This window comes from Klebsiella sp. KE9456 (assembly GCF_043832615.1).
GTDB lineage: Bacteria > Pseudomonadota > Gammaproteobacteria > Enterobacterales > Enterobacteriaceae > Klebsiella > Klebsiella indica.
On sequence record NZ_JBDYQK010000001.1, the window covers coordinates 287,556 to 345,226 of the forward strand.

Here is a 57,671-nt window from a genome sequence, read left to right on the forward strand (position 1 = left end):
GCTGGCGGCACCCGGCGAAATCCTGCGCGGGCATGAGTTCCACTATTCGGATTTTATCCCGGAAACGCCGGCGGCGCTGGCCTGCCGCAAGGTTCGCGATGGCATGACGCTCCGGCAGTGGACAGGCGGCTGGCAGGTTGGAAACACGTTCGCCAGCTATTTGCACCTGCATTTTGCCCAGCGTCCCACCATGCTCAACCACTGGCTGGCTACCGCAAGGAGCGTTCTATGACGTTGCTGGCCTGGTGCGTTGCCTGGATCCTCGATTTTATTATCGGCGATCCGCAGAATTGGCCGCATCCGGTGCGCTGGACGGGCAACCTTATCGCCATCGTTCAGCGCGCCGTGCGCCGTTGCTGCCGTAGCGATTTTGCCTTACGTATTGGCGGCGGAGTGATGTGTCTGGTGGTGGTCGGGCTGACATGGGGTGTTTCCTGGGGGGGATTGACGCTGGCGCAGATGATCCATCCGTGGTTTGGCTGGGCGGTTGAGGTGTGGATGATTTTTACCGTGCTGGCCGGACGCTGCCTGGCGCAGTCGGCGAGGGAGGTCGAGCGCCCGTTGCGCGCGGGCGATTTGGCCGCAAGCCGTATCAAGCTTTCATGGATTGTCGGGCGCGACACCTCGCAGCTCCAGCCGCCGCAAATTAATCGCGCGGTGGTGGAGACGGTGGCGGAAAATACCGTCGACGGTATTATCGCGCCGCTTTTCTTCCTGTTGCTGGGCGGCGCGCCGCTGGCGATGGCCTATAAAGCGATCAATACCCTTGACTCAATGGTTGGTTATAAGCATGAAAAATACCGCGCCATCGGCATGGTCAGCGCCCGCCTCGATGATGTCGCAAATTTTATCCCCGCCCGACTGAGCTGGCTGCTGATCGGCATCGCCGCTTTCCTCTGCCGCGAAGCAGGTGGCCGCGCACTCCAGATTGGCTGGCGCGACCGCTATAACCATAGCAGCCCGAACTGCGGCTGGTCGGAAGCCTCTGTCGCCGGGGCGCTCGGTATCCGGCTGGGCGGCCCTAACAATTACTTTGGTCAGCGTGTGGAGAAGCCGTGGATCGGCGACGCGACGCGCGATATTTCCGTAGATGACATTTCCCGAACGATTCGATTGATGTGGGTGGCTTCGACCCTGGCGCTGGCATTGTTTATGGCGGTGCGATACTGGCTGGTCGGCGTAGCCTGAGGACAAATAAATGCACTATATCCAGCAACCGCAGGCGATTGAGGCGAAAAGCTTCGACATTATTGGCGAGATTATTGCCGAAACGCGGCCAGACTACCGCTTCGCCAGCCCATTGCATGAAGCCATTATCAAGCGGGTAATTCACACCACCGCCGACTTTGACTGGCTGGATATTCTGTGGTTTTCGCCTGACGTGCTTGAGCGCCTTAGCGCTGCGCTAAGTCGGCCTTGCGTTCTGTATACCGACACCACCATGGCGCTGTCGGGAATTAATAAAACCCTGCTGGCTCAATCCGGCGGCGAGTGCCGCTGCTATATCAGCGATCCGCGTGTGGTGGCCGCGGCAAAAGCGCAGGGGATGACCCGCTCGATGGCGGCGGTGGATATCGCGGTTGCCGAAGAAGGGGAGAAAGTTTTTGTTTTCGGCAATGCGCCCACCGCGCTGTTTCGCCTGCTTGAGCATGATGTCGCGGTCAACGGTGTCATCGGCGTGCCGGTTGGTTTTGTCGGCGCGGCGGAGTCGAAAGCGGCTCTTACGCAGAGCGGTTTGCCCGGTATCGCCGCGCTGGGGCGTAAAGGCGGCAGCAACGTCGCCGCCGCTATCGTCAACGCGATTCTGTATCACCAGCAGGGGGCGCGATGAGCGAACAATCCTTTGACTCCCCGGTGTGGCATAACGGGAAGGCATTACGTAAAGGCTATACCACCGGCTCCTGCGCGACGGCGGCGGCAAAGGTCGCGGCGCTGATGGTGATGCGCCAGCACCTGATCCACCAGGTCTCGATCATTACCCCCTCCGGCGTGACGCTGTGTCTTAACGTTGAGTCGCCGCACGTCGAAGGGCAGCAGGCGATTGCCGCGATCCGCAAAGACGGCGGCGACGATGTTGACGCCACTCACGGGATGCTGATTTTCGCCCGCGTGACGCTCAATGATTCCGGAGAGATAACGCTGCGCGGCGGTGAGGGCGTCGGTACCGTAACCCGCAAGGGGATTGGTCTGCCTGTCGGCAGCCCGGCGATTAACCGTACCCCGCGCCATACTATCGAGTCGGCGGTACGTGAAGCGATTGGCCCGTCGCGCGGGGCAGAAGTGGAAATATTCGCGCCGGAAGGCGAGGCAAGGGCGCAGAAAACCTATAACTCTCGGCTCGGTATTTTAGGCGGCATATCAATTATCGGCACCACCGGTATTGTGACGCCGATGTCAGAGGAGAGCTGGAAGCGTTCGCTTTCTCTGGAACTGGAGATCAAGCGTGCGGCGGGCCTGGATCGCGTGGTGCTGGTGCCAGGCAACCACGGCGAGCGTTTCGTTCGTGAGCAGATGGGTATTGATGCTCAGGTGGTCGTCACCATGAGCAACTTCGTCGGCTACATGATCGAAGAGGCGGTACGCCTGGGATTCCGCCAGATTGTGCTGATCGGCCACCCAGGTAAGCTGATTAAAATTGCCGCCGGGATTTTTCATACTCACAGCCATATTGCCGATGCGCGGATGGAAACGTTAGTCGCACACCTGGCGCTGCTGGGCGCGCCGTTGGAACTTCTGCGGCAGGTGAGCGAATGCGATACCACCGAAGCGGCGATGGAGCATATCGACGCATACGGTTTCCATCATATCTATAACCATCTTGCGGAGCGCATTTGCCAGCGAGTGACGCAGATGCTGCGTTTTACCAGAACGCCGCCCACCTGCGACGCCATCATGTTCTCTTTTGATAACAACGTGCTCGGCAGCAATCGCCCGGTCGCTGAGATTGCGCGGGAGCTCTCATGTTAACGGTCGTCGGCATGGGCCCGTCAGGCCTGCATCTGATGACGCCTGCGGCGCAGGAAGCGGTCGCCGCGGCGGACGCGCTGGTGGGCGGCAAGCGGCATTTGCAGCAGTTCCCGGCGTTTCATGGGGAGCAGTTCGCGTTGGGCGCCAATATCGCGGAATTGCTGGCGTGGCTTGGCGAGCGTGAAGAGCGGCAGGTGGTGGTGCTGGCCTCCGGCGATCCGCTGTTTTACGGCATCGGCACGCGGCTGATTGCCCATTTTGGCATCGAACGTGTGCGCATTATTCCCGGTATCAGCGCGGTGCAATATCTGTGCGCGCGCGCCGGAATCGATATGAATGATATCTGGCTGACCAGCAGCCACGGGCGAGAGGTCTGTTTTGATGAGCTGGCGCGCCACCGCAAGGTTGCGATGGTGACCGACGGGCGCTGCGGACCGCGCGAAATCGCTGCGCAACTGATGGCGCGGGGCAAAGGGTATCGCTGGATGGTGATTGGCGAAAATCTGGCAATGAATAACGAGCGGATCCACTGGCTGCCGGTCAGTGAGGTCGATGGCGAATATGAAATGAACGCAGTGGTGATCCTCGATGAAAGATGAGCTTTTTCTGCGCGGCGAAAATGTGCCGATGACCAAAGAGGCCATTCGCGCGCTGGCGCTGGCCAGACTTGAGCTGCACCGGGCAAGCCACCTGATTGATATTGGCGCCGGTACCGGCAGCGTATCGATTGAGGCGGCGCTACAGTTCCCCTCGCTACAGGTGACGGCAATCGAACGCAACCCTGCAGCTTTGCAACTGCTCGACGAAAACCGTCAGCATTTCGCCTGCGGCAACATTGAGATCCTGCCTGGAGACGCACCGATGGTGATGACTGAACGGGCGGACGCCATTTTTATGGGCGGCAGCGGCGGCCAGCTTGAGGAACTGATTGACTGGTCCTGGCAGCAGCTCTACCCCGGAGGCCGTCTGGTAATGACCTTTATTTTGCAGGAAAACCTGAATGCAGCCCTCGACTATCTGAAACAGAGGGGTATCAAACGGGTTGATTGCCTGCAGCTAAACGTCTCATCGCTGACCGCACTTGGCAGCGGACACTACTTCAAACCCAATAATCCTGTTTTTGTGATTGCCTGTCAGAAGGAAGAAAACCATGGCTGAGACATTTGATCCGCGTTGCGTGTGGTTCGTTGGCGCGGGGCCTGGCGACCGTGAGCTGATTACGCTTAAGGGCTATCGATTGTTGCAGCAGGCCCGGGTAGTGATTTATGCCGGGTCACTGATTAATACCGAACTGCTGGAGTATTGCCCTGAAGGCGCTGAGTGTCACGACAGCGCCGAACTGCATCTGCAACAGATTGTCGACCTGATGGAAGCGGGCGTAAAAGCCGGGAAAACGGTGGTGCGTTTACAAACCGGGGATGTGTCGCTGTACGGCTCGGTACGAGAACAGGGCGAAGAGCTGACCAAACGCGGTATCGACTGGCAGGTGGTACCGGGGGTGAGCGCCTTTTTAGGCGCGGCGGCTGAACTGGGGGTCGAGTACACGGTTCCGGAGGTCTCCCAGAGCCTGATCATTACGCGTCTTGAAGGGCGCACGCCGGTGCCGGAACGAGAACAGCTCGAAGCGTTCGCCAGCCACCGGACCTCAATGGCCATTTATCTCTCCGTGCAGCGCATTCACCGGGTGGCGGAGCGCCTGATTGAAGGCGGCTATCCGGCGACTACGCCAGTTGCCGTTATCTATAAAACGACCTGGCCGGAAAGCCAGACCGTGCGCGGTACATTGACCGATATCAGCGACAAAGTGCGCGATGCGGGTATCCGTAAAACGGCGCTCATTCTGGTCGGGAATTTCCTGGGCGCGGAGTATCACTACTCAAAACTCTATGCAGCGGACTTTAGCCATGAATACCGTAAAGCCTGAATCTATCGCTCTCTTCTGCCTGACGCCCGGTGGCGTGACCCTGGCGAAACGGCTGGCGGCGATGTTGCCGCTAACCTGCTTTACCAGTGAGAAGCTGCTGGAAGAGGGGTTTTCCCCCTTTGAAAATGGTTTCGCCAACGCCGCGCGCGAGGCTTTCAGCAGCTATTCGGCGCTGATTTTCATCGGTGCGACCGGTATCGCGGTACGCGTGCTGGCCCCGCTGGTTAACGACAAGTTCAGCGACCCGGCGGTGGTAGTGATTGATGAACGCGGTCAGCATGTTATCAGCCTGCTTTCCGGCCATGCGGGCGGCGCTAATGCGTTGAGCTGTTATCTGGCAGGCATGCTGGGCGCCGATCCGGTGATCACCACCGCGACCGATATCAATAATATGGCGGCTCTGGATACGCTGGCATTTCAGCTTAATGCGCGGATGACCGACTTCCGCGCGGCGGTGAAAATCGTCAACCAGATGCTGGTCAGCCATCAGCGCGTCGGGCTGTGGTGGGATGAGGAGCTTGATGAAGATGTCCGTCATTGCGATCGGCGCGGGTTTATCACTGTCTCGGACCTGCATCAGCTTCCGGAACTGGATGCGCTGATCTGCATCACGTTGCGTAACGAACTGCCGGATATTGCCGTACCGCACTGGAAACTGGTGCCGCAGCGGGTCGTCGCCGGGATTGGCTGTCGTCGCGACACGCCGTTCCCGCTGCTGGCGGCGCTGCTGGCGCGCCAGCTTGAGGCGCAGCGGCTCGATCCGCTGGCCCTGAAAGCGATTGGCAGCGTCACGCAGAAGAAACATGAACAGGGGCTGATTCAACTTGCCTCCTGCTGCCGCGTGCCGTTTGAAACCTTTACTGCTGATGCTCTGCGTGAGTACGAGCATCATTTTCCCGCGTCATCGTTCGTCAGAAAAACCGTCGGCGTGGGGAGCGTATCTGGTCCGGCGGCCTGGCTGCTCAGCCACGGACAACTATTAGGGGAAACCCTGCGCGAACAGGGCGTCACGATTACTTTGGGAGTTTCACACTGATGTTAAGCGTAATTGGAATAGGCCCTGGTGCACAGGCAATGATGACGATGGAGGCCATTGAGGCATTACAGGCGGCGGAAATAGTCGTTGGCTATAAAACCTATACCCATCTGGTGAAAGCCTTCACCGGCGACAAGCAGGTGATCAAGACCGGAATGTGCAAAGAGATTGAACGCTGCCAGGCGGCGATTGAACTGGCGCAGGCCGGGCATAACGTGGCGCTGATCAGCAGCGGCGATGCGGGGATTTATGGCATGGCGGGGCTGGTGCTGGAGCTGGTCAGCAAGCAGAAGCTGGATCTTGAAGTGCGGCTCATTCCGGGGATGACCGCCAGTATCGCCGCCGCCTCGCTGCTGGGCGCACCGCTAATGCATGATTTCTGCCATATCAGCCTTAGTGACCTGCTTACTCCGTGGCCAGTGATTGAGAAACGTATTATCGCCGCCGGGGAAGCCGATTTCGTTATCTGTTTTTACAATCCGCGCAGCCGAGGCCGCGAAGGGCATCTGGCCCGTGCTTTTGAACTGCTGTCCGCCAGCAAAAGCGTGCAGACCCCCGTGGGCGTGGTGAAGTCGGCCGGGCGCAAAAAGCAGGAAAAATGGCTGACCACGCTCGGTGATATGGATTTTGAGCCGGTAGATATGACCAGCCTGGTGATCGTCGGCAACAAAGCCACCTACGTGCAGGATGGCCTGATGATCACCCCGCGAGGTTACGTGCTGTGAGTTACGGCGAAGTGCTGGTGATGGGCGGCACCAGCGACGCGCGGGCGCTGTGCCAGCAACTGGACGCGGCGCGGGTTAAATATACCCTGTCGGTGGCGACGGCGACCGGGAAACAGCTGGCGGGGGATCTTCAGGGGCAGGTGCGCTGCGGGCGCCTTGATCTGCAGGAGATGGTTGCCTGGCTGAAGGCTAATCGTACCCGCTGGGTGATTGACGCTTCGCATCCCTATGCTGAAGCGGTGAGCCGCAACATTATTCGCGCCTGTGCAGAGGCTGGCGTGCTGTTGAGCCGCTATCAGCGTCCTGAGCAGCTTAGCGGCCTGACGCACCCGCTACTTTATACGGTACGGAACATTGACGAAGCCTGCGAGGTCGCGCGGGGCCTTGGCCAGCGCGTGCTGTTGACCACCGGGAGTAAAGATCTGGCGCGCTGGCGCGCGGGGTTAGCCGGAAAAACGCTGCTGGCCCGCGTATTGCCTGTACCTGATGCCATCGCACAGTGTGCGGAGCTGGGCTTTGGCGTAAACGAGATCTTCGCGCTGTGCGGGCCGTTCAGCGCCGGGTTTAACGCCGCCTTTTATCGCCAGTGCCGGGCTGATGTGGTGATCACCAAAGCCTCCGGCGCGGAGGGCGGCTATCAGGAAAAAGTACAACCCTGTCTGGATGCCGGTATTCCCTGCATCGTGGTTACACGCCCGGCACCGCTGGTGACGGGAGAAGAGTTACTGGAAAGTCAGGCAGCCTTTGCCCGGCGCTTAGCGCGCTGGCTGGCCGCGGCTTAAGGAGTCAGAAATGAAAAAAGCGCTTCTGGTAGTCAGCTTTGGCACCAGCTATCCCGACACCTGTGAGAAAAACATTGTCGCCTGCGAGCGCGAACTGGCGGCCAGCTGTCCCGATCGCGATTTGTTTCGCGCTTTTACTTCCGGGATGATTATTCGCAAGCTCAAACAGCGCGACGGCATTGAGATCGATACGCCGCTGCAGGCTTTGCAGAAGCTGGCCGGGCAGGGCTACCAGGATGTGGCGATTCAGTCGCTACACATCATTAACGGCGATGAATATGAAAAGATCGTCCGTGAAGCGCAGAGTATGCGTCCGCTGTTTGCCCGCCTGACGCTGGGCGCGCCGCTGCTAAGCAGCCACGACGATTATCTCCAGCTGATGCAGGCGCTGCGCCAGCAGATGCCCGTGCTTACGACCAATGAAACCGTGGTGTTTATGGGCCACGGCGCCAGTCATCACGCCTTCTCCGCCTATGCCTGTCTGGATCATATGATGACGTCCCGGCGTTTTCCGGCGCGCGTTGGCGCGGTCGAGAGCTATCCCGAAGTCGATATTCTTATCGACAGCCTGCGCCAGCAGGGGGTGACCGGGGTTCACCTGATGCCGCTGATGCTGGTAGCGGGCGATCACGCCATCAATGATATGGCTTCTGATGAAGAAGATTCCTGGAAAACCTTGTTTAACGCTGCCGGTATTCCGGCGACGCCGTGGCTTAACGGGTTGGGAGAAAACCCGGCGGTGCGCGCGATGTTTGTCGCCCACCTGCGGCAGGCGCTGAATCAGGCAGTAGGGGAGGCGGCATGAACGGCAAACTGTATGCCCTGAGCACCGGGCCGGGCGCCTCCGATCTGATTACCGTCCGCGCGGCGCGGATTCTCGGCAAGCTGGATATTCTCTATGCCCCTGCCGGGCGTAAAGGCGGCGACAGCCTGGCCCTCTCCATCGTGCGCGAATATCTCGGCGAGCAGACCGAAGTGCGTTGCTGCCACTTTCCGATGAGTGCCGACAGCGCGGAAAAAGAGGCCGTATGGAACGCGGTGGCCGCCGCGTTAGTTCAGGAGGTAAAAGCGGGAAAACAGGTGGGGTTTATTACGCTTGGCGATGCCATGTTGTTCAGCACCTGGGTGTTTCTGCTCCAGCGTATCGGCGGCGCGGAATGGCTGGAGATTGTTCCCGGTGTGACCTCTTTCGCCGCCATCGCCGCGCGTGCAAAAACGCCGCTGGCGATGGAGCAACAGTCGCTGGCGGTGATCTCCTGCACCGCGCCGGAAGCGGAAATTGAACAGGCGCTGCGCCAGCACGACAGCCTGGTGCTGATGAAGGTCTACGGTCGTTTTGCGCGCATTAAATCGCTACTGAAAAAACTTGGCCTGCTGGATTCGGCATTGATGATGTCCGAAGCCACGCTGCCGGGCGAGCAGTGCTGGCGTCATCTGGATGAGGTGAGCGACGACCAGCCGCTGCCTTATTTCTCGACCATTATGGTCAATAAACAATGGGAGTATGCAGAATGAAACTTGAACAACAGCTAAAACAGCTGTCTTTCAGTGGGTTAGCTGCGGCGCTATTACTGATAGTGGTTCCCGAGCAAGCCTTCGCCATGCACATTATGGAGGGATTTTTACCGCCGATGTGGGCCCTTGCCTGGTGGGTGCTGTTTTTACCTTGCCTGTGGTACGGGCTGGTGCGCCTGCGGCGTATTGTGCAGGAAGATAATAATCAGAAGGTACTGCTGGCGCTGTGCGGGGCGTTTATTTTTGTTCTCTCGGCGCTGAAAATTCCTTCCGTCACCGGCAGTTGTTCGCACCCGACCGGCGTCGGTCTGGCGGTGATCCTCTTTGGCCCTGGCGTCGTGGCGATCCTCGGCGCGATCGTGCTGCTGTTCCAGGCGCTGCTGCTGGCACATGGCGGGCTGACAACGCTTGGCGCTAACGGTATGTCGATGGCGGTGATCGGGCCGGTGGTCGGCTATATGGTATGGAAAATGGCCTGCCGGGCGGGAATTCGCCGCGATGTCGGCGTCTTTCTCTGCGCGATGCTGGCGGATCTGGTGACCTACTTTGTGACCTCCGTACAGCTTGGCGTCGCCTTCCCGGATCCGTCGACGGGGGCGATCGGCTCGATCGTTAAGTTTATGGGGATCTTCTGTCTGACGCAGATCCCGATCGCCATCGCTGAAGGGCTGTTAACCGTGATGATTTATGACCAGTTGACCAAACGTCGTCTGATTACCGCACAGGGGCATTAAGATGAAAAAGATGCTGATATTGTTAGCTATGGTTGTGGCGCTGGTGATCCTGCCGTTCTTTATCGATCACGGCGGTGAATTTGGCGGTTCGGACGGCGAGGCGGAAAGTCAGATTCAGGTTGTCGCCCCACATTATAAACCATGGTTCCAGCCGCTGTACGAACCGGCGAGCGGGGAAATTGAAAGTCTGCTGTTTACACTACAGGGCTCCCTGGGCGCGGCGGTGATTTTCTATATTCTGGGCTACACCAAAGGCAGACAACGCCGTGATGACCGGGTTTGACCGACTCAGCTACCAGAGTCGCTGGTTTCATGTGGCGCCAGAGCGCAAGTTCCTGTTCTGGCTGCTGCTGATGGTACTGGCCTTTACGCTGCCCCCGCTGGGGCAGGGGATTGAGATGGCGCTGGTCGCCGGGCTGACCTGCTGGCTGCTGCGGGTCTCGCCGCGGCGCTGGTGTCGCTGGATGGCGCTGCCGTTTGGTTTCTTGCTGGTCGGCGTGTTGACCATTCTGTTTAGTTTCAGTCACGATCCGCACACGCTATTGCTTAGCCTCCCGCTGGGAAATTACTGGCTGGGTATCACGTCGGCGGGGCTGACCACCGCCAATGAGACCTTCTGGCGCAGCCTGGCGGCGCTGGCATCAACCTTCTGGCTGGTGCTGAATCTGCCGTTTCCGCAGCTTATTTTGCTGCTCAAGCGCGGCCGGGTACCGCGATTGCTCACCGAGCAGATCCTGCTGACCTGGCGCTTTATTTTTATTTTGTTAGACGAAGCGCTGGCGATTCACCGGGCGCAAACTTTGCGCTTTGGCTACCGTAGCGTGCCGCAAGGCTATCGTTCGCTGGCGATGCTGGTGGGGCTACTGTTTACCCGGGTGATGTTCCGCTACCAACAAATGAGCACCACGCTGGATATCAAACTGTATCAGGGGGATTTTCACCTCTAAGGATAAGTATGCTTGCCACGACCGATCTCTGGTTTAGCTATCAGGATGCGCCGGTGTTGAAGGGCCTGACGCTGGATTTTTCCCGCCATGCGGTGACCGGGCTGGTGGGGGCGAATGGCTGCGGAAAATCCACGCTGTTTATGAACCTGAGCGGCTTGCTGCGCCCGCAAAAAGGAGCGGTATTATGGCAGGGAAAGCCGCTGGATTACAGCAAGCGCGGCCTGCTGGCGCTGCGTCAGCAGGTGGCCACCGTTTTCCAGGACCCGGATCAGCAAATTTTTTATACCGATATCGACAGCGATATCGCCTTTAGCCTGCGTAACTTAGGCGTCGCGGAGGATGACATCGCCCGCCGGGTAGACGATGCGCTGACTCTTGTTGATGCTCAGGGCTTTCGCCAGCAGCCGATTCAGTGCCTGAGCCACGGGCAGAAAAAGCGCGTGGCGATAGCCGGGGCCCTGGTGCTGCAGGCGCGCTATTTACTACTGGATGAGCCAACGGCGGGTCTCGATCCTTCGGGGCGCGCGCAGATGATCGACATCATTAAGCGCATTGTCGATCAGGGTAATCACGTGGTGATCTCCAGCCACGATATCGATCTGATCTATGAGGTCAGCGATACGGTGTATGTTTTGCGTCGCGGTGAAGTGCTGGCGCACGGAGAGCCCGGCGAGGTATTTGCCCGCAGTGAGCTGATGGCGCAGGCCGGGCTGACCCAGCCGTGGCTGGTGAAGCTGCATGCGCAACTGGGGTTGCCGCTGTGTAAAACCGAAGAGGAGTTTTTTAAGCAGATGCGAAACCGCCCGATCAAGGAGGCGTTATGACGCTGGCAATTATGCTACAGGGCACCGCTTCCGACGTGGGTAAAAGCGTGCTGGTGGCGGGGCTGTGCCGTATTTTTTATCAGGACGGGCACCGTACTGCGCCGTTTAAATCGCAGAATATGGCGCTTAATTCAGGCATCACCCCGGATGGCAAAGAGATGGGGCGCGCGCAGATTTTTCAGGCAGAAGCTGCCGGGATCGCGCCGGATGTGCGTATGAACCCGGTGCTGCTGAAGCCGACCAGCGATCGTAAAGCGCAGGTGGTGCTCATGGGCAAGGTGGCGACCGATATGGACGCGGTGAGCTATCACGAATACAAGCCGCGCCTGCGCGAGCAGATCCTTTCAGTTTATAACAGCCTGGCCGCCGAGCATGATGTGCTGGTGCTGGAAGGTGCGGGTAGCCCGGCAGAGATCAATCTGCGCGATCGCGATATCGTCAATATGGGGATGGCCGAAATGGCGCAGTGCCCGGTGATCCTCGTGGCGGATATCGATCGCGGCGGCGTATTCGCCGCTATTTATGGCACTCTCGCGCTGCTGCATGAACATGAGCGTGCGCGGGTCAAAGGGGTGATTATTAATAAATTTCGCGGCGACGCGGCGCTGCTTCATTCGGGTATCGAGCAGATCGAAGCGCTGACCGGTGTCTCGGTGCTCGGCGTAATGCCGTGGCTGGATGTCGATCTCGAAGATGAGGATGGGGTGGCGCTGCAAAAAGGCAAATATCTGCGCACCGGCAGGCGTGATATTGACATTGCCGTGGTCCAGCTACCGCATATCTCCAATTTTACCGACTTCAACGCGCTGGCGGCGCAACCGGACGTACGTGTGCGTTATGTCCGTCATCCGCAGGAACTGGCGGATGCTGATCTGGTTATCCTGCCGGGCAGTAAAAATACGCTTGGCGATCTGGCCTGGCTGCGCGAAAGCGGTATGGCGCATGCGGTGCAGCAGGTTCAGCGTCAGGGAGTTCCGGTTCTGGGGATTTGCGGCGGTTATCAGATGCTTGGCGAAACCATAATTGATGAGGTGGAATCGGGGCTTGGCACACAGCCTGGGCTGGGATTGCTCAATACAGTGACCCACTTCGCACACCACAAAACCACTACCCAGGTAACGGCGACCATGGCGCCAGAACTGCCCGAATGGCTGGCGACAACGGCCGGTCTGTCCGTAAGCGGTTACGAAATCCATATGGGCGAGACCGAGCGGCATGACGGCAGCCGGGCGCTGGTGCATCTGCACAAGAATGGGATGACCGTGGCGGACGGCGCGGTCAGCGACGATGGCCTGGCGTTTGGCACCTATCTGCATGGCTTGTTTGACAGCGATGGGTTTACCCGCGCGCTGGTTAACGGCCTGCGCCAGCGGAAAGGGCTGGCCGCGCTGGATAGCGACGTTGAGTATGCGCACTACAAATCCCGGCAGTTCGATCTGCTGGCCGAGGCGATGCGCAAGCATATTGCTATCGAAAAAATTTACGTCATCATGCGCCAGCATCAGGAGCCGGTATGCTGACTTTAGTCACTGGAGGGGCGCGCAGCGGCAAAAGCCGCCACGCCGAAGCGCTGATCGCGCAGTCACCGCAGGTGTTATATATCGCCACGTCGCAGATTTTTGATGACGAAATGGCGGCGAGGATCCAGCATCACCGCGATGGTCGTCCCGCGCACTGGCGCACGGCAGAACGCTGGCAGCAGCTAGATGAGCTGATCACCGCGGATAACGATCCCGAAGAAGCTGTTTTGCTGGAATGCATCACCACGATGGTCACCAACCTGCTGTTCGCGCTGGGCGGCGACGATTCGCCTGACAACTGGGATTATGCCGCAATGGAGCGAGCTATTGACGGCGAAGTCGCGGTACTGATTGCTGCCTGTCAGCGCTGCCCGGCCCACGTGGTGCTGGTTACCAACGAAGTGGGGATGGGGATCGTGCCGGAAAACCGTCTGGCCCGGCATTTCCGCGATATCGCCGGGCGCGTCAATCAACGCCTCGCGGCGGCGGCGGATGAGGTCTGGCTGGTGGTGTCGGGCATCGGCGTCAAAATTAAGTAAATCAACCGCTCCGGCATCTCTTTATTATCGGGAAGCTATTTTCCTGCTGGTTCAGCCTTGAGCCAGCCAACATGACGAGAATTTCTATGCACAGCTTAACTGCATTACTGGGTGCGATCCCCGCGCCTGATGAAAACGCGATGGCGAGCGCCCGTCTGCATATCGATGGTCTGCTTAAGCCGCCCGGAAGCCTTGGTCGCCTTGAAGATCTCGCTATACAGCTGGCGGGGATGCCCGGCCTTGATGGCATACCGCAGGTGAAAAAGAAGGCGCTGTTGGTGATGTGCGCCGATCATGGCGTCTGGGATGAAGGGGTGGCGATTTCGCCTAAAGCGGTGACCGCTATTCAGGCCGCAAATATGACGCGAGGCAAGACCGGCGTTTGCGTGCTGGCCGCCCAGGCGGGGGCGAAGGTACATGTGATTGATGTCGGGATCGATGCTGAACCGATCCCTGGCGTTATCAACATGCGGGTAGCGCGCGGCTGCGGGAATATCGCCGTTGGCCCGGCAATGCGTCGCGGCCAGGCGGAAGAGCTGCTATTGGCGACGATGCTCTATACGCGCGAGCTGGCGCGGGACGGCGTGACCCTGTTTGGCGTCGGGGAGCTGGGAATGGCGAATACCACTCCGGCGGCGGCAATTGTCAGCGTCCTGACCGGCAGCGATGCGCAAGAGGTGGTGGGAATCGGTGCGAATTTGCCGTTGACCAGAATGAGCAACAAAGTAGCAGTGGTGCGCCGGGCTATCGCTGTCAATCAGCCCGATCCGCATGATGGCCTGGACGTTCTGGCGAAAGTGGGCGGTTTCGATCTTCTGGGGATGGCGGGTGTGATGCTGGGGGCGGCTTCCTGCGGGCTGCCGGTAGTGCTGGATGGCTTTTTGTCCTACGCGGCGGCGCTGGCGGCGTGCCAAATTGCACCGGAACTGAAACCCTATCTTATCCCTTCGCACTATTCGGCGGAGAAGGGAGCGCGTACGGCGCTGATGCACCTGGAGCTGGAACCGTATCTCAATATGGGAATGCGTCTGGGCGAGGGGAGCGGCGCGGCGCTGGCGATGCCGATCGTCGAGGCGGCCTGTGCGATATACCATGAGATGGGAATGCTGGCGGAGAGTAATATTGTATTGCCGCAGGGCTGAGAGGGGCGGGAGCGGCGGAAACCGTTCCCGGAGATATAGTGTGATTTTGCACAGTGCAGAAACAAAAAAACACCCTTAAGGGTGCTTGTAATGTTGGTTGCGGGGGCCGGATTTGAACCGACGACCTTCGGGTTATGAGCCCGACGAGCTACCAGGCTGCTCCACCCCGCGTCACCGTACTGCTTTTTACTTCATCAAATTTTGATTGGTTGCGGGGGCCGGATTTGAACCGACGACCTTCGGGTTATGAGCCCGACGAGCTACCAGGCTGCTCCACCCCGCGTCACCGTACTGCTTTTACTTCATCACATTTTAATTGGTTGCGGGGGCCAGATTTGAACTGACGACCTTCGGGTTATGAGCCCGACGAGCTACCAGGCTGCTCCACCCCGCGTCCGTGGATGCGCACTATACTCTGCTAACGTTTTGATGCAACCTTTTTTCATATAAATCGCCAATTTTGTAAAAAATGGTGCATATAGAATCACTTCCCGTCCGTTTTTTGAACAAAGCGGCCTTTGCCGTGCGTAAGCGCATTTCATTAGCCCTGACGGTTTGTTATCTTCATCACGCACCCGGACTCAGTAGAATAAAGAAGAGATACCATGAAAGGACGTTGGGCAAGATACGTAGTAACAGGCGCGATGCTGGCAATGCTTGCCGCCTGTTCCTCAAAACCGACCGATCGCGGTCAGCAGTATAATGAAGGTAAATTCACCCAGCCGTTTTCATTAGTTAATCAACCTGATGCGGTAGGTTCGCCGATTAATGCCGGCGATTTTTCCGAGCAGGTGAGACAGATTCGTAGCGCTTCTCCGCGCCTGTATACCAGTCAAAGCAACGTTTATCATGCGATTGAGGAGTGGCTGCGTTCCGGCGGTGACACCCGTACGCTGCGCCAGTTTGGTATTGACGCCTGGCAGATGCAGGGGGCGGATAACTACGGCAACGTCCAGTTTACCGGTTACTACACGCCGGTGGTGCAGGCGCGTCACACGCGCCAGGGCGAGTTCCAGTACCCTATTTATCGTATGCCGCCTAAACGCGGTAAGCTGCCGTCCCGCGCCAGTATCTATGCCGGTGCGCTGAGCGACAAATATGTTATCGCCTGGAGTAATTCGCTGATGGACAACTTTATTATGGATGTCCAGGGTAGCGGCTATATTGATTTTGGCGATGGTTCGCCGCTGAACTTCTTTAGCTATGCCGGGAAAAACGGTTGGCCATATTACAGCATCGGAAAAGTGCTTATCGATCGTGGTGAAGTGAAGCGTGAAGATATGTCGATGCAGGCGATCCGCGAATGGGGCGAAAGGCACAGCGAGGCGGAGGTTCGTGAACTGCTGGAGCAGAACCCGTCCTTCGTCTTCTTTAAGCCGCAATCTTTTGCGCCGGTGAAAGGTGCCAGCGCGGTACCGCTGATTGGTCGCGCGTCGGTGGCATCCGATCGCTCTATTATTCCTGCCGGTACAACCCTGCTGGCGGAAGTTCCGTTGCTGGATAATAACGGCAAGTTTAACGGGCAGTACGAACTGCGTTTAATGGTTGCCCTGGATGTCGGTGGCGCGATTAAGGGTCAGCACTTTGATATTTACCAGGGAATTGGCCCGGATGCAGGGCATCGTGCCGGTTGGTATAATCACTATGGTCGCGTGTGGGTGCTGAAAAACGCGCCGGGCGCAGGCAACGTATTTAGCGGTTAAGGCGCGGATGTCTGATTGTTTGTCTCCCGGACTGGCGTAACGTGGCGTCTCCGGGAGTGTCCGACAGTCGCGGAGGCACGACGGGGCATGCGCTGGCAGGCCCATTATATTCTGAGGTTTTATGTCTGTTGTAATCAGCGATGGCTGGCGCCAGCGTTTTGGCGGTACGGCGCGTTTATACGGTGAAAAGGCGCTGCAATGTTTTGCCGATGCGCATGTCTGCGTGGTGGGGATCGGCGGCGTCGGTTCCTGGGCGGCGGAAGCGCTGGCGAGAACCGGAATTGGCGCGATTACGCTTATTGATATGGATGATGTCTGCGTCACCAATACCAACCGCCAGATCCACGCCCTGGGTGGCAATGTCGGTCTGGCGAAGGCGGAGGTGATGGCTGAACGCATTCGCCTGATCAACCCGGAGTGTCGGGTCACGGTGGTGGATGATTTTGTCACGGCGGAAAACGTCGCTGAGTATCTCGGCGGCGACTTCAGCTATGTGATCGATGCCATCGACAGCGTGCGCCCGAAAGCGGCCTTAATCGCCTGGTGCCGTCGTAATAAAGTCCCGCTGGTGACGACCGGCGGCGCGGGCGGGCAAATCGATCCGACGCAAATTCAGGTCGCGGATCTGGCGAAAACCATTCAGGATCCGCTGGCGGCAAAGCTGCGCGAGCGGCTGAAGAGCCAGTTTGGGGTGGTGAAGAACAGTAAAGGTAAACTCGGCGTGGATTGCGTCTTTTCTACCGAAGCGCTGGTTTATCCGCAGGCGGACGGCAGCGTTTGTGCGATGAAAAGCACCGCTGAAGGCCCGAAACGGATGGATTGCGCGTCTGGATTTGGCGCGGCGACGATGGTGACCGCCACCTTTGGGTTTGTCGCGGTCTCCCATGCGTTGAAAAAAATGCTGGCGAAAGCGGCCCGTCAGGCCACAGTTTCGGCAAGGTAACGTCCCCGGAGACGGCGCTGTAAGCAATCGCCGACTGGGCCTGGATTAAACCTCGCGGGCGGCGGCGAGCACCGCTTCGTTCAGCGCGCTCAGCCCCTGGCTGCGTGAGGCGCTTAGCTGGCCGCGCAGCCCCAGCTCATCAAATAGCGCCAGCGGGTCCCGCGCCAGCAGTTCATCGGCGCTTTTCCCCTCGATAGCGGTCAGTAATACCGCCAGCATGCCGCGCACAATGCGGCCTTCGCTATCGCCGAAGAAATGGAGTTCACCATTTTCATCAACGCGATAGCCCAGCCAGACGCGGTTTTCGCAACCGGCGATCTCTTTAGCCTGCGCTTTCAGATGCGCCGGGAGAGCAGGGAGCCGCTTACCCAATAAAATCAGCTGGCGATATTTATCTTCCCACTGGGTGAGAGGGGTAAACGTCTGGCGTAAAGTCTCTTCGGTAATTTCACGGCCAAAAGGGTGAGGAGTCGTCATTAATCCACCAGTATTTGCAGAGCGTGGTCCACAGCGCGCACCAGCGCATAAACATCGTCTTGCGTATTATAAGGCGCGAACGAGGCGCGCAGGGTGCCGCTGACGCCAAGCGCCGCCAGCAGCGGCTGGGCGCAGTGCTGTCCGGCGCGTAGCGCGATGCCGGATTCCGCCAGCAGCGTCACCATATCGCTATGGTGGACGTCGTCGAAATCAAACGCCAGCAGGCTTGAGTCCTGGCAGCGGAAAGATCGAAAGCCCGGGCGTTTCGCCAGTTCCTCTTCCGCCAGCGTCGCCAGCCCGCGGCTCCAGTTTTCCGCCTGTGCGATGTCCGTTTCCTCCAGCCACTCCAGCGCCGCGCTCAGGCCAATCACCCCGGCGATATTGGGGGTTCCGGCTTCGAAGCGCCAGGGCGCAGACTGGGTTTTGAAACCATCAAAGGTGACTTCGGTAATCATTTTCCCGCCGCCGAGCCACGGCGACATTTTTGCCAGCAGTTTGCTTTTGCCATACAGCGCGCCAATGCCCGTCGGCCCATAGAGTTTATGGCCGGAGAAGGCATAAAAGTCGATATCCAGCGCCTGCACGTCCGCCGGAAAATGCACCGCGCCCTGGGCGCCGTCAACCATCACCACCATCCCGGCATCGTGAGCCAGACGAATCGCCCGAGCCAGATCCGGGCAGCCGCCGGTGACGTTGGACATCTGACCAATCGCCAGTACCCGACTGTGCGGGGTGATAAGCGAACCCAGACTGGCGATATCCGGCAGACGATTGGCCCCCAGCGGCAGTTTCACCACCCGTGCCCCGGTTTGCTCCGCGACCATCAGCCACGGAACCAGATTGGCGTGATGTTCCGCTTCACTGACGATAATTTCATCCCCCGGTTGCAGGCGCGGGCGCACATAGCTTTGTGCCACCATATTAATGGCTTCCGTCGTGCCGCGCGTCCAGACGATATCGTTGCCGGAGGGGGCGTTGAGCAACGCCGCCACACGCTCGCGGGCGTTTTCATAGCGTTCAGTCAGTTGCCTGGCTGCGGCGAACTGGCTGCGGTGGACGTTACCGGCGCTAAGGCGATAGAACTGGTCGCTGGCCTCAATGACCGCCAGCGGTTTGAGCGCCGTCGCCGCGCTATCAAGATAGACGCCAGCATCGGCCAGCGCCGGAAACTGGGCGCGAAATTGGACGGGATTGAATGCGTTCATGAAATTCCTCGTATCGATAGCCGGATCGTCGCGCAATTTTCTTGTCAGAGCAAGGCTGCTAGCGGTATGTCAGGGTGAGGAGGATAATTTTGCGGCAAAAAAAAGCACCGCATATTGCGGTGCTACATTAAATCACTATGGACAGACAGGGTAAATGTACAGGAAGTGAAAAAGGTAGCTTTGCTACCATGGCCCGAAATCAAGGACCAATTGCAAACACAACAACACAACATCACAACCGTAAGCCAAAAGCTTGTTGGAACACGCATTCCAAAAAAAGCTTTTCGTTCCGGCTCAGGAAGTGTCGCCACTATAGGTATTTGCTGGTATAAGCTCAACGGACAAATTATAATAGCTCAGATAAAAAAAACTAATAGGTTAAATGCTGTTTCCTGTTTGTTAAATCACGTTAACATCTGCGCCAGAATAACTATGTCAAAGCGTTTGCCACCACTGAATGCATTACGTGTTTTTGATGCCGCCGCACGTCATCTTAGCTTCACTCGCGCTGCTGATGAACTGTTCGTGACCCAGGCTGCAGTCAGTCATCAAATCAAGTCTCTTGAGGATTTTCTCGGCCTTAAGCTGTTTCGTCGACGCAACCGTTCTCTGCTTTTGACAGAAGAGGGACAAAGTTATTTTCTGGATATTAAAGAAATTTTTTCTCAGCTCACCGAGGCGACCCGTAAGCTGCAGGCAAGAAGCGCAAAAGGGGCGTTAACCGTCAGTATGCTCCCCAGTTTTGCCATTCAGTGGCTGGTGCCGAGGCTGGCCAGCTTTAACTCAGCTTATCCGGGAATTGACGTCAGAATTCAGGCTGTGGATCGTCAGGAGGAGAAGCTGGCCGATGATGTGGATGTGGCGATCTTCTATGGTCGCGGCAACTGGCCGGGGCTGCGTGTGGAAAAATTGTACGCCGAATATTTGCTCCCGGTCTGCTCGCCGTTATTACTTACCGGCGATAACGCGTTGAAAACGCCTGCCGATCTGGCGCAACATACGCTGTTACATGATGCCTCCCGCCGCGACTGGCAAACTTATACCCGTCAGTTGGGTCTAAACCATATTAATGTTCAGCAGGGGCCGATTTTTAGCCACAGCGCAATGGTGCTGCAGGCGGCAATCCACGGGCAGGGGGTCGCTCTGGCTAATAACGTGATGGCGCAGTCCGAGATTGAGGCAGGCCGTTTGGTCTGCCCATTTAATGATGTTCTGGTCAGTAAAAATGCGTTTTATCTCGTTTGTCATGACAGTCAGGCTGAATTGGGTAAAATCGCCGCCTTTCGACAGTGGATACTGGCAAAAGCAGCGAGTGAACAAGAAAAGTTTCGCTTCCGTTATGAACAATAAATCATTGTAGGATACTCACATGACCAGCCGTTTTATGCTGATATTCACCGCGATAAGCGGTTTTATCTTTGTGGCTCTGGGCGCTTTTGGTGCGCATGTATTAAGTAAAACGTTGGGCGTTGCGGAGATGGGCTGGTTACACACCGGTCTGCAGTATCAGGCCGTCCACACGCTGGCGATTTTTGGCCTGGCGGTGGCGATGCAGCGTCGAATCAGCATCTGGTTTTACTGGAGCAGCGTCTTTATGGCGCTCGGTATCGTTCTTTTTAGCGGCAGTCTGTATTGTCTGGCGCTATCCCATTTACGCCTGTGGGCGTTCGTTACGCCGGTCGGCGGCGTCTGCTTTCTGGCCGGTTGGGTATTAATGTTAATTGGTGCAATTCGTCTGAAACGTAAGGGCGTTGTTCATGAATAAAGTTGTTCTCTATTGTCGCCCTGGGTTTGAGAAAGAGTGCGCAGCGGAAATTACCGATAAAGCCTCCCGTCTTGAGATCTTTGGTTTTGCCCGAGTTAAAGAGGACTCCGGCTACGTGATTTTTGAGTGTTATCAGGCGGAAGACGGCGAAAAGCTGGTGCGCGAACTGCCGTTCAGCTCGCTGGTGTTTGCTCGCCAGATGTTTGTGGCCGGTGAACTGCTGCGCGACCTGCCGCCGGAGGATCGCATTACGCCGATTGTCGGGATGCTACAGGGCGTTGTGGAAAAAGGCGGCGAGCTGCGGGTTGAAGTGGCCGATACCAACGAAAGCAAAGAACTGATGAAGTTTTGCCGTAAATTTACGGTACCGTTGCGTGCGGCACTGCGCGACGCGGGCGTACTGACCAATTATGAAACGCCGAAGCGCCCGGTGGTGCATGTGTTCTTTATCGCTCCCGGCTGTTGCTACGCGGGTTACTCCTTATCTCATAACAACTCGCCGTTCTATATGGGCATTCCACGCCTTAAGTTCCCGGCCGATGCGCCAAGTCGCTCAACCCTGAAGCTGGAAGAGGCGTTTCACGTTTTTATTCCGGCGGATGAGTGGGATGAGCGTCTGGCGAACGGCATGTACGCCGTGGATTTAGGCGCCTGCCCCGGCGGCTGGACTTATCAACTGGTGCAACGCAATATGTGGGTTTCTTCGGTGGATAACGGCCCGATGGCGCAAAGCCTGATGGATACCGGGCAGGTGACCTGGCTACGTGAAGATGGCTTCAGGTATCGCCCGAATCGTAACAACATTTCGTGGATGGTCTGCGATATGGTGGAGAAACCCGCGAAAGTGGCGGCATTGATGGCGCAGTGGCTGGTGAACGGCTGGTGTCGTGAAACGATCTTTAACCTTAAGCTGCCGATGAAAAAACGTTATGAAGAGTTGTCGCGCAATCTGGCTTATATTCAGGAGCAGCTGGACGAGCACGGTATCAACGCGCAAATTCAGGCGCGTCAGTTGTATCACGATCGTGAAGAGGTGACGGTTCACGTACGCCGCCTGTGGGCGGCTGTTGGCGGTCGTCGCGACGAGCGATAGGGCGATTGCAGGCTGGATAACGCGTCACGACGCATCCAGCCTGCAATAAGTCGCCATCAGCCGTTATGACTGTGATACGTCCGAAACGATATACGTCACGTCATCGAGGTGTCCGATTCGCGCCTCTCCTGAACGGTTAAATTTGCTCTTATCAATCAGCAACAATGATTGCGAAGCGCGCTTCAACAGCAGCGATTTGAAGTCGGCGTTCACCGCATTTGAGTCCCATAGCGCCCCGTCGCTGTCGATACCTTCGCAAGAAAAAATGAACAGGTCGATCTCCAGCGATTTGAGTTGCGAGATAAGCGATGCGCTGACGTAACAGCCATATTTACGTTGTAGCGTACCGCCGGAGCAGGTCAGTTGAATGTGTTCGCGCTTGCTCAATTCCTGACAAATCGGTTGGCTGTTGGTAAAAACATGCAGATCGATATCAGGCAACTGGCGGGCCAGGTACCAGCAGGTTGAACTGGCATCAAGGGCGATCACCATCCCGGCGTCTATCCAGGCAAGGGATTCACGAGCGATATCGGCTTTGTGGGCATAGTGGCTTTTTAGACGGATGTGAAAAGGGTCGCCGCTGTCCTGGTTTTGTCGGTGAATCACTTTTGCCCGCCCGTGGTTACGCAGCACTTTCCCCTGGGACTGGAGTTCGCTGAGGTCACGGCGAATGGTTTCTTTGCTGACATCAAGCTGCAGCGATAAGGCTTCGGTGGTCAGACTGTTATGCTTAAGGAGCAGGTCTACTATCGCTTGCTGGCGTGCCGCTTTCATTTTTCTCACCCTGGTGTTCGATGAGCGCCCGCATCAGACGGGCGCTGCGGAATGAGATTACGGCGTTACCCCTTTTTTTAAAAGAATATTTCCGTACTTCGCGCACTCTCCTGTGATAACGATCGCAAAGGCTTTTTGCGCGCGTTCGTAGAAAGCAAAGCGGTCAATACGGACGATCGCCGGACAGGGGCCGGGGCCTGAAAGCGCTTCACGGTAACGGTGCTCGACCTGTGGGTCGAGCGTATCACCTTCCACGGGGGCCATCATCACCAGCGGTGGGGCATAGCTATCTAACTCAAACAGCGGAATAATTGCCTGTAGCAGGTCGCTGACCAGCAGGCCATCGGCTCGAATCACCTGCGGCCCCATGCTGTGCGCCGGGAAGTGGGCATCGGAAAAAATAATCTCATCCCCGTGCCCCATTTCAGCCAGCACTTTCAGTAACTCAGGGGATATTAATGGCGAAATAGTCTTTAGCATCTCACACTCCCTCAATAAATTCGGGTTCAGTTTGTGGCCAGAAATAGCGGTATTGATAGTTCACCTGGGCTCTGGCCTGTTCCGGGCTGGTAAATTCACCGACGCCATACCAGCCGAACATGGCGGCGCCAGCGACGGTAGTTTCAGCGTCATCCAGTACTTTTACCGGAATATCAAGCATATTGGCTTTGATCTGATTCCACAGCGCGTTGCGGCTGCCGCCGCCAACCAGCAGCAGTTCTGCGGCTTTAAAGTGGCCAATTTTTTGTAGCGTTTGCAGATTTCGCGCCAGTTGTTCGGTTAATCCTTCCAGCGCGGCGCGATAGAAATGACCACGAGTGGTATTAAGCGTTACACCCTGCCAGCCGGCATTTTGGCTGGCGAGCAGGTCGCAGTGCATCGTCACCCCTTCCGCGCCAGCGGGAATGAGGCGCGCTTCTTCTATCAGCGTCTGCCACGGCGTTTCTGGCGTCCAGAGCAGTTTGCGTACCCATTCAAGCACGCCGGATGCCAGCCATTGCATACCCGGATTATACAACCCTGACTGGCTATCCAGTTCACAGGTTGAACCGGCATAATGGCTGAGCAGCGGCGTGTTCACCTGCGCGCTGCGTACCATCAGTATTTCCCACGTACCGGACGAGAGTACCGGTTCATCCTGTTCTGCGCCGGCGCCAAAGAGGGCAAACTGCGTGTCATGCCCGGCGGAGATCACCGGAATACCCGCCTCAAGCCCAAGCAGGTTTGCAGCGTTGTTCTGCAGCGTGCCAATCTGTTCGCCCGCTTCAACTAACCGTGGAAACAGACGGCGGGGTAACCCTGTGGCCTGTAAAATCTCCGGGCTGAAATCCCGCTGCTGGATATCCAGCATCTGGCTGGTGCCCGCCATAGTGATATCCGTGGTGAACTCGCCGGTTAAGCGGTGGTTGAGCAGCGAGGAAATAAACAACCAGGCGTGCGCCTGTGTGAGCAACTGCGGGTGGTTCTCTTTCAGCCACACCAGTTTATATAGCGTATTAAAGGCAAATGCGCCGACGCCGGAGATTGCCTGCAACTGCTGCGGCGACATAAAACGGCTGATGCTCTCCATTACCGCTGCGGTACGCGGGCATTTCCAACTGATGACCGGATAGAGTAACTGACCCTGTTCATCGACCAGCGCGCCGTCTACGCCGAAGGTGGTCACGGTGATGCCGCGAACCCGACAGGATGACAATTCTCCGCGGATCTGCTGACAGCACTCAGCGAAGCGTTGCAGGATGGCTTCCAGAGACCATTGATGCCAGGCACTGTTTTCTACCGCCATATCGCTGGCATTAGCCGTTGCGGCGCGGGCGACAATGTTTCCCTGTCGGTCAACGGCAATCGCGCGTACGTTAGTGGCGCCGCAGTCGAGAACCAGAATGACGTCTTGTTTCATAGTAGCTCCGAAACGTTGCCGGATGGCGCTTTGCTGATCCGGCCTGCAAAATGCGAAATTGTAGGCCCGGTAAGCTTACGCCACCGGGCAAAGAAGTGACGCATTAACGTTTGTACAGCGGCCCGTAGTTCTGGCAGGCGCGATAATCCTGGCCTTCACTGTCCATACCGTGCGCAGCCCAGGCGGAAGGACGGTAGATTTTCGCCTCGTCCACGTTGTGCATACAGACCGGAATACGCAGCATGGCGGCGAGCGTGATGAAGTCAGCGCCGACGTGGCCGATGGTCAGTACGCCGTGGTTCGCGCCCCAGTTCGCCATCACCGAGTAGACGTCGGTGAACGGGCCTTTACCGGTAAGACGCGGCGCAAACCAGGTGGTCGGCCAGGTCGAGTTGGTGCGGGCGTCGAGCTGATCGTGCATCTCCTTCGGCAGTTCCACGCTCCAGCCTTCAGCGATTTGCAGTACCGGCCCCAGACCCTTGATGATGTTCACGCGGGTCATGGTGAACGGCACGCCGCCTTCGGTCAGGAAGCGAGAGGAGTAGCCGCCGCCACGGAAGTATTCGTGGATCGCCGGGCACCATTCGGTAGCGGCCAGGCAGGCGTCCGCTTCCTGTTGGCTGATTTCCCAGTGCGGCTTCATGGTCGGTTTGCCTTCGCTATCGCGCTGCTTGCAGGCGCCGTCCAGCGCCGCAGAGCCGGAGTTGATCAGGTGAATGATACCGTGCTCCGCAAGGCCGGTGAGCGGCTGGCCTGTGACGCGCTCTACCGCTTCCGGCGACCAGTAGGTCCGCACGTCGGCAAAGATCTGCGCGGTGCCGGTGAGCTGGTGGCCCAGCAGCATCGCGACGCCGTTGAGGCTGTCGTTTTCGGTCGCGACGACAAACGGTTCGCGCACGCCGTTCCAGTCAAAGGAGCTGTTCAGCAGCGCTTCGGCGGTGTCGCCGTTCGGGTATTGATCGGTCCAGTGGCGCTGGCCCTGGAAGCCTGCCGCAATGGCGTTATATCCCAGCGACTCTTCCACCAGCCCTTTTTCCGCCAGCTTGTTGTTGCCCTGCATCATGTCGCGAATGCACATCGCCATCAGCAGGCCCTCTTTCAGCACCGCGCGGCTCTGTTCTTCATTGCGTTTGTACTGCTGCGCGTTCTGATCCTCGCCATAGCGGAAGTTTTTATCCGCCCACGCCAGCGCCATCTCCAGCTCGGCTTCGTCATAGATTTTCTGGTCGATGCGACGGCGCAGCTCGGTCATGTCCACCGCCTGCACTTTCATCCCCAGCCAGGACTCAAAGAAGTTATGATCGACGATGGAGCCGGCAATCCCCATTGAGACGCCGCCCACAGAGAGGTAGCTTTTGCCTTTCATGCTGGCAACCGCCAGACCTGCGCGCGCAAAGCGCAACAGTTTTTCTTCAACGTCGGCAGGGATCGAGGTGTCGTCGGCATCCTGTACGTTATGGCCATAAATAGAGAATGCCGGAATGCCTTTCTGGCTGTGCGCGGCCAGCGCTGCTGCAAGGTACACCGCGCCAGGACGTTCGGTGCCGTTAAATCCCCAGATGGCTTTCGGGCGCATTGGGTCCATATCGATGGTTTCGCTGCCGTAGCACCAGCAGGGGGTGACGGTAATGGTGACGCCAACATTCTGGCTGCTGAATTTCTCTTCACAGGCGGCAGATTCCGCCATTCCGGCAATGCAGGTATCCGCAATCACGCACTCAATCTGTGCGCCGCAGGCATGGCGCAGTTTCTCTGTGATCAGCGCGGCGGTGGCTTTCGCCATATTCATGGTTTGTTCTTCCAGCGACTCGCGTACCCCCATGCGACGTCCATCAATAACCGGGCGAATGCCAATTTTCGGTAAGCTGATTTTTTTCATTACAGGTTCCTTACGTTATTCGGAAAAATGTTCAGTTAGTTGCCGCTTGTGAACGGAAACGGGCAAAGATGAAGATGACGGCAAAGCAGAGCGCCGGGACCAGCTCAGCCGTTGGGATGTTGCCTGCGGCATCGCTGACAAAACCCATGACCGGCGTGACGATACCGCCGCCAATAATTGTCATGACGATGAAAGAGGAGCCGTATTTGGTGTCCGGCCCCAGATTTTTGATACCCAGCGAGAAAATGGTGGGATACTGAACTGACATAAATGCACTACACAGGGTCAGGGCCAGCAGACCTACATGACCACCGGAAAACGCCGAAATCAGACACAGGATCATGGCGAACAGGGCATAGGCTGCCAGCACTTTATGCGGCGCAAAGCGGCTGATAAGCCAGGTGCCGGAGAAGCGGCCGATAAAGAAGCACACCATCGTGCCGGTCAGGTAGTTGGCGGCGAAACCAGGCGTCATGCCGGGGATCTCTTCGATAGCGTAACGGATCAGGTAGCTCCAGCAGGCGGTTTGCGCGCCGACGTAGCAGAACTGCGCCAGCACCGCCCAGCGCCAGTGGCGAATGCGTACCAGCCGGGAAAGTGAAGCGATGAATGAACTCTGGTTGCCATCGCTATGATCGTCACTCTGTAGCGCCGGGAATTTGGTCAGCATAATCAACAGCGCAATCAGTAAGACGATCGCGACGATGATCATATAAGGGGTTTGTACAGATAGCACCAGACTGTGTTTATAGGCGCTAAGCTGCTCCGGCGTCATTTTATCGAGCACATCCTGTGATTTGTGTGGCACATTAGACAAAATAAGGCTTTGCCCAAAGACCACGGCAATAATGGCACCAAAAGAGTTAAAAGTTTGTGCCAGATTAAGACGGAAGTGCCCACCACTTTCTGGACCTAATACGGTAACAAAAGGGTTGGCAGCAGTTTCCAGACAACCTAAACCTGCAGCAATAATAAACAGGCCAATCAGGAATAAGGTGTAATTCATTATCTCTGCGGCCGGCCAGAATAATGCGGCACCGAGAGCGTAGAGAAATAGTCCGGTGATTATCCCCGCTTTATAACTCAACTTTTTCATCAGAATACCCGCAGGGATGGGAATAACAAAATAGCCGAAATAAAAAGCAGACTGAATCAAACCTGCCTGGAAATTAGTTAACGTAAAGGCTTGCTGAAATTGTGGTAATAAAATGTCGTTAAGATTGTTGGCTACTGCCCAAAGAAAAAATAGCGAGCACAGCAGGGCGAAAGGAATAATGTAGCGTTTGCTCTGCCCTGTCTCCACCGCACGAAAACTCTGCGTTTGTATTGTTGTGTTTCCCATAGCATCCTCATTGGTTCAGAAGCGTGTTCAGCAGCATTTGTGAGTGATCGGTTATACCCGTCAAACCGCAAAAATCAGGTGAGTTCCGGGACGAGGTAAACAGTAAAAAAACCTCACGGGATGAACTCATGAATTCATTTTCAAATAAAAAATGGCTTTTAATATGATGACGGTCACATTTAGCACGCATTGAGTGATTTTATGTGATTATTGTCACTTTAATAATCGGGAAAATATGACCGTTTGAGTAAGTTAATTCTAAAATCCACAAAAGAGATGACCGATTTAATTTATAATGTGGAAAACGGTCAGTTGTTACATTTTTTCCGGGAATGCCCGTTTTTTTATGTATTAGTAAGAACGGGCATTTTTCGAAAATAGAAAATACACAACTTCTTTCTTTTTTGGCGGAAATAAGTGAGGAGTATCACAGAACAGGTTTATGTAAATTCCTTTCTGATTATTCGCGACGATGATGGTGAACAACTATTTGAGTTATTCAACAGCGTCGGTGAAACATCCGGCGAGTTGTCTGTTGTCGCATTGAGCATCATAAAGAGAGGTAAAGAATGGAACGAAATAGACTGGCCCGGCAGATTATTGATACCTGCCTGGAAATGACCCGACTGGGATTGAACCAGGGGACAGCAGGTAATGTGAGCGTGCGTTATCAGGGCGGGATGCTGATAACGCCAACGGGTATTCCTTATGAAAAGTTAACAGAAGCACACATTGTCTATATTAACGCCGAGGGTCAGCATGAACAGGGCAAACTGCCCTCCAGTGAGTGGCGTTTCCATATGGCGGCCTATCAGACGCGCCCTGATGCTAATGCTGTCGTCCACAACCATGCGGTTCACTGCACCGCGGTTTCAATCCTCAACCGTCCGATTCCGGCTATTCATTATATGATTGCTGCGGCGGGCGGTAATTCTATTCCCTGCGCGCCGTACGCGACTTTTGGTACCCGCGAGCTGTCCGAATATGCGTCTGAGGCGCTCAAAAATCGCAAAGCGACGCTGTTGCAACATCATGGCCTGATCGCCTGTGAAGAGAATCTGGAAAAAGCGCTGTGGCTGGCGCATGAAGTGGAAGTGCTGGCGCAGCTGTATCTTAGCACGTTGGCTATTGTCGACCCGGTTCCGGTTCTGGATGATGAGGCGATCGCTATCGTACTGGAGAAATTCAAAACTTATGGATTACGTATCGAAGAGTGATCCTGTAAAACGAAAAGGAGACCGGTGATGGCGAACAGAATGATCCTCAACGAAACGGCATGGTTTGGCCGGGGGGCGGTGGCGGCGTTAACCGATGAGGTTCAACGCCGGGGCTATCGCAAGGCGCTAATTGTCAGTGACAAAACGCTGGTGCAGTGCGGTGTGGTCAGAAACGTCACGGAGAAGATGGATGCCGCAGGGCTGGCATGGGCGATCTACGATGGCGTGATCCCGAATCCAACCATCGGCGTGGTGAAAGAGGGACTGAACGCATTTCAACAAAGCGGGGCGGATTACCTGATTGCCATTGGCGGCGGCTCCCCGCAGGATACCTGTAAGGCGATCGGCATTATCAGCAATAACCCGGAGTTTGCTGACGTACGCAGTCTGGAAGGGCTGTCGCCGACCCGTTATCCGAGCGTGCCGGTGATGGCTATTCCGACCACCGCGGGAACGGCGGCGGAAGTGACCATTAACTATGTGATCACCGATGAAGAAAAGCGGCGTAAATTTGTGTGTGTCGATCCGCATGATATCCCGCAGGTCGCGTTTATTGATGCCGACATGATGGACGGCATGCCGCCCGCGCTGAAAGCGGCAACCGGCGTGGATGCGCTGACTCATGCGATAGAGGGCTATATCACCCGCGCCGCATGGGCGTTGACGGATGCGCTGCATATTAAAGCCATTGAGATTATTGCCGGGGCGCTGCGCGGTTCCGTTGCGGGCGAGCGGGATGCCGGGGAAGCGATGGCGCTGGGGCAGTACGTTGCCGGGATGGGCTTTTCCAACGTTGGTCTGGGGCTGGTGCACGGAATGGCGCACCCGTTGGGCGCGTTTTACAACACGCCACATGGCGTGGCGAACGCAATTTTGCTGCCGCATGTGATGCGCTACAACGCAGGTTATACCGGCGAGAAGTTCCGCGATATTGCCCGCGCGATGGGCGCTAAAGTGGAGTCTATGAGCCTGGCGGAGGCGCGTAATGCCGCAGTCGACGCGGTGTTTGCGCTTAATCACGACGTGGGCATTCCTTTGCATCTGCGCGATGTTGGTGTACGTAAAGAAGATATTCCGGCGCTGGCGCAGGCCGCATTTGATGATGTGTGTACCGGCGGTAATCCGCGTGAAGCGAGTATTGCTGACATCGTCGAGCTGTATCATAGCGCCTGGTAATTTTCCGGACGGCGACGTGAACGTTTTATCCGGCTGACAGGATTGCACGAAATGCAGGCCGGATAAGCGCCGCGCCATCCGGCAATAAAACTACCGTATCAGCCGTAGCTGTTGCAGGTTCCCGTCAATATGGAGATCCGTTTGCAGGCGCGCGATATCGCGGCACAAAAATGCCATCTCTTTATGCGCTTCAAGTTTCTTGCACCACTTTTCCACCACCTCGTCGAGGTGCGCATAAATCCCTTCCAGCGTCTGAAACTGAACCAACAATTGGGTCGCGCTTTTGGGGCCGATGCCCGCCACGCCGGGGACTTTTGAACTGCTGATCCCCGCCAGCCCCCAGTAGTCCGGCAACTGTTGCGGCATGACGCCGAACTCTTTCTCAATGAATGGCGCATCCAGCCAGCGTTTCTGGAAATAATCGCGAATACGCAGCGTCGGGGAGAGCAACTGGCAGTAGCCTTTATCTGTCGACACGATAGTGGCCTGGTGCCCGGCCTGTGTGACCTTGACCGCCAGCGTGGCGGCTAAATCATCCGCTTCATTGCCGCTGGAAACCCAGCATTGCACGCCGCGCTGTTCGAAGGCGGCGCGTATTGCGGGCATTTCATTGTGCAACTCGTCAGGCATAGGAGGACGACCGGCTTTGTAGTCCGGGAGACGTTGATGACGCCAGCCGCTGTTGCGCGCTTCATCGTCAAATACGGCGACGGCGTGTGTCGGCTGACTGTGGACAATCAACTGCTCAAGCGCATGCTGGCAGGTCTCCGCGCAGGGCGAGCCTTGAACCGCATGAATACGGCGAATTAAATTCAGTGCATCGACGATAAGCAGATGGACGGCCACGGTGTTCTCCCTGACAAATTTGGGGACAGGGTAACATCCAGGGCGACAGGAGGCGAGTGTTGCGAAATAGCGCGATCCGTAGGCCTGATAAGCGAAGCGCCATCAGGCAATAAATGCCGGATGGCGGCGAGCGTCTTATCCGGCCTACAGATCCTGAAACGTGGTAGGAGTTAATCGCAGGCGACGATCTTCATCGCCAGTCCACCGCGTGAGGTTTCGCGGTATTTGGCGTTCATATCTTTGCCCGTTTCGTACATGGTTTCGATCACTTTATCGAGGCACACGCGTGGCTCGCTGGTGCGACGCAGAGCCATACGTGCGGCGTTGACGGCTTTGACCGCGGCGATGGCGTTACGCTCAATACATGGCACCTGTACCTGACCGGCAACCGGATCACAGGTCAGACCGAGGTTGTGTTCCATGCCGATTTCCGCCGCGATGCACACCTGACCTGGACTGCCGCCCAGCAGCTCGGCCAGGCCAGCCGCCGCCATTGAGCAGGCGACGCCCACTTCACCCTGGCAGCCCACTTCGGCGCCGGAGATGGAGGCGTTCATTTTATATAGCGAACCGATGGCGCTGGCGACCAGCATATAGCGGGCCAGCGAGTTGGCATTCACCTTGCGGATGAATTTGTCGTAGTAGGCCAGCACCGCCGGCACAATACCGCAGGCGCCATTAGTTGGCGCGGTTACCACACGGCCACCGGCGGCGTTCTCTTCGTTCACCGCCAGGGCGAACATATTGATCCAGTCCACCACGGCCATTGGGTCGCTATTGGTATTGTCCTGACTCACCAGCATTCGGCGCAGCGCGGCGGCGCGACGCGGTACGCGCAGCTTGCCCGGCAGGACGCCTTCGGTGGTGATACCACGTTCAATCCCGCCGCGCATCACTTCCCAGACCGCGGCGAAGTGTTGTTCCAGCGCGTCTTTACTGTGCAGCGCCAGTTCGTTCTGCATCATCAGGCCGGAAAGCGACAGCCCGCTTTCACGACAATGACGCTGTAAGTCGCCGGCGCTTTTGTACGGGTAAGGGACGACGATCGGCGCTTCACGCGTCAGGCCGAAATGGTCTTCATCGACGATAAAACCGCCACCGATAGAGTAGTAAGTCTGGCTGTAGAGACGCTGGTTGCCTGCCAGCGCGGTAATACGCATCCCGTTTTCATGCAGAGACAGGTTGTCGGCATGGAAATTCATGCACTTATCGACCGGAAACGCCACTTCATGCTGACCCTTCGCCAGCAGTAAACGGCCGTGAGTGTTCACGTCCTGAATAAAGAACGGAATGGCGTCGATGTCGACGGTATCCGGCAGATTTCCCGCCAGACCCATAATAATGGCAATGTCAGTATGGTGACCTTTACCGGTCAGCGACAGTGAACCATAGACATCCACCACGACGCGGGTGACATCGGTCAGAATATTGCGGGCAATCAGATCATCCGTGAATTGTTTGCCCGCCTTCATTGGTCCGACGGTATGAGAACTGGAAGGGCCAATGCCGATTTTAAAAATATCGAATACGCTAATCATAGGGCATCCATTGCTTAAATCCCAGGAAGGACGCGCCACAGGAAAGCGGCGCGACAAAACTCAGTTGAACAGAGAGTAGAAAATCGCGGAGATGGCAATCAGGCCCATCAGTACCACGAAAACGTTGCTGATGTGGCCGCTGTATTTGCGCATCGCCGGGACTTTCTGGATGGCATACATTGGCATCAGGAACAGGATCATCGCGATAATCGGGCCACCGAGGGTTTCAATCATCCCGAGAATACTTGGGTTCAGCGTCGCCACAATCCAGGTGGTGATCAGCATAAACAGGGCGGTGAGTTTGTTCAGTCTGTTGATTTCTATTGACTTTCCTTTACTGCGCAGGGACTTAACCACCATACCGTTAAAGCCTTCTCGGGCACCCAGGTAGTGGCCGAGGAAGGATTTGGTGATGGCGATCATCGCGATGATCGGTGCCATCCAGGCGATGACCGGCGCGTTAAAGTGGTTCGCCAGGTAAGACAGAATAGAAATGTTCTGTTCTTTCGCCGCCGCCAGGTCTGCCGGAGAGAGGCTCAGCACGCAACTGAAGACGAAGAACATCACGGTCAGCACCATCATGATGTGCGCACGTGCGAGAATAGCGGAACATTTCTTTTCCGCGCCCAGGCCGTACTCGTCGCGCTTTGCCACGGCGAAGGAGGAGATAATCGGCGAGTGGTTAAAGGAGAACACCATGACAGGAATAGCCAGCCACAGGGTCATTAAGAGGCCATTACCGGTTTCGGAGGCGCTGTTCAGCGACAGCGTTTCCAGCGCCGCGCCGTTCCATTGCGGAATCAGATACAGCGCCAGAATCATCAGCGCGACAACGAACGGGAACACCAGCACGCTCATTGCTTTAACAATCATCTGTTCGCCGAAGCGCACGATAGTCATCATGCCGACAATCAGAATCAGGGAAAGTATTGCACGCGGCGGCGGCGTCATGTGCAACTGGTGAGCCATGAAGGTTTCAACGGTGTTAGTGATCGCTACGCTATACACCAGCAAAATCGGGTAGATGGCGAAGAAGTAGAGCAGCGTAATCAGTTTGCCCGCACCAACCCCGAAGTGCTCTTCTACCACTTCGGTGATATCTTCTCCCGGATTTTTACCGGACAGCACAAAGCGGGTCATACCACGATGGGCGAAAAAGGTCATCGGGAAGGCCAGAATCGCCATAATGATCAGTGGGATCATCCCGCCCACGCCAGCGTTGATTGGCAGAAACAGTACGCCTGCGCCGATAGCGGTGCCGTACAGTCCCAACATCCACATGGTATCTGTCTTACGCCACCCGCTACGAGTCGGGATGGCATCCGAAACGATGGCGCTGGTTTGAGTGGTTTCCATCTGTATCTCCTGGATAAATCAATAAAATATAATGAATTAAAATTATTTAGTGATATTAAATGTCTTTGTTTGCGTATTTTTTAATATTTTGTACGTGGTAATCGGAGCGGGAAGATACATTTATATGGTGAATGTGACAGTGATCGCGATCTCAATTACCATAATTCGCTTTTAATGTGGTCATTTTTAGTTCAATAGCCTGTTTATTTTTATATGTGAGATATTTGTGATGTAAGAATGATTATTTACAGCATATGGAGGAATAATGACTAATGTGACAGTGGGGGCCGGGCGTAAAAATATGCTGTTTTCCGCTTAAATACATTTTTTCTAGTGATATTTTTGTGATGCTCAGTATTGGCTATTAAGCGGCGGCGCTCTGTGTGGAAAGTGCTACAGATGAAGCGGCGATGGAGAGCCCGGGCGAGGCGTTATCCGCCGCCCGGGAGAAGAAGAAAAGAGCATTCAGGAGCAGATTTCGTAGCAAGGGATATAGGCGGTACCGCCTGGTAACTTCATTCGATGCTGGGCAACAAAGCCCTGTAGCAGATTATCCATGCGGCGCATCATTTCTGCGTCACCATGAATTTTGTAGGGGCCGAACTTTTCAATAGCCTGGATACCCACCTCTTTCACATTACCAGCGACGATACCGGAGAAAGCGCGACGCAGATCCGCAGCCAGTATTTCCGCGGGCTGATCCGGGTATAGCTTGAGATTAGCCATATTTTCATGGGTCGGATCGAACGGCATTTGCAGATCAGGGGCAATACGCATCGACCAGTTGAAGCTGTAGGCGTCGCCGGATTCGCGGCGGTTCTCTTTCACCAGCGGCATTGCCTTTTTCATCTGACGCGCAACTTCCGCGGCATCGTCAATAATAATGCGATAGTGACGACGGGCGGATTCACCCAGGGTATGCACAATAAACTCATCCAGCACGCAGAAATAATCGGCGCTCTCTTTTGGCCCTGTCAGGATCAGCGGCAGGACCTGGGACTTGTTTGACGGATGCATTAAAATGCCCAACAGATAGAGCAGTTCTTCCGCAGTCCCCACCCCTCCCGGGAAGATAATGATGCCGTGGGCGATACGCACAAACGCCTCAAGGCGTTTTTCGATATCCGGCATGATGATCAGTTCGTTCACCAGCGGATTTGGCGGCTCGGCGGCAATAATGGATGGCTCGGTCATACCGATAAAGCGGCTGTCTCTGTAACGCTGCTGCGCGTGGCCGACAGCGGCGCCTTTCATTGGCGCTTCCATCGCACCCGGCCCACAGCCGGTACAGATATTCAGTTCGCGCAGGCCCAGGTGTGTGCCGACCCGGCGGGCATACAGATACTCGTTTTCATTAATTGAATGGCCGCCCCAGCAGACAACCATATTTGGCGCTTCGCCGACGTGCAGGGCGCGGGCGTTACGCAGAATAGAAAATACAAGGTTAGTGATATGAACCGAGCTTTCTAAGTCGAGATTCGTGAAGCGAACGGTGTTGTGGATCTGACCGTAGACGAACAGGATATCGCGCAGTACAGCAAACAGGTTGGCCTGCAGGGAACGGATAATTCGCCCGTCAACGAAGGCGTCTTCTGGCGGGTTGATCAGTTCCAGCTTCACGCCGCGTTCGCGGCGCAGCACGTTAATATCGAAGTTTTCAAAACGAGACAGAAGCTCTTTGCTGTTATCGGTCAGACTCCCTGAGTTGAGCACAGCAAGTGAGCAGTTGCGAAAGAGTTGATACAAGTCACTGCTGGCGGTGCGTTTAAGCATATCCACTTCCAGCTGTGACAGCATATCCATTGAACCAAGCGGGCTAACATGTGTAATCAAGTGAACTCCTTACAGGACCATTATCGTCTTCCTGTGATTACAATAGCCCTGCTGACGGCGTTTTCACAACTTTGCGCGCGCGTTAACGCACGCAAATTGTAAGAATGTTTACTATTGACGGGCGAGGCGACCGATAGCCGGAGCAAATTCGGTGTTACTGCGCCACGGGTTGATGTCCAGGCCGCCGCGTCGCGTGTAGCGCGCATAAACGGAAAGGGATTCCGGCTGGCAGAAACGCTGAATATCGTTGAAAATCCGTTCCACGCACTGTTCGTGAAACTCGTTGTGGTGACGGAATGACACCAGGTAGCGCAGTAGCTTTTGGCGATCGATTGCCGCCCCGCGATACTGGATTTGTATTGAGCCCCAGTCAGGCTGGTGAGTTATCAGGCAGTTGGACTTCAGTAGATGGCTGACCAGCGTCTCTTCGACCACCTTGCCGGAAGCGGCACCTTGCAGGTAGTCGGCGCTGAACTGGTAGTTATCGATTTCAATGTCCTGATCGTCGATGCAGGTACCGTGCAGGGGCGCTATTGGCTGTCCTTCCAGTTCAGTGAGGCGATAAAGAGACACCTTGACCTCGCCCTGTGCACAGGCGCTGAGATCGTGCGCCAGTGTTTCCTGAACGTTCTGCCAGTCGGCAAAGCGTGTCTGGTTAAAACTATTGAGATAGAGCTTGAAGCTTTTTGACTCCACCAGATTTACGCTGGTGTCGCTTATTTCAACATGGCCAACGGCGACCTGCGGCAGGCCTTTGGCATTCAGCCATGAAAGTTCATATAGCGTCCAGATATCGGCGCCGTGAAACGGCAGGTTATCAGCGTGCAGATCCAGCGGCTCGCGATTCAGGCTACGCGGTACGCCCTGAAGCAGGCTGGCATCGTAGGTATCGCGGTAATCGGTTGATTTACCGAGCGTCAGGCCAGACAGCGCCTGATGATTATCGTAAGAAGACATGTTTCACCATCGTCAAAGCGGTTACACTATATGCCAAGTGTATCCTGTCTGACATGAAGAGAGAAACCGGTGGAGCAGCAAACCGCAGAAGCGCTACAAGCATTTACCCAACGTTATTGCGAAGCATGGCAGCAGCGGTACTCCACCCTGCCGCGTAGCGAAGAGCTTTACGGCATACCGTCTCCGTGCATCAGCAGCACGGAAGGGAACGGCGTTTTCTGGCAGCCGCAACCGTTTTCTTTAGCGCAAAATATTAACGCGGTTGAACGGGCGCTGGAGATTGTGGTACAACAAGCGCTTCATTCTTATTATACCACCCAGTTTGCCGGTGATATGCAGGCCTGTTTTGCCGATGAAACCATGACATTGCTGCAAAGCTGGAATCCGGATGATTTTCAGCGAATGCAGGAGAACCTCATTGGTCATCTGGTCGTGCAAAAGCGTTTGAAGCTGTCACCCACGTTGTTTATCGCCACGCTGGAGAGTGAACTGGAGGTGATTTCGGTGTGCAATATCAGCGGTGAAGTGATTAAAGAGACGCTTGGCACCCGCAGAAGAACAACACTTTCTCCTTCACTCGTGAGTTTTCTTAATCAACTTAAGCCATTTCTGTAATCACCGTGCCTGAACCTTTGTGAGAGATCTCTTACAAGATGTGTAAGAGATCGGCATTATTTAAACCGCTCCTCTGGCATCGTTGTTTTGATAAAATTGATATTATTCAAATTGTTATCTATTTTTCCATTTGCCCAACCGGCGATAAATCTTAAGGTATTGTCTTAACAAGGGTTGTAAGACGAAGCGGAATCAGAGATTCTATATACGTCGACAGGAAGTCGCGAAATGAAGCGAACATCAGGATGATGACGCTTCTACAGGACCCGCCGGGATGGCGTTAAGGGACACCTCCAGGAGGGAGAACGAGAGCCGCTCAGGACGTTCGGTGGATCAGGACGATCAGGACGAACTTATGGATGAGTTATTTCACATCGGGGTGGTGTGGAAGCAGGACGCATAAGTTTATGGATGAACATGGTCAGGAGACCCCAGGAAAAGTTTTCAAGGACGAGCAGGGAGCACCAATGTAGCTGGATTGCTGCCAAACGAACCGGGAGCACTGTTGATACAGTGCTCCCTTTTTTTATTTCTCTTCTGAATTTGCTATCCTGCGCCGGTTTACCACTCATCGAGGTTTCCCATGACTCTTCACCATCGCGTGCGCGAACGTCTGCACGCCATTGAGGCGCTGCTGCGCGCAACGGAACACTGGCAGGATAATGCGCCCGATCGCCGCGCTTTCGCCAGCGAGCAACCGTTCTGTCTCGATACCATGGCGCCACTGGAGTGGCTGCAGTGGGTATTAATCCCGCGTATGAGCCAGCTTCTGGAAAACGAACAGCCGCTGCCGCAGAACTTCGCTGTCGCGCCTTATTATGAAATGGCTCTGGATAATACTCACCCGTTGCGTGAGAAGATACTGGCTGAACTGGTACGGCTGGATGCGCTGTTTTCTGGCGGCGAAGCGTGATGCTGGAGATCCTGTATCAGGACGCGTGGCTGGTGGCGGTGAACAAACCTTCAGGCTGGCTGGTGCATCGTAGCTGGCTGGATCGTGATGAAAAAGTGGTGGTGATGCAGACCGTGCGCGATCAGATAGGCCAGCACGTGTTCACCGCTCATCGCCTCGATCGTCCAACCTCCGGTGTGCTGTTGATGGGGTTGTCGAGCGAAGCGGGTAGGTTGCTCGCGCAGCAGTTCGAACAGCATCAAATGCAGAAACGTTATCATGCGATAGTCCGCGGCTGGCTGAACGAAGAGGCGGTGCTTGATTACCCGTTGGTTGAAGAGCTGGATAAAATCGCCGATAAATTCGCCCGTGGAGATAAAGGTCCACAGCCAGCGGTGACCCATTACCGCGGCCTGGCGACGGTAGACATGCCGGTCGCGACCGGGCGTTATCCCACCACTCGCTATAGTCTGGTGGAACTGGAGCCGAAAACCGGACGTAAACATCAGCTACGCCGCCATCTCGCTCATCTTCGTCATCCGATTATCGGCGATAGTAAGCATGGCGATCTGCGGCAGAATCGCAGCGCGGCGGAACATTTTGGCTGTGAACGGCTGATGCTCCATGCCAGCCAGCTCTCATTAACGCATCCCTTTACCGGCGAGCCGCTGGTGATTCGCGCCGGTCTGGATGATATCTGGATGCGCGCGCTGTCGCAGTTTGGCTGGCGCGGCCTTCTCCCGCTAATTGAAAGGGTTGAGTTTGTCGGCGACTGCGGTCAGGATGAAGAGAGTCAGGTTAATTCAGGGAGATAGTCATGGCAGAAGTTGGCATTTTTGTCGGCACGATGTATGGAAATTCACTGCTGGTCGCCGAAGAGGCGCAGGCCGTTCTGAGTGGACTGGGACATCAGGCGACGGTCTTTGAAGATCCGGAGGTCAATGACTGGGAATCATATACCGGGAAATATGCGCTGGTCGTGACATCAACCACCGGGCAGGGGGATTTACCGGATAATATTGTGCCGTTGTACGAAGGTATCAAAGATATGTACCAGCCGCATTTGCGCTATGGCATTATCGCCCTTGGCGATAGCACTTACGCCAACTTTTGCGGCGGCGGCCTGAAGTTTGATGCGTTATTGCAGGAGCAGGGCGGCACGCGCGTTGGCGACATGCTAAAAATTGACGCCAGCGAACACCCGGAGCCTGAAAGCGTCTCGAACCCCTGGGTAGAGCAGTGGGCGACGCTGCTGGATTAATTAAAGTTTCGCCCTCTCCCTACGCAGAGGGCGTCTCTTTTCACGCATTTTCAATGCCAGTAGCCGGATTAACGGTCAAAAAGAGTGTAACAATTTTTCACCCTATCAGCTTCAGGCGTTTGCCTTAAAACCGCTTCGATAGCAGGGCCTTTTCCGGGCTATTTCACCGGGTCAAGAGAGTTAATTCACACTCCTGTCGTTTGCGTCGTTTTTTTCACCCCTGACCAGGCGCGGCTTTTCATTTCCGTGAACTATCCCCCATCCTCTCAGGCATAAGCCACAAATCAGATTAATCATCGCCGCAAAAGCTGTGTATTTGCACGGTGAGCCAACTCGCCCCTCTTTTTATACTTTTCCTGCCAGTGACAATGCAGTGCCAGATATAACGAAAATTATGAAAAAACACCCACACGTCATTCTGAGTACCCTACAGGTTGTGCTGTTCAGAATGAATGTAGCTAACGCTATGATTCAGGAGTGCAACAATGAGTTCATTAAGTCAAGCGGCGAGCGGCGCTGAAAAGCGCACCAATGCTCGCTACTGGATAGTGGTGATGTTGTTTATCGTCACATCCTTCAACTATGGTGACCGCGCCACGTTATCCATTGCCGGTTCGGAGATGGCCAAAGATATTGGCCTCGATGCGGTTGGTATGGGCTACGTCTTCTCTGCGTTTTCATGGGCCTATGTTATTGGTCAGATCCCAGGCGGCTGGTTACTTGACCGCTTTGGTTCAAAACGCGTCTACTTCTGGTCCATTTTTGTCTGGTCCATGTTCACTTTGCTGCAGGGCTTTGTTGATATCTTTAACGGCTTCGGCATTATCGTCGCGCTATTTACCCTGCGTTTCCTCGTAGGGTTAGCCGAGGCGCCTTCCTTCCCCGGCAACAGCCGTATCGTGGCGGCATGGTTCCCGGCGCAGGAGAGGGGAACGGCGGTCGCTATCTTTAACTCCGCGCAATACTTTGCCACCGTTATCTTCGCGCCGATCATGGGGTGGTTGACCCATGCGGTGGGCTGGTCGCACGTGTTCTTCTTTATGGGCGGTCTCGGGATCATTATCAGCTTTATCTGGATGAAAGTCATTCATGAACCTAACCAGCATCCAGGCGTAAACCAAAAGGAACTGGAGTATATCGCCGCGGGCGGCGCGCTGATCAATATGGATCAGCCCGGCGCGAAAACGAAAGTGCCGTTCAGTGTGAAGTGGGGGCAAATCAAACAACTACTGGGGTCACGCATGATGATTGGCGTGTATATCGGCCAGTACTGTATCAACGCCCTGACCTACTTTTTTATTACCTGGTTCCCGGTCTATCTGGTGCAGGCGCGCGGCATGTCGATTCTGAAAGCGGGTTTTATCGCTTCGGTTCCGGCCATCTGTGGCTTCGCGGGCGGCGTACTTGGCGGGATCATTTCCGACTGGTTGATGCGCCGGACAGGTTCGTTAAATATTGCGCGTAAAACGCCAATTGTCATGGGCATGCTGTTGTCGATGGTGATGGTGTTTTGTAACTACGTTAGCGCTGAGTGGATGGTCATCGGTTTTATGGCGCTGGCCTTCTTCGGTAAAGGTATCGGTGCGCTGGGCTGGGCGGTGATGGCGGATACTGCGCCGAAAGAGATCAGCGGCCTGAGCGGCGGTCTGTTTAATATGTTCGGCAATATCTCCGGCATCGTCACGCCAATTGCGATTGGCTATATCGTTGGCGCCACGGGCTCGTTTAAAGGTGCGCTGGTCTATGTCGGCGTTCATGCGCTGGTTGCGGTACTGAGCTATCTGGTGCTGGTGGGTGATATTAAACGCGTTGAACTGAAACCTGTCAGAGGATAAGGATAATGACAACCCAATCGAGTCCCGTTATTACTGATATGAAGGTCATTCCGGTGGCCGGGCACGACAGCATGTTACTTAACATCGGCGGCGCGCATAACGCCTATTTTACCCGCAATATCGTGGTGCTTACTGATAACGCCGGGAATACCGGCGTTGGTGAAGCGCCGGGCGGCGAGGTGATATATCAGACGTTGGTGGATGCGATCCCGATGGTTTTAGGTCAGGAAGTTGCTCGCCTGAATAAAGTGGTTCAGCAGGTGCATAAAGGCAACCAGGCCGCTGACTTTGACACCTTTGGTAAAGGCGCCTGGACCTTTGAGCTACGGGTGAATGCGGTCGCGGCGCTGGAAGCCGCGCTACTGGATTTGCTGGGCAAAGCGCTTAACGTGCCGGTCTGCGAACTGTTAGGCCCGGGTAAGCAACGTGATGCGGTCACCGTTCTGGGCTATCTCTTCTATGTGGGCGATCGTACAAAGACCGATCTGCCCTACCTGGAGAGCACGCCGGGCAATCATGAGTGGTATCGTCTGCGTCATCAGGAGGCGCTGAACAGTGACGCGGTGGTACGTCTGGCGGAAGCCTCACAGGATCGCTACGGCTTTAAAGATTTTAAACTGAAAGGCGGTGTGCTTCCCGGCGAGCAGGAAATCGAAACCGCCCGCGCGCTGAAAAAACGTTTCCCGGATGCGCGTATTACGGTCGATCCTAACGGTGCCTGGTTGCTCGATGAAGCCATCTCCCTGTGCAAAGGGCTGAATGATGTACTCACGTATGCTGAAGATCCGTGCGGCGCCGAACAGGGTTTTTCAGGCCGCGAAGTGATGTCTGAGTTCCGCCGTGCGACGGGGTTACCGGTGGCGACCAACATGATTGCCACCAACTGGCGCGAAATGGGCCATGCGGTGATGCTAAACGCGGTGGATATTCCGCTGGCCGATCCGCACTTCTGGACGCTCTCCGGCGCGGTGCGCGTGGCGCAACTGTGCGATGACTGGGGCCTGACCTGGGGCTGCCACTCTAATAACCACTTTGATATTTCGCTGGCCATGTTCACTCACGTCGGTGCGGCTGCGCCGGGTAAGCCCACGGCGATTGACACCCACTGGATCTGGCAGGAGGGCGATTGCCGCCTGACGAAGCAGCCGCTGGAAATTAAGAGCGGAAAAATTGCCGTGCCGGATGCGCCAGGTCTCGGCGTCGAGCTCGACTGGGAGCAGGTTAACAAAGCGCATGAAGCGTATAAAAAACTGCCCGGCGGCGCGCGCAATGACGCAGGCCCGATGCAGTACCTGATCCCTGGCTGGACTTTTGACCGTAAACGTCCCGTTTTCGGCCGTCACTGATTGTGTCATAAGGATAGAATGATGAGCACACAATTTACTACCCCGGTTGTGACCTCCATGCAGGTGATTCCGGTTGCAGGCCACGACAGTATGCTAATGAACCTGAGCGGCGCGCACGCCCCGTTCTTCACGCGTAATATTGTGGTGATGAAAGATAACGCTGGTCATACTGGCGTTGGCGAAATTCCCGGTGGCGAGAAAATCCGTAAGACTCTGGAGGATGCCATCCCGCTTGTAGCAGGTAAGACGCTGGGGGAATATAAAAACGTACTGAGCGCCGTGCGCAATACGTTTGCCGATCGCGATGCGGGCGGTCGCGGTTTGCAGACCTTCGATCTGCGTACCACTATTCATGTGGTGACCGGGATTGAAGCGGCAATGCTTGATCTGCTGGGGCAGCATCTGGGCGTGAACGTGGCGTCACTGTTAGGAGAGGGTCAGCAGCGTAGTGAAGTAGAAATGCTGGGCTACCTGTTCTTCGTTGGCAATCGTAAAGCGACGCCGCTGCCCTACCAGAGCCAGCCGGATGAGAAGTGCGACTGGTATCGTCTGCGTCACGAGGAAGCGATGACGCCAGATGCGGTTGTTCGCCTGGCGGAAGCGGCATATGAGAAGTATGGTTTTAATGACTTTAAACTGAAAGGCGGCGTGCTGGCCGGGGAAGAAGAAGCGGAATCAATTGTCGCGCTGGCGAAACGCTTCCCGCAGGCGCGCGTGACGCTGGATCCAAACGGCGCCTGGTCGCTGAATGAAGCGATCAAAATCGGCAAATATCTGAAAGGCGCCCTGGCCTATGCGGAAGATCCTTGCGGCGCCGAGCAGGGTTTCTCCGGGCGTGAAGTGATGGCTGAATTCCGTCGCGCCACCGGGCTGCCGACGGCGACCAACATGATTGCCACCGACTGGCGTCAGATGGGGCATACGTTGTCGCTGCAGTCCGTGGATATTCCACTGGCGGATCCGCACTTCTGGACTATGCAGGGTTCCGTCCGGGTGGCGCAGATGTGTCACGAGTTCGGTCTGACCTGGGGCTCGCACTCTAACAATCACTTTGATATTTCGCTGGCAATGTTTACTCACGTGGCAGCGGCGGCTCCGGGCAAGATCACCGCTATTGATACTCACTGGATCTGGCAGGAAGGCAACCAGCGTTTGACTAAAGAACCGTTTGAAATCAAAGGCGGGATGGTTCAGGTTCCGGCGAAACCCGGTCTGGGCGTAGAGATCGATATGGACCAGGTAATGAAAGCCCACGAGCTGTATCAGAAACACGGTCTCGGCGCGCGCGATGATGCCATGGGGATGCAGTACCTGATCCCGAACTGGACGTATGATAATAAACGTCCGTGCATGGTGCGCTAAGGACATGCCGGTCCCTGCGGGGCCGGTTTTTTTCCGCGGTGTGGGGTAAATGCTCATTTTAAGGACAGCTTATGAAGATCGTGATCGCGCCTGATTCATACAAGGAGAGCCTGAGTGCACTGGATGTTGCAACTGCGATAGAGCAGGGTTTCCGGGAGATTTATCCCGACGCGGAATATATCAAACTGCCGGTTGCTGATGGCGGCGAAGGGACTGTTGAAGCCATGGTGGCCGCCACGCAGGGATATCGGGTTGCGGTTACCGTTACGGGGCCGCTTGGTGAACCGGTGGCGGCTTTTTATGGGCTTTCGGGCGATAAGCAGTGCGCTTTTATCGAAATGGCGGCAGCAAGCGGCCTGGAAAGCGTACCCGCAGCGCAACGTAATCCGCTGTTAACCACGTCGTGGGGAACCGGTGAGCTTATTCGTCACGCCCTGGACGCAGGCGTTAAGCAGATCATTATCGGTATCGGCGGCAGTGCGACTAACGACGGCGGCGCAGGAATGGTGCAGGCGCTGGGCGCAAAGCTGTTGACTAAAGACAATCAGCAAATTGCCCCTGGCGGCGGCGCACTGGATAATCTGGCGCGCATTGATGTTAGCGGGCTTGATCCACGTCTGGGCGGATGTCGTATTGACGTTGCCTGTGATGTCACCAACCCGCTGACGGGGCCGCAAGGCGCGACGGCGGTATTTGGGCCGCAAAAAGGCGCAACGGCGGAGATGATCGTTAGCCTGGATAAGGGGTTGGCCCACTTTGCCGAGATTATCTATCGTGACTTAGATGTTGATGTGTTGAATCTTGAAGGCGGCGGCGCGGCGGGTGGTATGGGCGCGGGATTATATGCCTTTTGCGGGGCGAAACTGCGGCCCGGCATCGAGATTGTGACTGACGCTTTACATCTTGTTGATGTGGTGGCTGATGCGGATCTGGTGATTACCGGTGAAGGGCGTATTGATAGCCAGACTATTCACGGAAAAGTTCCGGTTGGCGTGGCGAGAGTGGCAAAACGCTATGATATCCCCGTGATTGGGATTGCCGGAAGCCTGACCGCGGATGTCGGCGTGGTGCATCAGCATGGCCTGGACGCTGTTTTCAGCGTCATTTACGCTATTTGTACGCTTAATGAGGCGCTGGAAAATGCGGCTGACAACGTGCGTATGACGGCAAGAAACATCGCCTCGGTACTGAAAATGGGGCAAATGTTATAAGTTTTCCCCGGCCTAACGCCTGGCCGGGGTTTTACATTCCCGTCAGCTTACACCCTTCTCGTGTGACGTTATTCATCTCATCCAGCAGTTCCAGAAGCTCGGGTTCCAGCGCTTCGGCAGCGGTGCCAGCGCGCAGTTGCCTCTCGATGGTCTGACATATTTTTTTCAGCCGCGGCACGCCGCTGTAGCTACAGCTGCCGTGGAGTTTATGAATCAAATCCAGCAAGCCTTCCGGATGTTCACCGACCAGTTGCTCCTCTACCGTATTACGGACTTCCGGCATAAAAGCGATGAGCATTTGTAGCATTTCCCGCGCCAGGTCCGGCTTCATCGCTGACTGGCGCAGCGCCAGTTGCCAGTCAAGAGTGACGTTATCATTAATGGGCATTTCGCTGGTGTGTGTCGCCGTATGCTTTCCCGGCTGGTAGCGAAGCAACAGGCTGTAGAGTTTATCTTCCTCAATAGGCTTCGCCAGATAATCGTTCATTCCCGCGCTCAGTAATTTCTCCCGCTGTCCTTCCAGCGCGTGTGCCGTTACGGCGATCACCGGCGTGTGTTGCTGATGAGGAATCTGGTGAATCAGTTCGCAGGCGCGGATACCGTCCATATCCGGCATTTGAATATCCATCAGAATCAGATCCTGCTGCGCGTCCCTGGCTCGTTCGACGGCGTGCTGCCCGTTATCACACAGGATGACGTGCTGAACCAGGTCTTCCAGTAGTGCGCCGATAAGCTTAAGATTCGCTGGATTGTCATCCACCGCCATCACCGTCATCGGCAGTTTTTTACTCTCTGAACGCGCTGGCAGGGTCGTGGATTGCGCCAGGCATGAGGCCATCAACGCAGGAAGCAAACGCGTTGAGGTCAGGGGTTTGAGTAAACACGCTGCGATGCCATTATGCTTCAGCGCTTCGGCACTTACCTGAGCGTGGCACGGTAGCGCCAGCAGCAGATGGTCGGCTAGCGTACAGGCTCTTTCCAGCTTATCGCGGTGCTGATTCAGATCGCGTATTGATACCGGAATACCGACCAACAGAATATCGTAATGAGCATCCGGTAGAGAGGCCAGGGTCGGGAAGTAGGCCACCTTCAGCGGCGTGGTTTCCAGTAGCTCCATCGTACACTGCGCCGCTACCGTATTCGCTTCAATATAGGCTAGCTTCTTTCCCTCCAGACAGTCGGTCGATACGCTGTCGGGAACCGCGTTAGGATTGAGATCGAGACTGATATGGAACCAGAATGTTGAACCGCGATTCGGCTGGCTATGGAAGGAGATATCTCCGCCCATCTCTCTTACCAGGCGCTGGGTGATGACCAGCCCCAGACCGGTACCACCATGACGACGGGAAATACTGGCGTCCGCCTGGCGGAATGCCTGAAACAGTCGCGATTGGTCGCGTTCAGGAATACCGATACCGGTATCGTGGATCTGTACTTCAATTTGCACTCTTGAGTTGCTGATATCGCGCTGTTCTACCCGTACGTCTATATTGCCGTGTTCAGTGAACTTGATGGCGTTACCGATGAGGTTGGTAATAATTTGCTGCAGGCGCAGCGGGTCGCCAATCACATTATCCGGCACATCATTTTTGATGCTCAGCGTCAGTTCCAGTCCTTTATCATGCGCCGAGTGTGCCAACAGTGTGACCACTTCATCCAGTGAATTGCGCAGCAGGAACGGAATACTTTCGAGAATGAGCTTTCCGGCTTCAAGCTTAGAGAAGTCCAGAACATCGTTAATGATGGCCAACAGATTGTTCGCTGAACGCTCAATCGTTGTGAGATGATCGCGCTGGGTGGTATTTAAATCGGTTTTCAGCGCCAGACGCGTAAAACCAATAACCCCGTTAAGCGGGGTACGCAGCTCATGGGACATATTGGCGAGGAATTCGGATTTAATCCGCGCCGCTTCCTGTGCGCGTTTTTTCGCCAGATCCAGCTCAACGTTCTGGATCTCCATCTGCTCAAGGGTTTCACGCAGATCGGACGTCGCCTGATCGACGTTATGCTGCATCTCCTCATGGTAGGCCGCCAGCGACATCGCCATGGAGTTAATGCCGTTTTTTAGCATATCCAGCTCACCGAGCATAAAGCCTTCAACGCGGCTATCAAGCTGCCCGCGACGAATACGATCAACGGTATTGACCATATTACGAATTGGCCCGGTGACGTCACGCATCAGCCGCCAGCCGAAGATCAGCGCGATACCGATACAGAACAGCATCATCACGCTGGAGATGAAAATCTCTTTATATTGCTGTAATCGTACCGATTTAAGATCCAGTTCAAGCGCCACATAGCCCAGCATATTATCCGGCATCTTAGCGTCACTCTCCGGTGATTCATCCGGTGAATAGCTTTCTGAGACAATAGGGGTGCGTAAAATCATCAAATCATCATGGCGAGTAACGCTTAAATGGCGGGGGAAGGGGGTACCTTCCGGCAACTGAAGCTCACCGGGATCGAGCTGAAAGTTGGAGGTGACAAACAGCCTGTTGTGCGAGTCATAAATGGAAATGGCCCGTACAATTTCGGAATGGCGGCGATGTAGCACGCTGATTAACTGCCCGATTGACTCGCGGTTTTGCAAATTCATGCCATATTCGCTGGAGACCGCCAGTGGTTCGATAATACTGGCTCCGGCATCTTCAAGCTGGCGCTGTAGATCGTTATAGCGGTGTGCGACGAAAAAAATACTGAGCAGCAAACCGATCAGGACGGTCGGCGCCAGAATAAGCATCATCATGCGGGCACGAAGGCTGTAGTTGGTCATGCGGTTCCATTATGGGAGAATAGACATATCATTCTTCAGGCGGCGAGCGTGTAGCTGGTGTGTCGCAACCTGAAGGAACGCATATTTTGAGTCAATATCTTTAATTGAGACATATCTCTACGATGGCGCAATTCTACTCTGCAAAACGGCGTGTGACGACGCGCCAGATCATACCTGTTACGGTAAATGACCTTGACCCTTTTGGCCAGGGTGTTGCGCGTCACCAGGGTAAAACATTATTTATTCCCGGATTATTGCCGCAAGAGCAGGCCGACGTTGTGCTGGTCGACGAGAAAAAACAGTATGCCCACGCTCAGGTTAAACGCCGTCTTAGCGATAGTCCACAGCGGCAGACTCCGCGCTGCCCGCATTTTGGCGTATGCGGCGGATGCCAGCAACAGCATGCCAGCATTGCGTTGCAGCAGCAGAGCAAACGCGCTGCGCTGGCCAGACTAATGAAGCGGGATGTTGATGAGATTATCGCCGGGGCGCCGTGGGGCTATCGTCGGCGGGCGCGTCTGAGCTTGAATTATCAGTCAAGGACCCAACAATTACAGGTAGGCTTCCGCAAGGCTAATTCAAATGAAATTGTCGATGTGGTGCAATGCCCTGTACTGGTGCCTGAACTTGGTGCATTGCTGCCTGCGGTGCGTGAATGCCTGTCAGGCCTACAGGGGGGTCGTCTGCTCGGGCATGTTGAACTGGTCCAGGCGGATAACGGCCCGTTGATGGTGTTGCGTCACACCGCTTCGCTCCCGGCGACAGATAAAGAAAAACTGGAACGCTTTTCGCAATCCCACGGGCTTGCGCTGTATCTCGCCCCGCAGAGCGAAATACTGGAACATATTCGCGGGGAGAATCCCTGGTACACATCGGACGGTCTACGCTTAGTGTTCAGTCCGCGCGATTTTATCCAGGTGAACGATGGCGTTAACCAACTGATGGTGCGCACGGCGCTGGCGTGGCTTGATATTCAGCCGCAGGATCGGGTGCTGGATCTGTTTTGCGGAATGGGCAACTTTACCCTGCCGCTGGCGAAGCGGGCGGCGCAGGTTGTCGGCGTTGAAGGCGTTCCCGCACTGGTGGAGAAGGGGCGAGAGAATGCGGCGCTGAATGGATTGCGAAATGTGACTTTCTTTCATGAAAATCTGGAAGAAGATGTTACCCGCCAGGCGTGGGCGAAGCATGGGTTTGATAAAGTGTTGCTCGACCCGGCGCGCGCCGGTGCGCCGGGCGTAATGTTACATATTATAAAGTTAGCGCCGCGTCGGGTGGTGTATGTTTCCTGTAACCCGGCGACGCTGGCACGCGATAGCGACGTTTTATTGCAGGCGGGATATAAAATTCAGCGCCTGGCAATGCTGGATATGTTTCCACATACCGGCCATCTGGAATCAATGGTGTTGTTTGAGCACGAGCTTACACAAAATCATTCGGATCGCATTGGGGCGGCGGAAGCCCGGGCTGATGCGGTTTGAAGAAAAAAGTGTAAAAGTTGAAGCTTGCCGACTTCGGCAGGCTGGTCCCTTAAGGAGAGGACAATGGTTGCGGTAAGAAGTGCACATTTAAATAAAGCTGGTGAATTTGACCCGAAGAAATGGATCGCGAGTCTGGGGATTTCCAGCCAGCAGTCGTGTGAACGCTTAGCCGAAACCTGGGATTATTGTCGAGAGAAAACGCAGGGACACCCGCAGGCGGAGCTGTTGCTATGGCGCGGCGTGGAGATGGTGGAAATCCTCTCCATGCTGAGCATGGATAGCGACACGCTGCGTGCCGCGCTGCTTTTCCCGCTGGCGGACGGTAACGTTGTCAGTGAGGAGATCCTCCAGGAGAGCGTGGGCAAGTCCGTCGTTTCCCTTATTCACGGCGTGCGGGATATGGCGGCGATACGCCAGCTTAAAGCCACCCATACCGATTCCGTTTCTTCTGAGCAGGTGGATAACATTCGCCGCATGCTGCTGGCGATGGTCGATGATTTCCGCTGCGTGGTGATTAAGCTGGCAGAGCGTATTGCGCATCTGCGTGAAGTGAAGGATGCCCCGGAAGATGAGCGCGTGCTGGCGGCTAAAGAGTGCACCAATATCTATGCGCCGCTGGCCAACCGTCTGGGGATTGGTCAGCTTAAGTGGGAGCTGGAAGATTATTGCTTCCGCTATCTGCATCCGGCGGAATACAAGCGTATCGCTAAATTGCTGCATGAGCGTCGTATCGATCGTGAACACTATATTGATGAGTTCGTTGGTAAGCTGCGCGCGGAGATGAAAGCCGAAGGCGTTAAGGCCGAGGTCTATGGGCGACCAAAGCATATTTACAGCATCTGGCGCAAAATGCAGAAAAAACATCTCGCCTTTGATGAACTGTTTGATGTCCGCGCGGTGCGTATTGTCGCTGAGCGCCTGCAGGACTGCTATGCCGCGTTGGGGATCGTACACACTCACTACCGTCATTTGCCGGATGAGTTTGATGATTATGTCGCCAATCCGAAGCCGAATGGCTATCAGTCGATTCATACTGTCGTACTTGGCCCGAGCGGCAAGACCATTGAAATTCAAATTCGTACCCGCCAGATGCACGAAGATGCCGAACTGGGGGTGGCTGCCCACTGGAAGTACAAGGAGGGAGCCAGCGCAGGCGTCAGCGGCGGACGAGGTTACGAAGATCGTATTGCCTGGCTGCGGAAACTGATTGCCTGGCAGGAAGAGATGGCGGATTCCGGCGAAATGCTGGATGAGGTTCGTAGCCAGGTCTTTGACGACCGGGTGTATGTTTTTACGCCGAAGGGTGATGTTGTGGATTTGCCGGCGGGCTCAACGCCGCTGGATTTTGCCTACCATATTCACAGTGATGTTGGCCATCGCTGCATCGGGGCAAAAATCAGCGGGCGTATTGTGCCGTTCACCTATCAGTTGCAAATGGGGGATCAGATTGAAATCATTACCCAGAAGCAGCCGAACCCAAGCCGTGACTGGCTGAACCCGAACCTGGGCTACGTTACGACCAGCCGCGGGCGTTCCAAAATTCATGCCTGGTTCCGCAAACAGGATCGCGACAAAAATATTCTGGCTGGACGGCAGATCCTTGATGACGAGCTTGAGCATCTGGGGATTAGCCTCAAGGATGCGGAAAAACACCTGCTGCCGCGTTATAACTTCAACGATCAGGATGAGCTGCTGGCGGCGATTGGCGGTGGTGATATTCGTCTGAATCAGATGGTTAACTTCCTGCAGGCGCAGTTCAATAAGCCAAGTGCGGCGGAACAGGATGCGGCGGCGCTGAAGCAACTGCAGCAGAAGACCTATACTCCGCAAAACCGCAGCAAAGATAATGGCCGCGTGGTGGTGGAAGGTGTGGGTAATCTGATGCACCATATTGCGCGCTGCTGCCAGCCGATCCCGGGGGATGAGATTGTCGGCTTTATCACCCAGGGGCGCGGGATCTCTGTGCATCGGGCGGATTGCGAACAGCTTGCGGAGCTGCAATCTCATGCGCCGGAGCGCATTGTTGACGCGGTATGGGGAGAAAGCTACTCGGCGGGGTATTCGTTGGTTGTGCGCGTCCAGGCTAACGACCGTAGCGGTCTGCTGCGGGATATCACCACCATTCTGGCAAATGAGAAGGTCAATGTGCTGGGGGTTGCCAGCCGCAGCGATACCAAACAGCAACTGGCAACGATTGATATGACCATTGAAATCTACAATCTACAGGTACTGGGTCGCGTGCTCAGTAAACTCAACCAGGTGCCGGATGTGATCGACGCGCGTCGCTTGCATGGTAATTAATCGCTTTCCAGGCCGGATAACGCATCAGCCGCTATCCGGCATTTTTTTACCTGATAAGGCCTGACGTGTCTTATCAGGCCTACGTTGGTGACAAATTTCAGGATTTTCACATGAATCAAATCGATCGCCTGCTTGGCATCATGCAACGTTTACGCGACCCGGAAAATGGCTGTCCGTGGGATAAAGAGCAGACGTTTGCGACCATCGCGCCTTATACCCTCGAAGAAACCTATGAAGTGCTCGACGCTATCGCCCGGGAAGATTTCGACGATCTTCGCGGCGAACTGGGCGACCTGCTGTTTCAGGTCGTATTCTATGCTCAGATGGCGCAGGAAGAGGGACGCTTTGATTTCAACGACGTCTGCGCGGCGATCGGCGACAAGCTGGAGCGCCGTCACCCGCATATTTTCGGTGATGCGTCCGCGGGCAACAGCAGCGAAGTACTGGCGCGTTGGGAGCAGATTAAAAGCGCTGAGCGTGCGGAAAAGTCACAGCACTCCGCGCTGGATGATATTCCCCATAGTCTGCCCGCGCTGATGCGCGCGCATAAGATTCAACGACGCTGCTCGGCGGTGGGTTTTGACTGGACTTCCCTTGGCCCGGTGCTGGACAAAGTGCATGAAGAGATGGATGAAGTGATGCACGAAGCGCAGCAGGCGGTGGTGGATGACGCTAAACTAGAAGAGGAAGTGGGCGATCTGCTGTTTGCGACGGTGAATTTATCCCGCCATTTGGGGGTAAAAGCTGAAGTCGCGCTGCAAAAAGCCAACCTCAAATTTGAGCGACGTTTCCGTGAAGTTGAGCGGATTATCGCCGCGCGCGGTCTGGAAATGACCGGCGTCGACCTCGATATCATGGAGCAGGTGTGGCAGGAAGTAAAACGCCAGGAAACTGATCTCTAAAGAGTTTTCGTGATCAAGCGCGATTTGTGTGATTTTTTAAATAACAAGCGCTTGATTTACGTCAAAAACATTTCGCCAAAAGCGGCTATTTTCTCACTCCCCGCGTTTGTGTGAGCCGGATGAAGAGGAGGGATAATGAAAGTTTGTGGCGTCACTCATGATCGGGTATACTGCTTTCCCGTCCTGGTTATTCCATCGTCTTTTAAACCTAACTTCTCAGGTTCAGCATGACAACGAACTATATTTTTGTGACCGGCGGGGTCGTATCCTCTCTGGGTAAAGGCATTGCCGCAGCTTCCCTCGCAGCCATTCTTGAAGCCCGTGGGCTTAACGTGACCATGATGAAACTGGATCCGTACATCAACGTCGATCCAGGTACCATGAGCCCAATCCAACACGGGGAAGTGTTCGTTACTGAAGACGGCGCTGAAACCGATCTGGACCTGGGCCACTATGAGCGTTTCATTCGCACCAAGATGAGCCGCCGCAACAACTTCACAACCGGCCGTATCTATTCCGACGTTCTGCGTAAAGAGCGCCGTGGCGATTATCTGGGCGCGACCGTACAGGTTATTCCGCACATCACCAACGCCATCAAAGAGCGCGTGCTCGCGGGTGGCGAAGGCCATGATGTGGTGCTGGTCGAAATTGGCGGCACGGTAGGTGATATCGAGTCTCTGCCGTTCCTCGAAGCGATTCGGCAGTTGGCGGTGGATATCGGTCGTGAAAACGCGCTGTTTATGCATTTAACCCTGGTGCCATACATGGCTGCTGCGGGTGAAGTCAAAACCAAACCGACCCAGCACTCCGTTAAAGAGCTGCTCTCCATCGGTATTCAGCCTGATATCCTGGTCTGCCGCTCCGATCGCGCGATTCCGGCGAACGAACGCGCCAAAATTGCATTGTTCTGCAATGTGCCGGAAAAAGCGGTTATTTCGATGAAAGATGTCGATTCCATTTATAAAATTCCAGGCCTGTTGAAATCTCAGGGGCTGGACGATTATATTTGTAAACGATTCAGCTTAAACTGTCCGGAAGCGAACCTGGCCGAGTGGGAACAGGTTATCTACGAAGAAGCGAATCCGGCAGGTGAAGTCACCATCGGGATGGTCGGCAAGTACATTGAACTGCCGGATGCCTATAAATCGGTGATTGAAGCGCTGAAACACGGTGGTCTGAAAAACCGCGTAACCGTCAACATCAAGCTGATCGATTCGCAGGATGTTGAAACGCGCGGCGTCGAAATTCTGAAGAATCTGGACGCTATCCTGATCCCCGGCGGCTTCGGCTATCGCGGAGTTGAAGGTAAGATTGCCACTGCGCGCTATGCGCGAGAAAACAATATTCCGTACCTGGGGATTTGTCTGGGTATGCAGGTTGCGCTGATTGAGTTTGCGCGCAACGTAGCGGGAATGGAAAACGCTAATTCCACGGAATTTGTGCCAGACTGTAAGTATCCGGTTGTGGCGCTGATTACCGAATGGCGTGATGAAGAAGGCAATGTTGAAGTACGTTCTGAGAAGAGCGATTTGGGCGGCACAATGCGCCTTGGGGCTCAGCAGTGCCAGCTCAGCGACGATAGTCTGGTGCGCCAGTTGTACGGTGAGCCAACCATTACCGAGCGCCACCGTCATCGCTACGAAGTCAATAATATGTTGTTAAAACCGATTGAAAATGCGGGCCTGCGCATTGCGGGCCGTTCCGGGGATGATCAGTTGGTCGAGATCATCGAGGTGCCGAACCATCCGTGGTTTGTTGCCTGTCAGTTCCATCCGGAGTTTACTTCGACGCCGCGTGATGGGCACCCGCTGTTTGCTGGCTTTGTGAAAGCCGCTGGCGAGTACCAGAAGCGTCAGGCGAAGTAAAAGAGTTAGAACGGCAATGCACCCATCAGGGTGCATTGTTTGTCTGGAGTTTTAGTTTAACTTGTACTGAGGAAAACCTAATGTCCAAAATCGTTAAAGTCATCGGTCGTGAAATCATCGACTCCCGTGGTAACCCGACTGTTGAAGCCGAAGTACACCTGGAAGGTGGTTTCGTTGGTATGGCAGCCGCTCCGTCAGGTGCTTCTACCGGTTCCCGCGAAGCGCTGGAACTGCGCGATGGCGACAAATCCCGTTTCCTGGGTAAAGGCGTAACCAAAGCTGTTGCAGCGGTTAACGGCCCGATCGCGCAGGCAATCCTTGGCAAAGACGCCAAAGATCAGGCTGGCATTGATAAAATCATGATCGACCTGGACGGTACTGAAAACAAATCTAACTTCGGTGCGAACGCAATCCTGGCGGTCTCTCTGGCTAACGCCAAAGCTGCTGCGGCGTCTAAAGGCCAGCCGCTGTATGAGCACATTGCTGAGCTGAACGGCACTCCGGGCAAATACTCTATGCCGGTTCCGATGATGAACATCATCAACGGCGGCGAACACGCTGACAACAACGTTGATATCCAGGAATTTATGATTCAGCCGGTTGGCGCGAAAACGGTAAAAGAAGCCATCCGTATGGGTTCTGAAGTTTTCCATCATCTGGCAAAAGTGCTGAAAGGCAAAGGCATGAACACCGCGGTGGGTGACGAAGGCGGCTATGCGCCGAACCTGGGTTCCAACGCCGAAGCTCTGGCCGTTATCGCTGAAGCAGTTAAAGCTGCTGGCTACGAGCTGGGCAAAGACATCACTCTGGCGATGGACTGCGCAGCGTCTGAGTTCTACAAAGACGGCAAATACGTTCTGGCTGGTGAAGGCAACAAAGCGTTCACCGCTGAAGAATTCACTCACTTCCTCGAAGAACTGACTAAACAGTACCCGATCGTGTCTATCGAAGACGGTCTGGACGAGTCTGACTGGGAAGGTTTCGCATACCAGACTAAAGTGCTGGGCGACAAAATCCAGCTGGTTGGCGACGATCTGTTCGTAACCAACACCAAGATCCTGAAAGAAGGCATCGAGAAAGGCATCGTTAACTCCATCCTGATCAAATTCAACCAGATCGGTTCGCTGACCGAAACGCTGGCTGCAATCAAAATGGCGAAAGACGCGGGCTACACTGCCGTTATCTCTCACCGTTCAGGCGAAACTGAAGATGCGACCATCGCTGACCTGGCTGTAGGTACTGCTGCTGGCCAGATCAAAACCGGTTCGATGAGCCGCTCTGACCGCGTTGCTAAATACAACCAGCTGATTCGTATCGAAGAAGCGTTGGGTGAAAAAGCGCCGTACAACGGTCGTAAAGAGATCAAAGGTCAGGCATAAGTCTGTCTTTATCTGATATGAAAATGCCAGCCTTCGGGCTGGCATGAGGCTGATGACAAACCTGATTTAGATATTGTGCTCGCATTTCTGCCGGGTGGCGGCTATCGCCTTACCTGGCATGTAAAACCAATAATATCATCATGTTATGGGTTTTTCGTAGGCCCGCGCAAGCGAAGCGCCGCCGGGCAATTCCGGAAAAACGCACTTTGTCAGCAATCTGATGCCAGCCTTCGGGCTGGCATTTTTTTGTCGGGACAAAATTGATTACTTAAAATCCACCGCCATTTGCTGTGGAATCGAAAGTCCGCGGGTTGTCTGCACGCAGCGATCGATATAATCGGTAAAGCGTGGTGGTTTCGGCATCCCCATACTGAGCAGTTTGTCGTTGCTGAATCGTACATTGAGCGTGGCGAAGGCACCGTACAGGCGCATGGCTTTTAGCATCAGACGTTCGTTGCAGGGGCCGAAGATATCCTTCAGTTCACGACGCATGTTGACCAGCGTTTCATAGCTGACCTGAGCGTACTTGTTGCCAACCGGAGCTTGTTTTAGCGCGGATGCCATGGCGTTATCAATATCCGCAAACCTCACGCTATTTTCTTCTCCTGCCGAAATGTGTACCACCTCCCCATGGGCAAGGGGGCAATTAAGCAGCATCAGCAGCGCATCGGCGCAGTAATCGACGGGGATAACATCAATACGATCTTCCATAGAACACATAAATTTTTGCAGCATCAGACCCATACTGAACACCCAAAAGATGCTGCTGGAAGGCTGACAGCCGTGATGAGTATGACCAACAACAATAGAGGGACGGGCGATAACCAGCGGTAGCGTCGGGCACTCCTGCTGCATCAGACGTTCTATCGTGGATTTAGAGTGCGTATACTCAACCAGATGTTCAGCGTGCTCGCGAAATTCCGCGCTTTCTGCTACCAGTGAATTGGGTTCTGGTGAACATGACATTGCGGTCCCCACGTGCAGAAAGCGCTGAAGGCCGCTGACAAGGGCCATTCTTCGGGCAAATTTTAGCGTTCCTTCGACATTCACTTTCCAGATCAACGGGTTGTTGCCAAAGGAGGCAACGGCGGCGCAATTGATAACATGAGTGACCCGCTCCAGACGCGGGTCGTCAAGAAAAACGTCCGGGGCTGCCAAATCGCCCAGCAGAATGTTTTGCACGCCGAGTACCGCCAGTTTCTCTTCTGCAATATTGAATTTTCGCAGGTTTTCCTTTACCCGTTGAAGTGCCGCAGCATTATTATTGGCACGAACTAACAGCAGCAAATTAATTTCATTGGTCTGATTCAGAACGTTTTCTAAAATTGCACCACCCAGAAATCCGGTCGTACCTGTAATTAATAATGTGTTCATGAATGCTATCTCATTATGTTGGTTGACTGGATTCTAAGCGTCGACAATTAAACGGATATTAAATGGGAGTGTGCCGTAACATACGGTTTATTAAGATTATTTTTATATATATATGGCGCTGTGGATCGTATTTGACCTTGCGCGGGATTAAGAAATTCATTATTTAATGTATCAGTTTGTACATTCTTGAAATGTCGTGCTTTTGGCCTATTTTCTTATGCTTTTATCGTGACAACTTAAAATATTTTGTTACATCAAAAATGACGTTCGAATAGAGGCTGGTTTTAGCTGGAGTGATCAGGCTAATTAAATAACGATCTGTTTGCTCGTCGGCGTGAGGGTAAGGCATTATTTATTTTTTACCCGACTGCAACGCAGCCGGGGGCAAGACCTGAGCCGGTAAATCTGCGATAATGCG

53 protein-coding genes and 3 tRNA genes (1 of these 56 only partly in view) are annotated in these 57,671 nt (G+C 55.2%); 39 read left to right on the plus strand and 17 right to left on the minus strand.

The genetic code is table 11. The annotated features are described in order from the left end of the window. From ABK821_RS01275 to cobT, 19 genes are all read left to right on the plus strand, one after another. On the plus strand, positions 1-232 hold the 3' end of the coding sequence (locus ABK821_RS01275; protein ID WP_343178357.1) for a cobyrinate a,c-diamide synthase. It extends 1,148 nt beyond the left edge of the window; 232 of the gene's 1,380 nt are visible here — the last part of the coding sequence; its start codon lies beyond the left edge, outside the window; it ends in the stop codon at positions 230-232. After that, positions 229-1,188, plus strand: a complete 960-nt coding sequence (gene cbiB / locus ABK821_RS01280; protein WP_138360114.1) for an adenosylcobinamide-phosphate synthase CbiB — start codon at positions 229-231, stop codon at positions 1,186-1,188. Before ABK821_RS01275 ends, cbiB begins: the two co-directional genes overlap by 4 nt. 10 nt (positions 1,189-1,198) lie before the next feature. Beyond that, positions 1,199-1,831 carry a cobalt-precorrin-8 methylmutase gene (locus tag ABK821_RS01285; protein WP_138360113.1) on the plus strand — a complete coding sequence of 211 codons (633 nt, stop codon included), beginning with the start codon at positions 1,199-1,201 and terminating at the stop codon, positions 1,829-1,831. After that, positions 1,828-2,967: a cobalt-precorrin-5B (C(1))-methyltransferase CbiD gene (gene cbiD, locus ABK821_RS01290; protein ID WP_138360112.1), complete on the plus strand. Its 1,140-nt coding sequence runs from the start codon at positions 1,828-1,830 to the stop codon at positions 2,965-2,967. The genes ABK821_RS01285 and cbiD overlap by 4 nt, the downstream gene beginning before the upstream one ends. Further along, positions 2,961-3,566, plus strand: coding sequence for a cobalt-precorrin-7 (C(5))-methyltransferase (locus ABK821_RS01295; protein WP_138360111.1), 606 nt, complete (start codon positions 2,961-2,963; stop codon positions 3,564-3,566). The genes cbiD and ABK821_RS01295 overlap by 7 nt, the downstream gene beginning before the upstream one ends. Next, positions 3,556-4,125, plus strand: coding sequence for a decarboxylating cobalt-precorrin-6B (C(15))-methyltransferase (locus tag ABK821_RS01300; protein WP_138360110.1), 570 nt, complete (start codon positions 3,556-3,558; stop codon positions 4,123-4,125). The genes ABK821_RS01295 and ABK821_RS01300 overlap by 11 nt, the downstream gene beginning before the upstream one ends. Further along, a complete protein-coding gene (locus tag ABK821_RS01305) occupies positions 4,118-4,891 on the plus strand; it encodes a cobalt-precorrin-4 methyltransferase (RefSeq protein WP_395033800.1) in 774 nt (257 codons plus the stop codon). The genes ABK821_RS01300 and ABK821_RS01305 overlap by 8 nt, the downstream gene beginning before the upstream one ends. Then, positions 4,872-5,927 carry a cobalt-precorrin 5A hydrolase gene (cbiG, locus tag ABK821_RS01310; protein ID WP_138360108.1) on the plus strand — a complete coding sequence of 352 codons (1,056 nt, stop codon included), beginning with the start codon at positions 4,872-4,874 and terminating at the stop codon, positions 5,925-5,927. Before ABK821_RS01305 ends, cbiG begins: the two co-directional genes overlap by 20 nt. Continuing rightward, positions 5,927-6,652: a precorrin-3B C(17)-methyltransferase gene (locus ABK821_RS01315; RefSeq protein WP_138360107.1), complete on the plus strand. Its 726-nt coding sequence runs from the start codon at positions 5,927-5,929 to the stop codon at positions 6,650-6,652. Before cbiG ends, ABK821_RS01315 begins: the two co-directional genes overlap by 1 nt. Next, entirely contained in the window at positions 6,649-7,434 is a 786-nt protein-coding gene (locus ABK821_RS01320) for a cobalt-precorrin-6A reductase (protein ID WP_138360106.1), read from the plus strand. Before ABK821_RS01315 ends, ABK821_RS01320 begins: the two co-directional genes overlap by 4 nt. Before the next feature lie 10 nt (positions 7,435-7,444). Beyond that, positions 7,445-8,239: a sirohydrochlorin cobaltochelatase gene (locus ABK821_RS01325; RefSeq protein WP_138360105.1), complete on the plus strand. Its 795-nt coding sequence runs from the start codon at positions 7,445-7,447 to the stop codon at positions 8,237-8,239. Further along, positions 8,236-8,949, plus strand: coding sequence for a cobalt-factor II C(20)-methyltransferase (locus ABK821_RS01330; protein ID WP_138360104.1), 714 nt, complete (start codon positions 8,236-8,238; stop codon positions 8,947-8,949). Before ABK821_RS01325 ends, ABK821_RS01330 begins: the two co-directional genes overlap by 4 nt. Continuing rightward, positions 8,946-9,683, plus strand: coding sequence for a cobalt ECF transporter S component CbiM (gene cbiM / locus ABK821_RS01335; protein WP_138360103.1), 738 nt, complete (start codon positions 8,946-8,948; stop codon positions 9,681-9,683). The genes ABK821_RS01330 and cbiM overlap by 4 nt, the downstream gene beginning before the upstream one ends. A gap of 1 nt (position 9,684) precedes the next feature. Then, the gene (locus tag ABK821_RS01340; RefSeq protein WP_138360102.1) at positions 9,685-9,966 is read left to right on the plus strand and encodes an energy-coupling factor ABC transporter substrate-binding protein; all 282 of its coding nucleotides are present in this window, start codon (positions 9,685-9,687) and stop codon (positions 9,964-9,966) included. Next, positions 9,953-10,630 (plus strand): energy-coupling factor ABC transporter transmembrane protein, encoded by a 678-nt coding sequence (locus ABK821_RS01345; protein ID WP_138360101.1) that lies wholly within the window; start codon positions 9,953-9,955, stop codon positions 10,628-10,630. Before ABK821_RS01340 ends, ABK821_RS01345 begins: the two co-directional genes overlap by 14 nt. Positions 10,631-10,638: 8 nt before the next feature. Beyond that, on the plus strand, positions 10,639-11,454 hold the full coding sequence (locus ABK821_RS01350) for an energy-coupling factor ABC transporter ATP-binding protein (RefSeq protein WP_138360100.1): 816 nt from the start codon (positions 10,639-10,641) through the stop codon (positions 11,452-11,454). Beyond that, complete coding sequence (locus tag ABK821_RS01355; RefSeq protein ID WP_343178353.1) at positions 11,451-12,974, plus strand: cobyric acid synthase; 1,524 nt, start codon at positions 11,451-11,453, stop codon at positions 12,972-12,974. The genes ABK821_RS01350 and ABK821_RS01355 overlap by 4 nt, the downstream gene beginning before the upstream one ends. Continuing rightward, the gene (cobU, locus tag ABK821_RS01360; RefSeq protein WP_308563174.1) at positions 12,968-13,513 is read left to right on the plus strand and encodes a bifunctional adenosylcobinamide kinase/adenosylcobinamide-phosphate guanylyltransferase; all 546 of its coding nucleotides are present in this window, start codon (positions 12,968-12,970) and stop codon (positions 13,511-13,513) included. The genes ABK821_RS01355 and cobU overlap by 7 nt, the downstream gene beginning before the upstream one ends. Before the next feature lie 86 nt (positions 13,514-13,599). Next, positions 13,600-14,655 carry a nicotinate-nucleotide--dimethylbenzimidazole phosphoribosyltransferase gene (gene cobT / locus ABK821_RS01365; RefSeq protein ID WP_343178352.1) on the plus strand — a complete coding sequence of 352 codons (1,056 nt, stop codon included), beginning with the start codon at positions 13,600-13,602 and terminating at the stop codon, positions 14,653-14,655. Positions 14,656-14,749: 94 nt separating this feature from the next. Here the strand turns inward: cobT and ABK821_RS01370 are convergent. From ABK821_RS01370 to ABK821_RS01380, 3 genes are all read right to left on the minus strand, one after another. Then, positions 14,750-14,826, minus strand: a tRNA-Met gene (locus tag ABK821_RS01370). A 35-nt stretch (positions 14,827-14,861) separates the two neighbouring features. After that, a tRNA-Met gene (locus ABK821_RS01375) sits at positions 14,862-14,938 on the minus strand. A 34-nt stretch (positions 14,939-14,972) separates the two neighbouring features. Next, positions 14,973-15,049 (minus strand) — tRNA-Met (locus ABK821_RS01380). Between the two features lie 211 nt (positions 15,050-15,260). Here ABK821_RS01380 and mltA point away from each other — a divergent pair. Together mltA and tcdA are read left to right on the plus strand one after the other, a co-directional pair. Beyond that, positions 15,261-16,358, plus strand: a complete 1,098-nt coding sequence (gene mltA, locus ABK821_RS01385; protein WP_138360096.1) for a murein transglycosylase A — start codon at positions 15,261-15,263, stop codon at positions 16,356-16,358. Positions 16,359-16,479: 121 nt separating this feature from the next. After that, entirely contained in the window at positions 16,480-17,301 is an 822-nt protein-coding gene (gene tcdA / locus ABK821_RS01390; protein WP_138360095.1) for a tRNA cyclic N6-threonylcarbamoyladenosine(37) synthase TcdA, read from the plus strand. A gap of 45 nt (positions 17,302-17,346) precedes the next feature. Here tcdA and csdE read toward each other — a convergent pair whose 3' ends face one another. Together csdE and csdA are read right to left on the minus strand one after the other, a co-directional pair. Next, the gene (gene csdE, locus ABK821_RS01395; RefSeq protein WP_138360094.1) at positions 17,347-17,778 is read right to left on the minus strand and encodes a cysteine desulfurase sulfur acceptor subunit CsdE; all 432 of its coding nucleotides are present in this window, start codon (positions 17,776-17,778) and stop codon (positions 17,347-17,349) included. Further along, on the minus strand, positions 17,778-18,983 hold the full coding sequence (gene csdA / locus ABK821_RS01400; protein ID WP_138360093.1) for a cysteine desulfurase CsdA: 1,206 nt from the start codon (positions 18,981-18,983) through the stop codon (positions 17,778-17,780). Before csdA ends, csdE begins: the two co-directional genes overlap by 1 nt. A gap of 432 nt (positions 18,984-19,415) precedes the next feature. On the opposite strand from csdA, the gene gcvA reads away from it, so the two are divergent. From gcvA to rlmM, 3 genes are read left to right on the plus strand one after another with little or no spacing between them, the layout of a single operon-like run. Further along, entirely contained in the window at positions 19,416-20,333 is a 918-nt protein-coding gene (gene gcvA, locus ABK821_RS01405; RefSeq protein ID WP_138360210.1) for a glycine cleavage system transcriptional regulator GcvA, read from the plus strand. 19 nt (positions 20,334-20,352) lie between these two features. Next, a complete protein-coding gene (locus ABK821_RS01410; RefSeq protein WP_138360092.1) occupies positions 20,353-20,748 on the plus strand; it encodes a DUF423 domain-containing protein in 396 nt (131 codons plus the stop codon). After that, positions 20,741-21,841, plus strand: a complete 1,101-nt coding sequence (rlmM, locus tag ABK821_RS01415) for a 23S rRNA (cytidine(2498)-2'-O)-methyltransferase RlmM (RefSeq protein WP_138360091.1) — start codon at positions 20,741-20,743, stop codon at positions 21,839-21,841. Before ABK821_RS01410 ends, rlmM begins: the two co-directional genes overlap by 8 nt. 63 nt (positions 21,842-21,904) lie before the next feature. Here rlmM and fucR read toward each other — a convergent pair whose 3' ends face one another. From fucR to fucP, 5 genes are all read right to left on the minus strand, one after another. Next, complete coding sequence (gene fucR / locus ABK821_RS01420; RefSeq protein ID WP_138360090.1) at positions 21,905-22,615, minus strand: L-fucose operon activator; 711 nt, start codon at positions 22,613-22,615, stop codon at positions 21,905-21,907. A 57-nt stretch (positions 22,616-22,672) separates the two neighbouring features. After that, positions 22,673-23,095: an L-fucose mutarotase gene (gene fucU, locus ABK821_RS01425; RefSeq protein ID WP_142502545.1), complete on the minus strand. Its 423-nt coding sequence runs from the start codon at positions 23,093-23,095 to the stop codon at positions 22,673-22,675. A gap of 1 nt (position 23,096) precedes the next feature. Beyond that, a complete protein-coding gene (gene fucK / locus ABK821_RS01430; RefSeq protein WP_138360088.1) occupies positions 23,097-24,515 on the minus strand; it encodes an L-fuculokinase in 1,419 nt (472 codons plus the stop codon). Positions 24,516-24,618: 103 nt separating this feature from the next. Beyond that, positions 24,619-26,394, minus strand: coding sequence for an L-fucose isomerase (gene fucI, locus ABK821_RS01435; protein ID WP_308563191.1), 1,776 nt, complete (start codon positions 26,392-26,394; stop codon positions 24,619-24,621). Positions 26,395-26,425: 31 nt separating this feature from the next. Beyond that, positions 26,426-27,736, minus strand: a complete 1,311-nt coding sequence (gene fucP / locus ABK821_RS01440) for an L-fucose:H+ symporter permease (RefSeq protein ID WP_138360086.1) — start codon at positions 27,734-27,736, stop codon at positions 26,426-26,428. A gap of 569 nt (positions 27,737-28,305) precedes the next feature. On the opposite strand from fucP, the gene fucA reads away from it, so the two are divergent. Both fucA and fucO read left to right on the plus strand, forming a co-directional pair. Further along, positions 28,306-28,953 (plus strand): L-fuculose-phosphate aldolase, encoded by a 648-nt coding sequence (gene fucA, locus ABK821_RS01445; RefSeq protein ID WP_138360085.1) that lies wholly within the window; start codon positions 28,306-28,308, stop codon positions 28,951-28,953. Positions 28,954-28,980: 27 nt separating this feature from the next. Continuing rightward, complete coding sequence (gene fucO, locus ABK821_RS01450) at positions 28,981-30,129, plus strand: lactaldehyde reductase (RefSeq protein WP_142502542.1); 1,149 nt, start codon at positions 28,981-28,983, stop codon at positions 30,127-30,129. Positions 30,130-30,219: 90 nt separating this feature from the next. Here fucO and xni read toward each other — a convergent pair whose 3' ends face one another. From xni to queF, 5 genes are all read right to left on the minus strand, one after another. Further along, positions 30,220-30,975, minus strand: a complete 756-nt coding sequence (gene xni / locus ABK821_RS01455; RefSeq protein ID WP_138360083.1) for a flap endonuclease Xni — start codon at positions 30,973-30,975, stop codon at positions 30,220-30,222. A 170-nt stretch (positions 30,976-31,145) separates the two neighbouring features. Further along, positions 31,146-32,513 (minus strand): L-serine ammonia-lyase, encoded by a 1,368-nt coding sequence (locus ABK821_RS01460; RefSeq protein ID WP_138360082.1) that lies wholly within the window; start codon positions 32,511-32,513, stop codon positions 31,146-31,148. 60 nt (positions 32,514-32,573) lie between these two features. Further along, positions 32,574-33,869, minus strand: coding sequence for an HAAAP family serine/threonine permease (locus ABK821_RS01465; protein ID WP_395033801.1), 1,296 nt, complete (start codon positions 33,867-33,869; stop codon positions 32,574-32,576). Between the two features lie 465 nt (positions 33,870-34,334). Next, positions 34,335-35,702, minus strand: a complete 1,368-nt coding sequence (gene ppnN, locus ABK821_RS01470) for a nucleotide 5'-monophosphate nucleosidase PpnN (RefSeq protein WP_138360080.1) — start codon at positions 35,700-35,702, stop codon at positions 34,335-34,337. Positions 35,703-35,813: 111 nt separating this feature from the next. Beyond that, positions 35,814-36,659 carry an NADPH-dependent 7-cyano-7-deazaguanine reductase QueF gene (queF, locus tag ABK821_RS01475; RefSeq protein WP_142502539.1) on the minus strand — a complete coding sequence of 282 codons (846 nt, stop codon included), beginning with the start codon at positions 36,657-36,659 and terminating at the stop codon, positions 35,814-35,816. 69 nt (positions 36,660-36,728) lie between these two features. On the opposite strand from queF, the gene syd reads away from it, so the two are divergent. From syd to ABK821_RS01515, 8 genes are all read left to right on the plus strand, one after another. Next, the gene (syd, locus tag ABK821_RS01480) at positions 36,729-37,274 is read left to right on the plus strand and encodes a SecY-interacting protein (RefSeq protein ID WP_138360078.1); all 546 of its coding nucleotides are present in this window, start codon (positions 36,729-36,731) and stop codon (positions 37,272-37,274) included. A gap of 583 nt (positions 37,275-37,857) precedes the next feature. Further along, a complete protein-coding gene (locus ABK821_RS01485) occupies positions 37,858-38,187 on the plus strand; it encodes a YqcC family protein (protein ID WP_138360077.1) in 330 nt (109 codons plus the stop codon). Then, positions 38,187-38,981, plus strand: a complete 795-nt coding sequence (truC, locus tag ABK821_RS01490) for a tRNA pseudouridine(65) synthase TruC (RefSeq protein WP_138360209.1) — start codon at positions 38,187-38,189, stop codon at positions 38,979-38,981. The genes ABK821_RS01485 and truC overlap by 1 nt, the downstream gene beginning before the upstream one ends. Before the next feature lie 2 nt (positions 38,982-38,983). Further along, positions 38,984-39,427: a flavodoxin gene (locus ABK821_RS01495; RefSeq protein ID WP_138360076.1), complete on the plus strand. Its 444-nt coding sequence runs from the start codon at positions 38,984-38,986 to the stop codon at positions 39,425-39,427. 485 nt (positions 39,428-39,912) lie between these two features. Further along, the gene (gene gudP / locus ABK821_RS01500; RefSeq protein WP_138360075.1) at positions 39,913-41,262 is read left to right on the plus strand and encodes a galactarate/glucarate/glycerate transporter GudP; all 1,350 of its coding nucleotides are present in this window, start codon (positions 39,913-39,915) and stop codon (positions 41,260-41,262) included. Between the two features lie 5 nt (positions 41,263-41,267). Then, on the plus strand, positions 41,268-42,608 hold the full coding sequence (locus ABK821_RS01505) for an enolase C-terminal domain-like protein (protein ID WP_138360074.1): 1,341 nt from the start codon (positions 41,268-41,270) through the stop codon (positions 42,606-42,608). A 21-nt stretch (positions 42,609-42,629) separates the two neighbouring features. Further along, positions 42,630-43,970, plus strand: a complete 1,341-nt coding sequence (gene gudD / locus ABK821_RS01510) for a glucarate dehydratase (RefSeq protein ID WP_138360073.1) — start codon at positions 42,630-42,632, stop codon at positions 43,968-43,970. A 71-nt stretch (positions 43,971-44,041) separates the two neighbouring features. Further along, complete coding sequence (locus ABK821_RS01515) at positions 44,042-45,181, plus strand: glycerate kinase (RefSeq protein ID WP_308563203.1); 1,140 nt, start codon at positions 44,042-44,044, stop codon at positions 45,179-45,181. 31 nt (positions 45,182-45,212) lie between these two features. Here ABK821_RS01515 and barA read toward each other — a convergent pair whose 3' ends face one another. Beyond that, positions 45,213-47,954: a two-component sensor histidine kinase BarA gene (gene barA, locus ABK821_RS01520; RefSeq protein WP_308563206.1), complete on the minus strand. Its 2,742-nt coding sequence runs from the start codon at positions 47,952-47,954 to the stop codon at positions 45,213-45,215. Positions 47,955-48,076: 122 nt separating this feature from the next. Here barA and rlmD point away from each other — a divergent pair, with 122 nt between their 5' ends. The 5 genes from rlmD to eno all read left to right on the plus strand — a co-directional run bounded on the left by rlmD (position 48,077) and on the right by eno (position 55,879). Beyond that, a complete protein-coding gene (gene rlmD, locus ABK821_RS01525; protein WP_142502535.1) occupies positions 48,077-49,432 on the plus strand; it encodes a 23S rRNA (uracil(1939)-C(5))-methyltransferase RlmD in 1,356 nt (451 codons plus the stop codon). A gap of 63 nt (positions 49,433-49,495) precedes the next feature. Beyond that, the gene (relA, locus tag ABK821_RS01530; protein WP_343178345.1) at positions 49,496-51,733 is read left to right on the plus strand and encodes a GTP diphosphokinase; all 2,238 of its coding nucleotides are present in this window, start codon (positions 49,496-49,498) and stop codon (positions 51,731-51,733) included. A 110-nt stretch (positions 51,734-51,843) separates the two neighbouring features. Continuing rightward, on the plus strand, positions 51,844-52,635 hold the full coding sequence (gene mazG / locus ABK821_RS01535) for a nucleoside triphosphate pyrophosphohydrolase (protein ID WP_138360068.1): 792 nt from the start codon (positions 51,844-51,846) through the stop codon (positions 52,633-52,635). A 227-nt stretch (positions 52,636-52,862) separates the two neighbouring features. Beyond that, positions 52,863-54,500: a glutamine hydrolyzing CTP synthase gene (gene pyrG, locus ABK821_RS01540; protein WP_138360067.1), complete on the plus strand. Its 1,638-nt coding sequence runs from the start codon at positions 52,863-52,865 to the stop codon at positions 54,498-54,500. An 80-nt stretch (positions 54,501-54,580) separates the two neighbouring features. Beyond that, the gene (gene eno / locus ABK821_RS01545) at positions 54,581-55,879 is read left to right on the plus strand and encodes a phosphopyruvate hydratase (RefSeq protein ID WP_138360066.1); all 1,299 of its coding nucleotides are present in this window, start codon (positions 54,581-54,583) and stop codon (positions 55,877-55,879) included. Between the two features lie 264 nt (positions 55,880-56,143). Here eno and ABK821_RS01550 read toward each other — a convergent pair whose 3' ends face one another. After that, a complete protein-coding gene (locus ABK821_RS01550) occupies positions 56,144-57,253 on the minus strand; it encodes an SDR family oxidoreductase (protein WP_138360065.1) in 1,110 nt (369 codons plus the stop codon). Positions 57,254-57,671: the final 418 nt, after the last annotated feature.

Coding starts and splice junctions, on each gene's coding strand:
- fucA (WP_138360085.1), top strand. CDS start 28,306: ATGGAACGAAATAGACTGGCCCGGCAGATTATTGATACCTGCCTGGAA.
- ABK821_RS01340 (WP_138360102.1), top strand. CDS start 9,685: ATGAAAAAGATGCTGATATTGTTAGCTATGGTTGTGGCGCTGGTGATC.
- mazG (WP_138360068.1), top strand. CDS start 51,844: ATGAATCAAATCGATCGCCTGCTTGGCATCATGCAACGTTTACGCGAC.
- ABK821_RS01550 (WP_138360065.1), bottom strand. CDS start 57,253: ATGAACACATTATTAATTACAGGTACGACCGGATTTCTGGGTGGTGCA.
- ABK821_RS01300 (WP_138360110.1), top strand. CDS start 3,556: ATGAAAGATGAGCTTTTTCTGCGCGGCGAAAATGTGCCGATGACCAAA.
- fucU (WP_142502545.1), bottom strand. CDS start 23,095: ATGCTAAAGACTATTTCGCCATTAATATCCCCTGAGTTACTGAAAGTG.
- cbiM (WP_138360103.1), top strand. CDS start 8,946: ATGAAACTTGAACAACAGCTAAAACAGCTGTCTTTCAGTGGGTTAGCT.
- csdA (WP_138360093.1), bottom strand. CDS start 18,983: ATGAACGCATTCAATCCCGTCCAATTTCGCGCCCAGTTTCCGGCGCTG.
- tcdA (WP_138360095.1), top strand. CDS start 16,480: ATGTCTGTTGTAATCAGCGATGGCTGGCGCCAGCGTTTTGGCGGTACG.
- ABK821_RS01410 (WP_138360092.1), top strand. CDS start 20,353: ATGACCAGCCGTTTTATGCTGATATTCACCGCGATAAGCGGTTTTATC.
- fucO (WP_142502542.1), top strand. CDS start 28,981: ATGGCGAACAGAATGATCCTCAACGAAACGGCATGGTTTGGCCGGGGG.
- ABK821_RS01295 (WP_138360111.1), top strand. CDS start 2,961: ATGTTAACGGTCGTCGGCATGGGCCCGTCAGGCCTGCATCTGATGACG.
- csdE (WP_138360094.1), bottom strand. CDS start 17,778: ATGACGACTCCTCACCCTTTTGGCCGTGAAATTACCGAAGAGACTTTA.
- ABK821_RS01285 (WP_138360113.1), top strand. CDS start 1,199: ATGCACTATATCCAGCAACCGCAGGCGATTGAGGCGAAAAGCTTCGAC.
- cbiD (WP_138360112.1), top strand. CDS start 1,828: ATGAGCGAACAATCCTTTGACTCCCCGGTGTGGCATAACGGGAAGGCA.
- cbiG (WP_138360108.1), top strand. CDS start 4,872: ATGAATACCGTAAAGCCTGAATCTATCGCTCTCTTCTGCCTGACGCCC.
- ABK821_RS01315 (WP_138360107.1), top strand. CDS start 5,927: ATGTTAAGCGTAATTGGAATAGGCCCTGGTGCACAGGCAATGATGACG.
- ABK821_RS01345 (WP_138360101.1), top strand. CDS start 9,953: ATGACCGGGTTTGACCGACTCAGCTACCAGAGTCGCTGGTTTCATGTG.
- fucK (WP_138360088.1), bottom strand. CDS start 24,515: ATGAAACAAGACGTCATTCTGGTTCTCGACTGCGGCGCCACTAACGTA.
- rlmM (WP_138360091.1), top strand. CDS start 20,741: ATGAATAAAGTTGTTCTCTATTGTCGCCCTGGGTTTGAGAAAGAGTGC.
- ABK821_RS01330 (WP_138360104.1), top strand. CDS start 8,236: ATGAACGGCAAACTGTATGCCCTGAGCACCGGGCCGGGCGCCTCCGAT.
- ABK821_RS01495 (WP_138360076.1), top strand. CDS start 38,984: ATGGCAGAAGTTGGCATTTTTGTCGGCACGATGTATGGAAATTCACTG.
- gcvA (WP_138360210.1), top strand. CDS start 19,416: ATGTCAAAGCGTTTGCCACCACTGAATGCATTACGTGTTTTTGATGCC.
- fucP (WP_138360086.1), bottom strand. CDS start 27,736: ATGGGAAACACAACAATACAAACGCAGAGTTTTCGTGCGGTGGAGACA.
- fucR (WP_138360090.1), bottom strand. CDS start 22,615: ATGAAAGCGGCACGCCAGCAAGCGATAGTAGACCTGCTCCTTAAGCAT.
- cobU (WP_308563174.1), top strand. CDS start 12,968: ATGCTGACTTTAGTCACTGGAGGGGCGCGCAGCGGCAAAAGCCGCCAC.
- relA (WP_343178345.1), top strand. CDS start 49,496: ATGGTTGCGGTAAGAAGTGCACATTTAAATAAAGCTGGTGAATTTGAC.
- ABK821_RS01460 (WP_138360082.1), bottom strand. CDS start 32,513: ATGATTAGCGTATTCGATATTTTTAAAATCGGCATTGGCCCTTCCAGT.
- cbiB (WP_138360114.1), top strand. CDS start 229: ATGACGTTGCTGGCCTGGTGCGTTGCCTGGATCCTCGATTTTATTATC.
- mltA (WP_138360096.1), top strand. CDS start 15,261: ATGAAAGGACGTTGGGCAAGATACGTAGTAACAGGCGCGATGCTGGCA.
- gudD (WP_138360073.1), top strand. CDS start 42,630: ATGAGCACACAATTTACTACCCCGGTTGTGACCTCCATGCAGGTGATT.
- ABK821_RS01355 (WP_343178353.1), top strand. CDS start 11,451: ATGACGCTGGCAATTATGCTACAGGGCACCGCTTCCGACGTGGGTAAA.
- gudP (WP_138360075.1), top strand. CDS start 39,913: ATGAGTTCATTAAGTCAAGCGGCGAGCGGCGCTGAAAAGCGCACCAAT.
- fucI (WP_308563191.1), bottom strand. CDS start 26,394: ATGAAAAAAATCAGCTTACCGAAAATTGGCATTCGCCCGGTTATTGAT.
- ABK821_RS01305 (WP_395033800.1), top strand. CDS start 4,118: ATGGCTGAGACATTTGATCCGCGTTGCGTGTGGTTCGTTGGCGCGGGG.
- ABK821_RS01505 (WP_138360074.1), top strand. CDS start 41,268: ATGACAACCCAATCGAGTCCCGTTATTACTGATATGAAGGTCATTCCG.
- ABK821_RS01515 (WP_308563203.1), top strand. CDS start 44,042: ATGAAGATCGTGATCGCGCCTGATTCATACAAGGAGAGCCTGAGTGCA.
- cobT (WP_343178352.1), top strand. CDS start 13,600: ATGCACAGCTTAACTGCATTACTGGGTGCGATCCCCGCGCCTGATGAA.
- ABK821_RS01465 (WP_395033801.1), bottom strand. CDS start 33,869: ATGGAAACCACTCAAACCAGCGCCATCGTTTCGGATGCCATCCCGACT.
- ABK821_RS01325 (WP_138360105.1), top strand. CDS start 7,445: ATGAAAAAAGCGCTTCTGGTAGTCAGCTTTGGCACCAGCTATCCCGAC.
- eno (WP_138360066.1), top strand. CDS start 54,581: ATGTCCAAAATCGTTAAAGTCATCGGTCGTGAAATCATCGACTCCCGT.
- ABK821_RS01485 (WP_138360077.1), top strand. CDS start 37,858: ATGACTCTTCACCATCGCGTGCGCGAACGTCTGCACGCCATTGAGGCG.
- barA (WP_308563206.1), bottom strand. CDS start 47,954: ATGACCAACTACAGCCTTCGTGCCCGCATGATGATGCTTATTCTGGCG.
- ABK821_RS01350 (WP_138360100.1), top strand. CDS start 10,639: ATGCTTGCCACGACCGATCTCTGGTTTAGCTATCAGGATGCGCCGGTG.
- pyrG (WP_138360067.1), top strand. CDS start 52,863: ATGACAACGAACTATATTTTTGTGACCGGCGGGGTCGTATCCTCTCTG.
- queF (WP_142502539.1), bottom strand. CDS start 36,659: ATGTCTTCTTACGATAATCATCAGGCGCTGTCTGGCCTGACGCTCGGT.
- rlmD (WP_142502535.1), top strand. CDS start 48,077: ATGGCGCAATTCTACTCTGCAAAACGGCGTGTGACGACGCGCCAGATC.
- truC (WP_138360209.1), top strand. CDS start 38,187: ATGCTGGAGATCCTGTATCAGGACGCGTGGCTGGTGGCGGTGAACAAA.